We start from the raw sequence: 57,671 nt of genomic DNA on the forward strand, positions 1-57,671 counted from the left end.
GAGTATATGTGGGTAGAAATAATACCTGGCTCTTGGCTAGCGCCTACGACAACGGCTCCAGCACCATCACCAAATAGGATAATGGTTGAACGGTCTGTCGGATCACACGTTTTAGACAAAGCATCTGAACCAATAACAAGTACGTTTTTACACATACCCGATTTAATATGTTGGTCTGCAACAGACAATGCGTACACAAAACCAGAACAAGCAGCGGCTAAGTCAAAAGCTGGACAACCTTTAATGCCAAGCTTTGCCTGCACCTGACACGCAGATGAAGGGAAAGTATGGCTACTGCTCGTTGTGGCTACGATAATCAGGTCGATATCGTTTTTATCAATACCCGCCATATCGATAGCGTTTTCAGCTGCGTAGAATGCCATGTCCGCTACAGTCTCATTTTCTGCAGCAATTCGACGCTCTTTAATACCCGTGCGAGCAACGATCCACTCATCACTTGTATCTACCATTTTCTCTAGATCTGCGTTTGTACGCACCTGAGATGGCAGGTAGCTGCCAGTACCTAAAATTTTGCTATACATGAAGACTAATAATGCCTCTCGAGTAAAACCGCTTCCAAACGATCGCTAATACGGCTTGGTACTTGTCGTTTGACCTCGTGTACTGCCTCGCCAAGTGCATTGACAATCGCAGATACATCCGCACTTCCATGGCTTTTTATGACAATGCCGCGCAATCCTAGCAAACTTGCGCCGTTATACTGGTCGGGGTTCAGTGTTTTTAGTTCATTAAATAGCCGAGAAAACAACTTTCTAGCAATCCAACCCTTTATCGTTGACGCCATCATACTGGTTTTAATTTTTTCGATAAAAAGTTGAGCTGTTCCCTCACTGGCTTTTAAGCATACGTTGCCGACAAACCCATCACATACAATGACGTCTGCAACATCATGCAAAATTTGATTACCTTCAATATAACCAACAAAGTTAATCGAGTCGGTCTGAGAAAGCATTTCTGCGCAACGTTTGACTAAATCGTTACCTTTAATCTCTTCTGCGCCAATATTGAGTACAGCAACGCGAGGAGGACAACCTAAGTGTTCTTCTGCTAGTGCACTGCCCATTACAGCAAATTGGAACAAACTATCAGCATCGCACGATACATTCGCACCTAGGTCTAGCATCCAAGTACGCTTTCCAGTAATTGTCGGTAAAGCTGAAACTAAAGCAGGACGTTCAATACCAGGAAGTAACTTAAGAATGAAACGCGATAGTGCCATTAATGCACCGGTGTTGCCACCACTAACACAAGCATCCGCCTTCTGCTCAGAAACCAAATCGATAGCCATACGCATGGAACTATTTTGGCTATTACGTAGTGCCAATGAAGGTTTTTCTGAGTTCGAGATAACTTTCTCACTATGAAGAATAGTCAAGCGGGAACTGGTCGAGGTACCGAGTTGAGATAATTGAGACGTGATCAGAGATTGATCACCTATAAGAATCACTTTTAGCTCTGGGAAATGAGACAGTGCCTGCACGGCGGCAGGCACTGTTACGCGTGGACCGAAATCCCCGCCCATTGCATCAAGTGCAACGGTAATACTTTGCAAAGGTTCAACCTTACTTGTTGATAACCTTTTGACCACGGTAGTAACCTTCAGCAGTTACGTTGTGGCGTAGGTGAGTTTCACCAGAAGTCGCGTCTACAGATAGAGCAGCTGTAGTTAGCGCATCGTGTGAACGACGCATACCGCGCTTAGAACGAGTTTTACGGTTTTTCTGTACGGCCATTGACCCTACTCCTATACTATTGGGTTAAAGACCTGAAGAAGAATCGGTTACCACACCTATTACTTTTTCAGACTTTTCAAAACGTCGAATGGATTCGGTTTTTCTTCCTCAATTTCTTCAGGAATCTCACCAAAAACCATGTTATTTGAATCAACGCTACAATCCGCTTCATCGTGCATCGCAATTTGAGGTAATGCTAAGATGAACTCGTCTTCAACCAGTTGTATAAGGTCTAATTCACCATATTCATTTAGATCTACCAAATCATAAATTTCTGGTGCTTCCTGTTCTGTTTTCTCACCGTAGTAAGGAGTAGAAAGGAATTCAACTTCGCACTCATGTGCGAATACCTCATTACAACGCTGACACTCTAAATCGACTTCGATGTTAGCTTTACCAGAGATAACAACGAGTCGCTGTTCATCCATCCCAAATGACAATGAGACTTCTGCGTCGCGTTTTACGCCTTCAGTTGTTTCCACTAAGCGCTTGAAAAGACTAGCTTGGATGATGCCATCGTAATCCAATCGTTTCTGTGCAGCTTTTGCTGGGTCAACCGTTCGCGGTATTTTTACCTTTTGCATAGGGCGCGAATATTATCTTCCAAATCAAAATTAGTCAAAGAAAAAGGCAAAAAAGTTGTACTTTTTTACGCTTAACATACAGAGCATTAGCCAGAATCATTTTTGATCGATTATCCTATCGGAAATGCTCCCACGAATTGTAATTCAAAATGAAAAATTACCAACTGGTTTTAGCTTCAACCTCCCCTTTTCGTAAACAACTGCTTGAAAAGCTTTCACTACCGTTCATTTGTTTATCACCTGATTGCGATGAAACACCGTTTGACCAGGAAACGCCTCTTGAACTGGTGCAAAGATTGGCCCAAGAGAAAGCAACATCTTGCCAGACAGATAAAGCAAGTTTAGTTATCGGCAGTGACCAGGTTTGTGTCATTAATGGTGAAATCGTTGGCAAACCTTTAAATAGAGACAACGCAATAAATCAACTTTCGGCTCAAAGTGGAAAAGTCATCACTTTCTATACTGGTCTTGCGGTACATAACACCGTCACAAACCATACAGAAGTCGGCTTTGATTCTTTCGAAGTACACTTTAGAGATTTGACGCTTGAACAAATCGAACGCTACGTCGACAGGGAAGAACCTTTTTACTGCGCAGGCAGCTTTAAAAGCGAAGGCATGGGAATTTGTTTGTTCACGAAATTAGTGGGGAAAGACCCGAACACACTCGTCGGGCTACCACTGATTGATTTGATTGATATGTTGCATGTTCAGGGACTCGATGTCCTTTAATCCAAAGACTATAAAAGGGAGCCACAGGCTCCCTTTTTATGTCCGCGAGGAAAACATGGTTACGCGTTTCTTAAACCCGCCAACACTTTTTCTAGCTTCGGTTCCATCGGTGCGTTTATTTCCATCCACTCATCATTTGATGGGTGTTGGAATTTGATGTTTGCCGCGTGTAGGAACAAACGATCTAAACCAACTTGACCTGTGTAAGCATCAAAGCGGCGGTCACCGTAGCGATCATCCCAAGCGATTGGGTGGCCCGTGTATTGTGTATGAACTCGGATTTGGTGAGTTCGACCAGTAATCGGACTCGCTTGAATCAATGTTGCTTGTTCAAACTTTTCCAAAATCTTAAAACGCGTTTCAGACGGCTTACCGTTAGGGTTAACACGAACAATACTGTTCACTTCGTTTTTAAGCAGTGGCGCGTTCACAACCTTACAACTGCTTTTCCATTGTCCCATGACAAGAGCTAAGTAAAACTTCTTCACTGTCTTTTCACGAAACTGGGCTTGCAAGTGACGAAGTGCAGAACGCTTCTTAGCAACAAGTAAGATACCTGAAGTATCACGGTCAATACGATGCACAAGTTCAAGAAAGCGAGCTTGAGGACGAAGAGCTCTAAGCGCTTCAATCGCGCCAAACTTTAAGCCACTGCCACCATGCACAGCGGTGCCAGATGGTTTGTTTAGAATTAACATATGATCATCTTCGAAGATGATCATATCTTCCAACTCTGCGACTTTGTTTAGTTTCGTACTTGGCGCGACATCGTCATCTTTTTTCTCGACTGTCACCGGTGGAATACGAACGAGATCGCCTGCTTTTAACTTGTACTCTGCTTTTATACGCTTTTTATTTACACGTACTTCGCCCTTACGCACAATTCGGTAAATCATGCTTTTAGGGATGTCTTTTAATTGGTTGCGCAAAAAATTATCAATGCGCTGACCCGCCATATCTTCGTCAATGTCGACGAACTGGACTTTTGTTCTTATTTCGCTCATGGGCGGTATTGTAAACTCAATTTCGCGCGACTTCACATTATTCTTGTCGTAAAAGAAACACTTGATAGTACAAACTGGTCTAAATTTCGCCAAGCTTTTGTTTAAATTATTAAAACTCTCAATCGAGTTCTCAATTTGTTTTCTGTCTTGATCAGTTTACACATCTCAATTGCTTATGAAACAGCCAGTTATAAATTAGAAATTTTGAGTTTAGCGGCAAATTTTCTATCGTTTGCGTGAAAGCAGATTGCTGATAGCCACGCGCACTGCTATAGTTCACAGCTGCTAAGGAAGGTTTGGTTACATTTTATTCATTACCAATCATTTATCCTCAAGCAATGTGAGTAGATCGTTGAAGGTCGAGTGCAGCATTGGCGTGAGACACATCGAATTCAACACTCTTGCCACCCTACTCCTCGCATATTCACGTTGAGTACCTACCGCCCAAATAGCGGGTCACAAGTCTACGTTTCCAACAGAAACCGCAAGAGGCTTGTGATGACTGAAGTGCCCGAGAGCATCCCCTTCCAGCCGGGAGGCTGCAAAATACAAGCCATGGGATCAGGCACCGTGAAAGAGCGAAAAAACAGTGGCAAGTCGACAAGAAAGATATAAAAGAAAAGACAACGAGAATTTTCAATGAAAAGAATGTTAATTAACGCAACTCAAAAAGAAGAGTTGCGTGTCGCTCTGGTTGATGGCCAGCGACTTTTCGATCTTGATATCGAGAGTCCAGGTCATGAATCTAAAAAAGCGAATATCTACAAAGGACGTATCACACGTATCGAACCAAGCTTAGAAGCCGCATTTGTTGATTACGGCGCCGAGCGTCACGGTTTCCTCCCTCTCAAAGAAATTGCCCGCGAATATTTCCCTGAAGGTTACACCTACCAAGGTCGTCCAAGCATCAAAGAAGTGCTAACGGAAGGCCAAGAAGTTATCGTTCAAGTGGAAAAAGAAGAACGTGGAAGCAAGGGCGCAGCTCTTACTACTTTCATTTCTCTTGCTGGTAGTTACCTTGTTCTGATGCCTAACAACCCTCGCGCAGGCGGTATTTCTCGCCGAATCGAAGGTGACGAGCGTACTCAACTAAAAGCCGCATTAAGTACTTTGGAACTTCCTCAGGGCATGGGCCTAATCGTACGTACTGCTGGCGTTGGCAAGAGTGCTGAAGAACTTGAGTGGGATTTGAATGTACTACTTAACCACTGGGGTGCAATCAAAGGTGCAGCGGACTCTAACCCTGCTCCATTCTTAATCCACCAAGAAAGTAACGTTATCGTTCGTGCAATCCGTGACTATTTGCGTCGTGATATTGGCGAAATCTTAATTGACAGCAACACCATCTACGAACGTGCAAAAGAGCATATTCAATTGGTGCGCCCTGATTTCCTTAACCGCGTTAAGAAATATGAAGGCGAAGTGCCACTATTCAGCCACTACCAAATCGAAAGCCAAATTGAATCAGCTTTCCAACGTGAAGTGCGTCTGCCATCTGGTGGTTCTATTGTTATTGACCCAACCGAAGCACTAACATCTATCGATATCAACTCTGCTCGTGCAACCAAGGGCGGCGATATTGAAGAAACAGCTCTAAACACGAACCTAGAAGCAGCCGACGAAATTGCTCGCCAGTTACGTCTACGTGACTTGGGTGGCTTAGTGGTTATCGACTTTATCGATATGACACCTGTTCGCCACCAACGAGAAGTAGAAAACCGTCTACGTGAAGCCGTTCGTCTTGATCGCGCTCGTGTACAAATCGGTCGTATTTCTCGCTTTGGTTTGTTGGAGATGTCACGTCAACGTTTAAGCCCTTCTCTAGCAGAAGCAAGCCACCACATCTGTCCTCGCTGTAGCGGTACTGGAGTCGTTCGCGACAACGAATCTCTAGCACTTTCTGTGCTTCGTTTAATCGAAGAGGAAGCACTGAAAGACAATACAGCGCAAGTTCTCGCAGTTGTACCTGTGCCAATCGCTTCTTACTTGTTGAACGAAAAACGTCGTTCAGTTAACCATATCGAACGCATTCAAGAAGTGAAGATTACGGTTGTTCCAAACTCTGACATGGAAACACCGCACTTCGAAGTTATCCGTGTTCGTGAAGGTGAAGAGTTCGATCTGATTTCTTATCTACTTCCTAAAAAACTGGAAGCAATGAAAGAAGCGGAAGGTAAAGAGCCAGCGGAAGTTGACGTAAAACCTAAACGAATCGAAGAACCTGTTCTTAAAGGCTTTGCGGCTCCTTCTCAAACGGCACCTGCACCAGCAGCTAAACCTGCCCCTGAGGCGAAGAAGAAAGAACAGAAAGTTGAACAAGAAGAAAAACCTGGACTGTTCAGCCGTTTGTTTAAAGCACTTGGTAGTTTCCTATTCGGCGGTTCTGAAGAAGTAAAAGAAGAACCGAAACCTCAGGAAGAGAAAAAGCCAAATCGCGATAATCGACGTAACAAACGTGATCGCAATGATCGTCGTCGCAATAACAACCAACGCGATAATCGTGAGAACCGCGACAATCGTGATAACCGTGATAACCGACGTCGTCGTAAGCCTCGTGATGAGCAAGCGAATGAGCAAAACGAAGCTCAACAACAAACCAATAAACAGCAAAACCGCAACCAAAAGCGTAAGCCTAAAGCTCAACAAGCAGACAAAGCCCAAGAGCAAAAAGCAAATGCAAAAGTAGCGGAAAAAGGCCTGCAGCTAGCGGCGGAAGCTCGAACTGAAACAAAACCAGAAGAGAGCAAACCAAAGCAACAAAACGCGAAAGCAGAAAAAGTGAAGGAGCGTCGCCAACGTCGCAAACTGAACAAGTCTGTACGTGTTAAAGACCAAGAAGCGGTTGAGAAGAAAGCAGAAGAAACGGCGGTTAAGACTCAAGAAACGGTTGAAACCAAAGTTGAGAAGCCAACAGAAGCAGCGGTAGAAGCACAACAAGACAACAAGCAAGCAGAGTCTAAGCAACGTCGTAACCGTCGTTCGCCACGTCACCTGCGTGCAAGCGGCCAGCGCCGTCGCCGTGGTCGCGATCGCCGTCCTAACCCGTTCCGCCTGCGTAAAGGTGGTGTAGCTTCTCCTGAGATGGCTATGGGTAAAGTAATGCCACGCTACATTCCGAAACCAGCACCTAAGAAAGAAGAGCAAGTTAAGGAAGAAGCAGTAGCAGCAGTACCTACAATGCAAGGTGGTTTTGCTTGCCCAGAAATGGCTATGGGTAAAGTGATTATTCGACGCGAGCAACCTGTTGTAACAGAAGCACCAGTTGTTGAATCAAAGGTTCAAGAAACAATTGAAGCGAAAGTTGAATCTCCAGCAGTAGAAGCACCTGTTGTGGAAGCAGTAATCGCAGAAAAAACTGAATCGGCAGTAGTAGAAACAGCCTCTGTAGAGCCTATCGTTGAAACTCCTGCAACTGAACATGCTGAACCGGTTGATGCCATTGTAGAAACGGCACCAGCTGAAGAGCCTGTGGTTGAAGCAGCAAAAGAGATTGCAGCCGAAGCGCCAGTAGCTAAACCAGAGCCTAAAGTCGAAGCCATTAAAGTTGCGGCTAAGCTAAACGCTAGCGCACCGATGACGAAAGCACCTGGCCCTCAAGAGCTACGCGAAATCACGGTTGCAGCAGCACCGTTCAAAACCGAACGTTACCAAGCTAAAGGTGCGGGTAGCCAAGTGGCTAAAAACCGCGCATCAGCAGAGATGACAAAGCCTAACTTTAACTAGGCTAAATCATTACGTTCAACTGCTTAACGGCATAAATAAATTAAAGGCTACCATCTGGTAGCCTTTTTTATCTTCATATTTGCCCAATAAATTGTTCATATAAATACCAATTCGTGATCACATTTGTACGCCATTATTCGTATCATTCTTGAACTTAATCACACTTTTCGGTAGCATGCGCCGACTCAAGTTTTCGACACCATTCTGATGCTGCTCTTTTAATACTACGGTTTACACTGCAATGTTTGATTAGAAATCAACCACTCAGTGGCTTGTGCAAATACGAATATGTGTCGGGTTTAACTCATTGCAAAGAGAACTTAAAAACAAACATGTTCGAATTTCCCCAATTTTCTAAGCACTCCGTAAAAAATGATGTGCTATCAGGCTTAACCGTTGCGCTAGCATTGGTTCCTGAAGCTGTCGCATTTGCGTTCGTCGCAGGCGTAGATCCGATGGTCGGTCTTTACGCTGCATTCATCGTTGGTCTTATTACTTCCATTTTCGGTGGTCGTCCCGGCATGATCTCTGGTGCAACAGGTGCCATGGCAGTCGTAATGGTTTCGCTTGTCGCGACTCACGGTGTCCAGTACCTATTCGCAGCCATCATGCTCGCTGGTATACTTCAAATTGCCGCTGGTATGTTTAAATTGGGTAAGTTCATCCGTATCGTGCCTCACCCTGTGATGATTGGTTTTGTGAACGGTCTGGCTATTGTTATCTTCCTAGCTCAGTTGGGTCAGTTTAAAGCGCCAGATATCAACGGCATGCTTACTTGGCTACCACAAGACCAAATGCTACTAATGCTTGGTTTGGTTGCGCTAACTATGGCAATCATTCACTTTCTACCAAAAATCACAACGGCTGTACCCTCTTCACTTGTTGCAATCGTAACGGTGACTGCTTTAGTGGTTGGTTTGGATCTGGAAACTCGCACTGTTGTTGACTTCTTGCGCACAATGTCTGGTGATGAAGCGGCAACACTCGCAGGTTCACTGCCGACCTTCTCTATTCCGGCGGTGCCATTTACGCTAGAAACTCTACAAATCATTCTTCCATACGCGATCATTCTAGCGGCCATTGGTCTAATTGAATCTCTGCTAACGCTGACAGTTTTAGATGAGATGACGAACACTCGTGGTCAATCTAACCGCGAATGTATCGGTCAAGGTATGGCAAACATGACTTGTTCTGTGTTTGGTGCTATGGGTGGTTGTGCAATGATTGGTCAGTCGATGATCAACGTAAACTCAGGTGGTCGCGGTCGTCTATCTGGTATCGTTGCTGCTATCGCTCTATTGATGTTTATCTTATTCGCTTCTTCGTTAATTGAAATGATCCCACTCGCTGCTCTGGTTGGTGTGATGTTCATGGTTGTAATTGGTACATTCGAATGGGCAACATTTAAACTAGCGCGTCGCGTACCGAAGCAAGACTTCTTCGTTATTGTTCTTGTGACCGTTGTTACTGTTCTTACTGACCTAGCCGTTGCCGTAGCGGTTGGTGTTATTGTTTCTGCATTAATGTTTGCATGGCAACACGCTAAGCATATCTATGCCGACACGTGCTTAAACGAGGAAGGTTCAAAAGAGTACAAGATTCACGGTCCTATTTTCTTTGGTTCTGCCGCTAACTTCTTGGAGTTGTTTAACGCGCCTGAAGATCCAAAAGATGTGATTGTCGATTTTGCAGACTCTCGCGTGACGGATCACTCCGCAATTGAAGCGATTGAAACGCTAGCAGAGCGTTACAACTCTCAAGGTAAAACACTACACCTTCGCCACCTAAGTCCAGATTGCCGCAAGCTTTTAGATAAAGCGGGCAGCTTGGTTGAAATAAATGTGAAGGAAGACCCAAGCTACAAAGTGGCAACCGACATTTTAGCGGGTTAATACAAATAAAAAGGGATGGGCTCAGCTCATCCCTTTTCCTATTGTCTTCAAGCCCGGCGATTATAGCTTCTTCAAAATCGCGTCTGATGCCTCTTCGATTAAATCAAGCACCAGTTCAAAGCCATCTTCTCCACCATAATATGGATCAGGGACTTCGTCGTAACCTGACCCAGAATGACTTAAAAATAACGATACTTTGTGTCGATACTTCAACGGACAAATATCCAATAAATCGGCCAAATTTGCTTTATCCGCGGCTAATATAAGGTCAAACTTTTCAAAGTCATCAATGGTGACTTGGCGCGCTTGCATTCCTTTAAAAGAATAACCTCTCAGCTTTCCTGCTGCCATCGCCCTTGAATCCGGTGGGTTTCCTTCGTGGTAGCCTATCGTACCTGCCGAATCAACCTCCACGGCAATACCCAACTCTTGAGCTTTCGCTCTTAACACTGCTTCTCCGGTTGGTGACCGACAAATGTTTCCCATACAAACAACAAGTATTTTCTTCATTTTATTCCCTGAGTTATCGGTGGTTTTTCTTCACGATATGTTGGTCTATCATAGCGAGATAAATCAATGAACCCAAATCAGCTTGGGCAAAGCACAAAAAGGAATTGAGGAAGTATTATGTCTATCGAAGAAAATAAAGAAGCACGCCATAAGGCTCGCCAACAAAAAGTCAAAGAACAGGTAGACGCAAAAATTGCTGCTGCTCAAGAGGAAAAAGGTCTGCTACTGATCATTACCGGAAATGGTAAAGGTAAATCGACATCAGGGTTCGGTACGATAGCACGCGCAGTGGGTCATGGTTTGAATTGTGCTGTTGCGCAGTTTATTAAAGGTACTTGGGATAATGGTGAGCGCAACCTACTTGAGAAACTCGGCGTTGAATTCCAAGTAATGGCGACCGGCTTTACATGGGAAACTCAAAACAAAGCCGCTGATACCGAAGCAGCGCAAGGCATATGGCAAGAATGTAAGCGCATGCTCAAAGATGAATCTATCGATGTGGTTCTTTTTGACGAGCTGACGTACATGGTGAGCTACGGCTACATTGATTTAGACGAGGTCGTTGAAGCGCTGAACAACCGCCCTAAAATGCAGTCGGTTGTCATTACTGGTCGTGGCGCTCATCGCTCTCTGATTGAAATGGCTGATACCGTTTCTGAAGTGAAGAATGTAAAGCATGCATTTGAGTCAGGCGTCAAAGCGCTGAAAGGTGTCGACTGGTAAAGCTCACCAGCAGAATTAAAAAAGGGTTGGCATTAGCCAACCCTTTTTTGCTTTGGCTCGAATCTAATTGAATAGATTCTTTATCAAACCATCGACTGCTTCTTTGGTTTTTTCGTCTTTGATCTTGTCCGTTAGCTTCTCTACGCCACGATCGATTTCTTTCTGAGCTTTCTGCTTCAGAACATCATCGAATACGAGCTTGAATTTAGGATCCGCCCACTTACCAGACACATTGATTGGAATCGTGATATCTTTCAGCTCATCTATATCTTTGCCGCCTTGGCCTTCTAGGCTGCCTACAACTGACGTGCTGATAGTAAAGTCGACTGTTTCATTGATGTAGTTTGCGGTACCTTTACCACGAACACGTAACAATGGAGACTGAGCTTGCATATTATCCGTTGATACTACACCTTTGTTGAGTTTCAATGTCGCCGTCATCGCACTAAAGTCTGTTTTCTTAACTTCATTGGTGCCTTCGACTTTTTGCCCTTTAAATTTTGCGTAGTTTTCACGAATCAACTGAGCAACGTTGATGCCATTTACCGCACCGTCAGCAAAATTGATAACAACCGTACCAGAAAGATTCTTCTTGATACCGGTAGGCGTTAGACTCTTACCTGTAACATTCACATCAATGTTACCCGTCCCTTCAAGCTTGTCGTTCTCAGCGACATCAATAAGTAACGGTTGAACTTTCACGCCTTTGATTGACTTTTTCACACTGTAAGTCGCTGGTGATTGGCGTGCATCTAACTTCGCTGTCGCTGAGATTGTGCCTTGGTACAGCTTCGAACTAAATGAAGTAAGCTCAAATACGCCACGATTTACAGTGAAGCTCGTTTTTACCGCTTCCATCTTCGCATTTGCCGCTTTGAATTTGTCGATGGTAATGTCACCCTTTACATCTAACGTTTTCAACGCAGACAAATCAGGCTCAACCTCAGACCCAGCTGGAGCACTCTCGCCACCAGAAGCAGGCTTATTACCTTCGGCATCTTGCTGATCTAATCCTAAGAATTCATCAAGATCGATATTTGGGCTGTGGAGAGCAAATCGTACTTTAGGAATATCACCAAGTGTCACATCTGCTTTACCATCTAAGGCAATAGCATTCGCTGTTAACTTCTCTAGGACAAAACTCAGGTGGTTTTTCGTTAGGTCGAAAGACAGATCAGACACCATGTCGACTTTCATCGGTGACTGAGGTAATGCATCACCCTCAAAAGTCGATTTAAGAGTTAACTTATCCAACTGCACGTTGCTGATAGCCTTGTCTACACTAAGTTGACCAGCACCCTGCATATCTAACTTCATACCACCAGCGTCGCCCTTCATGGCATAAGTCAGGTTATTTACTTTATCGAATTCAAACGTATCTAAACCGATCGTTGCCGATTCAATCTTATTGGCAGGGTCAGAGTATGTCGCATCAAAGTTGATGTTCTTTAGCGCGTAATTTGCCAAACCTTTTTCTAGCTTAAAGTCGGCCTGACCTTTCGCGGTGAACTTTTGGTCATTCATTTCGCCCTTCACGCCAAAATCAGCCGTTGTCCAGTTGTCAAAAGCGAATTCGGAAAGGTTTAATGAGATATCATAAAGTTTGGTGTAACTACCGGCTTGCTTATCCTGCATTTCTAATGAGCCATTAGAAACCGTAACACCAGCAAGATTAATGCTCCAATCAGAGCCAGAAGGCTGCGTTTCACCATTTTGCGTAGGCGCAGTATCGCTCGCTTGCTCTGCTTGTTGTGTTTGGGCTTTCGTCAATGCATCAATATTCTTGCTGCCATCTTTCTTGGTTTCGATATAGAACTCAGCCCCATCAAGCGTGACGTTTCCAATTTCAAGCTGTTGACTAAAAAGTGGCATGACAGAGATATCTACACCAACGGTATCAACTTTGAATAAATTGGGTTTACTAAAGCCTTGTGGGTTTCGCAATTCTGTATGTCCCAACTCAAAGCCGATCGATGGGAAAAATTGCCAACTGATATCTCCTTCAATCACTAGCTCTAAACCGGTTTGCTTTTGCGCTTGCTCAACAATAAGGGGCTTAAACTGGTTAGGATTGACGAAGATGGTTAACGCTAAAATTGCGACCAAAATGACCACAATCGGTATTGCTAGAATTAAGAGCAGTTTCTTCATTTGTTTTTCCTTGCTCGAGTGTTTTTACAATTATAAGCGCAGACTCCATTTACCGCTGACAGTTCCACAAAAGCGTGAAAAATGTCTGGTTTTAACCTGCAACTGACTAATTTAAAAACAAAAAAAGAAGTGGCACTTAAGGTGCCACTTCTTCTCTTAAAAATAAAGCGATATAGCCGTCTAAAGGCTTAAGCTTTCAAAAGTCTTGCAATGTGAGCTTTTAATACATCGATTGCGATACGGTTTTTACCACCGCGAGGAACAATAATGTCCGCATATTGCTTAGAAGGTTCGATAAACTGCATGAACATCGGACGTACTGTTTGTTGATACTGCTTGAGAACAGATTCCATAGTTCGGCCTCGTTCTTCCACGTCACGCTTAACACGACGAAGCAAGCAAATATCTAACGGTGTATCCATAAATACTGTAGCGTGCATCAAATCACGAAGACGAGGGTCAGTAAGAAGAAGGATGCCTTCTAGAATGATCACCTTTTTAGGCGTCATTGTAGTCGTGTTACTTGTTCTTGTGTGTTCAGTGTAGCTGTACTCAGGTACTTCTACTGCTTCACCACGTACCAATTTTTCAAGGTGCTCACACAGTAGGTCGTGGTCCAACGCACTCGGGTGATCGTAGTTCGTCTTTACTCGCTCTTCCATGCTTAGGTGGCTTTGGTCGTTGTAGTAGCAATCTTCCGTGATGACACCGATTTGATGATCGCCTACTTTCGCGCGAAGCTCATTATAAATAGTGCTCGCGATCAGACTTTTTCCAGAAGCAGAAGCGCCAGCAATACCTACGATGACGCATTGATTATTATCAGACATTAGTTTGCACCCGATGATGATTTCTAGTCACATAAAAAGATAAACTGCCTGATTATAGGGAGTTCACCCCATAGTTACTAGCTGGAATTAGGGTTTAGTCATAAGTTTCTGCCTGCTCAGAGGATTAACCTCCGAGCAAACGTTAAAATGTGCAATTATCGACCAATAGGCATAGTAAACTTAGTTCACCATTGTAAAGCTAATCGCATCTGGTTTTGTCTTGCCTTGCCAAAACATCGTGCTACATACGCGATCGGCAAGCTGCTTGTAATACCCTGCATGCTCACTTTCTGGACGCCTTGCTACCGTTGGCACGCCAGCGTCAATATCTTCTCGCATAGAAATATGAAGCGGAATTTGTCCTAGCAGTGCTAAGCCATACTCTTGCGACATTTTTTCTGCACCACCCATGCCAAAAATATGCTCTTTCGCGCCACATTGGCTACAAATGTGATAACTCATGTTTTCCACAACACCAATAACCGGGACATGGACTTTGTTAAACATTGCCGCTCCCTTTCTTGCATCGGCAAGCGCCAAGTCTTGCGGTGTCGTGACTAACACACTACCTGTCACCGGAATCTGTTGTGACAACGTCAACTGTATATCACCCGTGCCTGGCGGCATATCAATCACCAAATAATCTAAATCTGGCCAGTCTGTCTCCGTTAATAACTGCGACAACGCTTTTGAAGCCATTGGCCCGCGCCATATTGCCGCTTCTGATTTGTCCACTAGATAGCCGATAGAATGAGTATAGATGCCGTGAGCAAAAATGGGCTCCATCCACTTGCCATCACGAACTTCTGGTTTTGCATCTTCTTGCCCCAACATCATAGGTACAGACGGGCCATAAATATCCGCATCCAACAATCCCACTTTCGCCCCAGATTGAGCAATCGCCAACGCTAAGTTAACCGCAGTCGTTGATTTACCGACCCCACCTTTCGCAGAACTAACGGCAATGATGTTCTTAACACCTTTAACCGGATTGGCCACTTGAGTTTCTAATGCTTTAACTCCAAGGCGAATATTGAATGGGAATTCAGCCACTTTATCTGCGGTTTGTTGCTGTTTAATCCAGTCATGCAATATGGTTTGAAGCTCATTACTTGCGAATGGCAACGTTATCTCAACAGAACCTTGTGCCGTAATCGAAATTGCGCCATGAATATCTGCCCAATTTTCCACCAACTGTGGATGCTGGAATTGGTTAAACCAGTGACAAAAATCTTGTTTTGAAGTGAACTGATGCATAAGTCCTCCTTTTAGATGTCATGCTAACACCGTCCTGCCTCAACCAGAACCCCAAAAAAACTAAGGCATTCCGCAGTTTGACACCTTGGAGTTAGTGAGTTCATGGGGTAGTATTATCCATCAAAATTTATTTATACCTATCAAGAAAAGCGAATATTAAGTATGGCAAACGATCCAAGAAACTTTCCGTCAAGGAAAATGCTGGTAACTTGTGCCCTTCCGTACGCTAACGGTTCGATCCACCTTGGTCATATGCTTGAGCATATCCAAGCGGACATTTGGGTTCGTTACCAACGCCTACGCGGCAACACTGTAAACTTCATCTGTGCTGACGATGCTCATGGCACGCCAATCATGCTTAAAGCGCAACAGATGGGTATTACTCCTGAAGAAATGATTGCCGCAGTTAGCGAAGAGCACCAGAAAGACTTTGCTGGCTTTGATATCAGCTTTGATAACTACCACAGCACACACTCAGATGAGAACCGTGAGCTAGCATCACACATTTATCTTGAGCTGAAGAAAAACGGTTTCATTTCTAGCCGCACAATTTCTCAGTTGTTCGACCCAGAAAAAGAGATGTTCCTACCGGACCGTTTCGTAAAAGGTACGTGTCCAAAATGTAAGTCAGAAGACCAGTACGGTGACAACTGTGACAACTGTGGTGAGACTTACAGCCCAACAGAACTGATCAATCCTAAATCTGCGGTTTCTGGTGCGACGCCAGTAATGAAAGATTCTGAGCACTTCTTCTTCGACCTGCCTCAGTTTGAAAGCATGCTAAAAGAGTGGACTCGCTCTGGCTCGCTACAAGCTGAAACCGCGAACAAGATGCAAGAGTGGTTTGAATCAGGTCTACAACAATGGGATATCTCACGTGACGCGCCATACTTCGGCTTCGAGATCCCAGGTGAGAAGAACAAATTCTTCTACGTATGGCTAGACGCACCTATCGGCTACATGGGCTCTTTCAAAAACCTATGTGACAAGCGCGACGACCTAGATTTCGACGAGTACTGGAAGAAAGACAGCTCAGCAGAACTGTACCACTTCATCGGTAAAGACATCGTTTACTTCCACAGCCTATTTTGGCCAGCAATGCTAGAAGGTTCTGGCTTCCGCAAGCCTAACAACGTATTCGTACACGGTTACGTAACCGTAAACGGCGCGAAAATGTCGAAGTCTAAAGGTACTTTCGTAAAAGCAAGCACTTACCTAGAGCACCTAGACCCTGAGTGTCTACGTTACTACTACGCGGCGAAGCTAAACAGCCGTATCGACGATCTAGATCTTAACCTTGAAGACTTCACTCAGCGCGTAAACGCTGATGTTGTTAACAAGATCGTTAACCTCGCATCGCGTAATGCAGGCTTCATCGCGAAACGTTTTGAAGGCAAACTGTCTGACAACTTTGCAGAGCCTGAGCTTTACAACGAATTTGTTGCTGCGGCTGACCGTATCGCTGAGCTTTACGAAACACGTGAATTTGGTCGTACAATCCGTGAAATCACTGCACTGGCAGACAAAGCTAACCAATACGTTGATGAAAAAGCACCGTGGGTTGTAGCAAAAGAAGAAGGCAAAGATCAGGAGCTACAAAACATCTGTTCTGTCGGTATCAACCTGTTCCGTGTACTGATGACTTACCTGAAACCAGTAATGCCTGCGCTAGCTGCACGTACTGAAGCATTCCTAAACCAAGAGCTGACTTGGGAAAACATCGCTGCGCCACTAACAGGCCACGAGATCACTAAGTTCAAAGCACTCTTCAACCGTATCGATCCGAAGAATGTTGAAGCGATGATCGAAGCATCTAAAGAAGATGCGGCGGCAGAAATGGCGGCGAAAGAGAAAGCAGAAGCGGAAAAGAACAAGGCTAGCCAAACTGAGCTAGACAAAGAGCCAATCGCTGAAGAGATTGAGTTCGACGCTTTTGCAGCAGTAGATATGCGTATCGCTCGTATCATCTCTTGTGAAGAAGTGCCAAAAGCAAACAAACTGCTTAAGTTCCAACTGGACATCGGTGGTGAAACTCGTCAAGTGTTCTCTGGCATCAAGTCAGCGTACAAACCTGAAGAGCTAGAAGGCAAACTAACGGTAATGGTAGCAAACCTAAAACCTCGTAAGATGAAGTTTGGTATGTCAGAAGGCATGATCCTAGCCGCTGGCCCTGGTGGTAGCGACCTATGGATTCTTGAACCGCACGAAGGCGCTCAGCCTGGCATGCGTGTAATGTAATGCTCTTCGCATAATAGAAAGGCTTAACTATTTCAGTTAAGCCTTTTTTACAACAAGATAAAATTACTTAATGCAACCTATACTCTTCCTGTCCCCAAGTAATGGTCGCGCCACACACAAGGAAAAGTACAAAACTGATGCTTACAACATACGCAAGTATTCTATCAAACGTTGTTGCGTATTTTAGTATTAGTTGGTCATCCAGTAGTGATAATTTGACTGGCTTTCCTCGTATCAATACTGATGCGTACATGGGAAATCTAAAACCCCACCCATTTCTGTCCCAACCAATAGGGTCATAACCATCCCGCAACATTTTTTTCTCAATCCGCTTTACCGATACACGAATGAAAAGCAAAGTACTAACTAACCAAGTACATCCGATAATCATATTTGCAATATCAAAATAAGACACGTTGCTCCCTTTATCAGGATTTGGCTTTTCAACTAGACTTGTATTCACCGTTCTACAGAGCCCTGCGCTTAACTGGTTTTCACTCTGTACTCTTCAGGCCCCAACCCCATTACTGCTCCCAAAGCAAGTGCCATCACGAAGCTTATTGTGACAATATACGCAAGCACTCGGTCAAAGACTGTCGCGTACTTTAGAATAAGTTTGTCTTCTACCAGCGATACTTTCGCAGGTTTACCTCGCATCAACACTGAGGCGTACATGGGAAATCTAAAACCCCACCCATTTCTGTCCCAGCCAATTGGAGCATGACCATCCTGCAATATTTTTGTCTCAATCCGCTTTGCTGATACACGAATAAAAACCAATGTGCTCAGTAACCATGTCCAACCAACAATCATCACTATAAGATCGAAACAAAACACAATTACTCCTTTAAAACCAATTTACTTTAGAGCTAGTTTCATAGGTTTTTTCTGCTAAACCTTGCCCAAACCAATCACCCATTTTTGCAGCCGCATAACCAGCCCCTAAACCAACACCTATTAATACGACTACTCCAAATGGGCCAGCAGCTAAAGCGATTCCCATTCCAGATGCAATCACTTTGGATGTGGTCCAAACGCCTGCAGCGTTGCTCGCACCAAACCCAGCAACTTCCATTGCCGCTCTTTTTTTCCAATTTTCTCCGTTATTCTTGGCATTTCGAACATTGTTAAAGCGAACACCAGCATCAATCATGATGATCTTTTTACCTACAATACTAGAGCTTTGTTCAAGAACTCGAATTGAGCGGATGTTAGCTATAGATGTTAAATGTAACTAAGTTATATCCCTACCGCTTCGCGCGATATTGACAGCCCTATTCGGGTTGCTCCAAATGTTACCGCGGCTACTTTTAATTCACCCTGCATAATGGGCAAGCTCTTTTGTAAATTTTGCATTCAAATAACTATGAGCTTCTTTAACTCTATATCCAAGCTTCACAAGCTCCTTTTTCTGCGCACCACTTCGTGACGCTGTCCGTACATCTAGTAAGGCGTTTTGATATTTGAGCAAAGCTTTCCCGAAATTACTCAATCTGACTTACTTTTCATTAACCGCCGTAGCGGCAGCACCTACTGCAGTATACTCATCGATTTTCCCCCCCATAGTATGATTAGTAGCATCTAAAAAGGCTTAATCTCTTTTTCATAGAGGAGGGCTACCGCTTGTAAGTTTTCATCGCCAAACTCACTTGTTAGATTGGCTACATTTCTTTTGGTTTCTTGTGACCAACTTTTTACAGTATCAAGAGCACAAGCTATATCAGGTCTCTCGCTACGCAACTTAGCTATGTTGATCACAGAGCCTTCGTTCAGTATGAAAGGAGTACCTGCGGGAATAAAACTACCAAATATATGTGGGTTGTCCTTACGAAACTGAAGGTACCTATCCTCATCATTTGTATCGATAGGGAGCGTTATCTTTGAGTGAGTACTGAAGCATAGGTCGAATTTATTAGACAAATTAATTACCTCGAACAATCAACAAAATAGACAACTTATATCATATGAAGTGTCCGAGTATTTTAATTTCTAAACATTGTGACTTGAATCAGACTACAAAAAGTAATCAATATGTAACTCACAAAGAATAACGCGTACACCAAGCATCGACACCGAATAATCAACCATATTCACAACTTTGGTGAATCCATGCACCAATAACGACCGTCCAAAAAGAACATTTAATATAACCAATTGTTTTAATTTAATTTTTGTTTGGCATCAAAACTGCAAACCTTCCTTGCTAGGTCCAAACACTAACAAGGAGTTGGTTATGTTTGTTTTGATTTCCACATTATTATCTATCGCTATTTTAGCCGGAATATATCACTTATCTTCTAAACGAGAGCAGCAACACGCGCGTAAATATCAGCTGTTAACATTATTGCGAGATGTTGTTCATCTGCTGAGACGCCATCGAGCTGCGACGCACTACTCACTTCAATTTCAACAAAATAACGAACAAGAATTAGAAGTCCTTCATAACGATCTCACCAACAAACTGCATCTTTTGGTCGAAACCTCACGCTTTGAAAATAAACCCATGTATCGCGTGCTGCAGATCAAAGTAGGAAAACTGCTTGAACAATGGAACGATCACAGTGTTGCAAGGAACCAGATGGAGCATGGTAAGTTAATTCGTCATTGCTTGTTCTTGATGGATGAAGTCACGATTGCTTGGTTAGCGGTAGAACAACGAGATGATCTACATAATGAGTACCACATGAACTGGCAAAACATCATGGATAGCTTAGAAACCCTGACTCAATTGAGAATTAGCATTCAAGACTTGGGAGAGCAAGGGGGGAATGAGCGTTTCAAAAATTACGCATCGGTTATGACACGTAAGCTAAATCAATTAGCAGTTATCGCTCCGCTTAGTATCGTTTCTCCTGCTTCCACACGCTCAATACAGATATTAAATAACTATGTGACAGGAAGTCATGTCGATTTAACAGAAGCTGAGCTTTATGGAGTCACATCAGACTTATCGTTGACCATCTTCAATACTTACGACCACGTCCTTTCAGACATCGTTGAAGCATTGTATCTACCGTTGCCCAAACTCTCTGTAGCAAGATAAGCTCTATACAGTACCGTGCCAATTGTCACAACAGGAACGTAACTGGTATTTATGGGTAAAAACAAAAAACCGCAGACCTTAGGTTCTGCGGTTTTTAATTCATCTAACTTCTCAGCGCTTAGCTGTCATCTTCTGTGAAGTTCGTTGGTAATTGCTTTTTCATCTCATTCCAGATTAGCGCGCTTTCCATACCATAGTGACGAATCACAACTGGCAGTTGTTCACGCTGACCACTTTCACAAGTTTCTAGCAACTGATGGTAAAACTTCAGCGCTAGCTCACGAGAAGCTGGGTTTGAGAAATAATAGCTACCAACGCGATCATAGAGCTTCTTCAAGCCATTAAAAATCAAACCGTAAATCTGATTCCCTGAATGGAATGCTAGGCGTTGGAACAACATGTAGTCGTAAAAGTTGAACGTTTTAGCAATCAAGATTTCTTGACGCTTCGCTTCATCTTTCTCGTTGTCTTCTTTCACGTTCTGTAAGACTTTCTCAGCATAAGGTGAAGAAGCGATGAAATCGTCCCAAGAAGCAGCATTCATTAAAGCTTCACAAGATTCAATTACATTCTTGATCGTGCGCTCAGAGTTCTCTTTATTTGCTTTAAATGCATAACGCATAAAGATAGGGCTGATGTTGGTACGTGCTGCAAGCAAATCTTCTACAATGTTTGTTGCGTTATCTACGTCCAACGTCATCAACGTATCCAAAATATGCAGACCAGAGGTCTCCATAAATTGGTTTACCTTCGTTGGTTTACCGTGTTGGATTGTTAACCAACCATCACGGGCTAGTCGTTGAAGAACCTCTCGTAAAGTCGTTCGAGTAACACCAATTAGCTCAGACAGCTCGCGTTCAGCAGGTAAAATAGAGCCAGGAGGAAAACGGCCGTTCCAAATGCTCTCGATAATATATTTTTCTGCGAATCCCGCAGGGCTTTTCGCCTTTATGACCATTCTACTTTTTATCCAATATTGATTTCTGAGGGTCGATACTACTCATCATACCACTACTTAACGGTTTGAGAAAATTTACGATCAATAATTGAAACGATTCTACAATATAGAGTTAATACTCTATATGTTATGTCAATCTAGGACGGTCTGACGTGCGAGTGAAAGCGGTAAAATCTGAATTTTCGTTTAATTAAACAGCTCACAAATTGCGGAGAAATAAAGACAACTGCGTCACAATTTTATATTCAAAATATGAAAAATTACTTTGTATATCACAGTTAATATTCTTTCTTAATTTGCCTTTTCTCGTCACTGACCGTCATTTAAAATCCAAGAGGATTTTTTTGAGCCTTTCATGATATAGTAACGCCGTTTTGATCGCGTTATTACATTTAAAAAGTCATTTTAGTCGGTAGCATCACGTTTTGTTATTGACTAATAAATGCCTGAGTGTAGAGTTTGCGGTCGAAAGTGAGCGGTGCTTGAGTTCAGGGGAAGTAACTTGGCAAGACTGCAATAAACAAAGGATTGTTGTTTTACTAAGTTATTGTTTTAAAAGACTAGTTAATAAGTCTAACAAACAGATACTTAAGCACTATTGTAGTGTCTATTCATAATTTTGTTATAAAGAGAATTATCATGCCGATATCGCTCGGAAACGCTTTTATCAAGAACTTTCTTGGTAAAGCGCCTGATTGGTACAAAGTTGCCATTATAGCCTTCTTAATAATTAACCCGATTGTATTCTTCCTAATAAACCCATTTGTTGCTGGGTGGTTGCTGGTTGCTGAATTTATTTTCACGCTTGCAATGGCATTAAAATGCTACCCATTACAACCTGGTGGTTTACTTGCTATTGAAGCCATCGCTATCGGCATGACTAGCCCTGCGCAAGTTAAGCACGAGTTGGTGGCAAATATTGAAGTATTACTGCTTCTGGTATTTATGGTTGCGGGCATCTACTTCATGAAGCATTTATTGCTGTTCATTTTTACCAAAATTTTACTTGGTATTCGCTCCAAAACCCTTCTATCACTTGCGTTTTGCTTTGCCGCTGCATTTTTATCTGCGTTTTTGGATGCTTTGACGGTTATCGCCGTTGTTATCAGTGTGGCGATCGGTTTCTACTCTATCTACCACAAAGTGGCGTCAGGTAATCCGATTGGTGACCATGACCACACACAAGATGACACGATCACTGAGCTAACGCGTGATGACTTAGAAAACTACCGCGCCTTTTTACGCTCATTGTTGATGCACGCTGGTGTAGGTACTGCGTTAGGTGGCGTAACCACTATGGTGGGTGAACCTCAGAACTTAATTATTGCAGACCAAGCGGGTTGGTTATTTGGTGAATTCCTAATCCGTATGTCTCCAGTGACGCTACCCGTATTTTTCTGCGGTCTCATCACTTGTGCTCTAGTCGAAAAGCTTAAAGTGTTTGGCTACGGTGCAAAACTTCCTAACAACGTTCGTCAAATCCTCGTTGACTTTGACAATGAAGAGCGCAAAACGCGTACCAATCAAGACGTTGCAAAACTATGGGTTCAAGGGCTTATTGCTGTTTGGTTGATCGTGGCATTAGCCTTGCACCTGGCGGCGGTAGGCTTAATTGGTCTTTCAGTGATCATCTTAGCGACAGCTTTCACTGGCGTCATTGAAGAGCATTCCATGGGTAAAGCGTTTGAAGAGGCTCTGCCTTTCACTGCACTACTTGCGGTATTTTTCTCGATCGTTGCGGTAATCATCGACCAAGAGTTGTTTAAACCAGTTATCGACGCGGTGCTTGCCGTTGAAGATAAAGGCACTCAGTTAGCTCTGTTCTATGTCGCGAATGGCTTACTATCAATGGTGTCGGATAACGTATTCGTCGGTACGGTTTACATCAATGAAGTAAAAACAGCACTCATTGAAGGTCTCATTACTCGCGAGCAGTTCGACTTACTGGCAGTTGCTATCAACACTGGTACTAACCTACCATCTGTTGCTACGCCAAACGGTCAAGCGGCATTCCTATTCCTACTCACCTCGGCTCTCGCTCCATTAATTCGTCTGTCTTACGGTCGAATGGTTATCATGGCGCTGCCTTACACCATCGTTCTTGCGATTGTCGGTCTAATGGGCATTATGTTCTTCCTAGAGCCTGCAACGGCTTCTTTCTACGATGCAGGCTGGATTTTACCTCATAGTGGTGATCTGACTCCCGTAGTCTCCGGCGGTCACTAAAATTTGAGTTGATTAGGAAACTTATCCACGTTAAAAAGCTCTGAGTATTCAGAGCTTTTTCTATTTCAGACAGGAACAAAAACGTGACTATTTTAAATTCACTTAACCAGTTTTCGAAGGGACGCTTATCGTGGCTGCTGCTTCTGCTATTCGTCGTTTTCTTTGAAGCATGTGCCCTCTATTTTCAGCACGTCATGATGCTTGCACCATGTGTCATGTGTATCTACGAACGAGTCGCGATGATGGGAGTGGGTGTCGCTTCAATCGTTGGTCTTATGGCACCAAATAACCCAGTTTTCCGTTGGCTAGGTTTGATTGGCTGGGGATTAAGCTCTTACAAAGGACTGTTGCTTGCTCAGCAGCACGTTGATTATCAGTTTAACCCATCACCATTCGCGACTTGTGATTTATTCGTAACATTCCCTAGTTGGGCTCCGCTTAATCAGTGGGTTCCTTGGATGTTCGAGGCATACGGCGATTGCTCGAAGATTGTTTGGCAATTCCTCGATTTATCAATGCCACAATGGTTAGTAGTTATTTTCGCGGGCAATTTAATCGCTTTAGCATTAATTGTGATCGCACAATTCTTCCCAGCAAGACGCACTAATCCGATTCGTTAATCCTTCAGAGAAATGATAACGAAAAAAGCCGACCAGATGGTCGGCTTTTTACTGAGTATACATCGCGGCTATTTAATTTAACCACGTTAACTCAACCACGTGATTGACCACAACACTGCTTGAACTTTTTTCCGCTCTCACAAGGACAAGGATCATTGCGTCCGATACCTTTGAATGGGTTTAGGCTTTGAGCCTTATTGCCTACCATCAACTCATCCGCACCTAACGCCACTTCACCGACCATCAAATCAAGCTGGTCGACCAAATCTGCAAGAGCTGGAGGCGTTTCAATACTGGCGTCGCGCATCTGTTGCTGCGTTGCCGACTCATCGATAGCCAGCATCAAAGTGGTCAGTAATGCTTGTAGCATACGCTGCAATCCATCATTGAGCTCAACGTCTTGCCATTGTTCTTCAATCATTGGCCAAACAGACATAAAGCCTTCGGCAAAATCAGCAAGTTGTTCAGGTTCTTTGCCTGTTAGCTCTAGCACGGAATATTCGTTTCGTTGAATTCGGTTGTGCTGCTTGTGAATTTGCTCTTCTACTGCCGGTTGAATCGCTTTGAATCCTTCACCTAATAGCGGCTCTAACCACTTTTCAGGAGCGAGTGGTTTTGTCGTCAGATTAGCAGCGAGCACTGCGCCTTCGATAAATAGGCAAGATTCATCGATGTGAATTTCGCCTTTCTCAATCAATGTGTATTGCATGACATCTGGTTTCCCATAAATTTGGCGGCATTATACCTCAGAGCATAAAAGCACGTAACCGGGAGTTGCGAGTTTGACTGTATTGAGTGCTTTGAGTCTTTTAATGACAAACTTAGCTTACATCGCTACAATCGCCCTCCTTTTTATCACCAAACTGTATTAGGCAAACTATGCGAGTTGTACTAGGCCCAATGGAAGGCGTTTTAGACCATTTGATGCGCCAAATCCTGACCGAGATAAACGACTATGACCTATGTGTTACGGAATTTGTTCGAGTCATCGACCAGTTATTGCCCGATCATGTATTTCACCGTTTATGCCCGGAGCTGTTGCAAGGTTCTCAAACCGCATCAGGTGTGCCAGTACATGTGCAATTATTAGGACAAGAACCAAACTGGATGGCTGAGAACGCAATTAAAGCGGCGAGCCTAGGCGCCAGAGGCATCGACATAAATTTTGGTTGCCCAGCCAAAATGGTCAATAAAAGTAAGGGCGGTGCTGCTCTACTTCAGCATCCTGAGCTAATTCACCGTGTGGTAAAAGCTTGTCGAGAAGCCGTTCCAGAGGCAATCCCCGTAACTGCAAAAATTCGTCTTGGCTGGGAAAACCCTGAAGATTGCTTTGAAATTGTTGATGCCATTCAATCTGCTGGTGCAAATGAACTCACCGTTCACGCTCGGACTAAGCAGGGTGGTTACAAAGCGTCTGAGATAAAATGGGATTACATCAACCAAATTCGCGAACGTTTTGATATTCTGCTTATTGCGAATGGCGAAATTTGGAATTATGAAGATGGTCAACGTTGCATTGAAACGACTGGCGTTGACTCTTTGATGGTGTGCCGCGGCGCTTTCAATATCCCTAACTTGGGCAACATGGTAAAACACAACCACCAGCCAATGTCATGGCCCGAGGTGGTTGAGCTACTGATCTACTACTCCAAGTTTGAGATGAAAGGCGACAAAGGTTTGTACTATCCAAACCGCGTAAAACAATGGTTCTCTTACTTACGTCAGGCCTATCCTGAAGCAAAAGATCTATTCAGAGAAATCCGAACGTTTAACAAAGCCGCGCCGATTGTTGAGCATATTCAACGTTATCGTGATGAGTTAAATTCTCAGGTTGCATAAAATCTGAGCATTGCAAAGGGCGAACTGCTCGCCCTTTAAGCGCTTAGATCTTCGTAGCAAATCTTATTTTTGCCTGTACTCTTGGCTTGATATAACTTTTCATCCGCCGCTTTAAATAACTCATCAAAGCTTTCCACTCGGTTCTCTTTACTGAACACCACACCGCCAGAGATCGTAAAACCTTCTTTAGTCACGCGTGTCGAGCGTTCGTCTATGGCTTTTTTTACCCGCTCTAAAATTAGCTTAATGCCTTCCGAGTCTTCGTCGTAAATCGCCAACACGAACTCTTCGCCACCAAATCTTGAGGCGACATCTGTGTGGCGAATATTTTCACGTATACATTTTGCAACTAGCTGAATCGCAGAATCGCCGACATCATGACCATAGGTATCATTGATCTTCTTGAAGTTATCAATATCGAACACTGCTAATGCAACCTGTTTTTTCGTCATCTTATTGCGCCACACGGTTTGCATTCCTCGACGGTTCAACAAGCTCGTCATCGGATCTCTGGCGGCGAGATCTTTAAAATAACGTCGCTCACTATGCATATTCACATAGAACAATACGACTGTGCTCAAAACGTAAATAGAGATCGCAACAATAAGGCTGTATTTTTCGAACACCGCTAGGTTCTTAGCTTCATCCCAAAGGTTGTACTCGTAATACATGCTGTGATTCGCACTCAATCGCTCTAACTCGACTGGTTTGATTCGTGTACTGTTTGAAGAAATGGATTGTAAATTGGAAACCAAATGAAACTTACCAACAAGACCTAGCGACGAAGCCATCAACGCATTGACATCAAAATCAATGGACAGCACACCTTGATGCCTCCCTTTTTCGTAAACAGGCACCGTCATACTAATGATTTGGCCTTCCATCGAATCCAACATCGGCCCAGGTCCGGCCAAGGTGATGTTCACTTTATCTTGTGCGGTTTTTTGCCAAAATGGGCGCGCTTTTAGCGTTGACCAAAGTTCTCTAGTGAAGTTTTTCGCGTACGTGTCAGGAGACGAAATGACGTAACCACGCTTATCGATGTAATGAATACCAACGATATGGGATTCAATATCGTGCAGAAAAGACAATGACGGCGCAAAACCCGCCTTTTGTTCAGCTAATTGGTTAATCGTTGAACCTTGCTGACATAAGCTTTCATCGCCCACAATCATGTAATCAAGATCAACCGCAGGTAACCCCTCACTGTAGACACTCTCTAGCAACAAGACGTCTATCGGCCAAATATAACAAAGCCCCTTTTTGACTAAAGAGTTGTGCTCTTCAGACAATGGGTTAGCGTAATTCGTATAGTTAGTAAAACTATAATCTAAGGCGGTGAGGACTTTAATACCACGGGACATGGCACGATCAATACGTGCATACTCAGAATCAATATAGCGATTGACCGCATCGTAGTAGTTTTTTGTCGTAACAAGCAAAACCACTACAAATAATGCGAGGGGAAAAAAGATGACAAATGAGAGACTAAATCGCCTTTGGTTAACCATTGAGTACCATGTATGTGAAAGGTAGATCGTCTCTTATCAAACAATGGGATTACGCTGTCTTATCAACTGGCAATGCGTAGTGCGCATCGCCAGATAATCAGATAACCAACAAATGTGTACGCATTGTAGGAGACTGTTTATATATTAAAGAAGTTTAATCAATATAGAATGTAGTGTCACTTCAGTTGCCACAATTTGAAGCTCTGTGCAGGTATATTGACAGAAAGATGACCCTTATAATCAATAAGTTCGCGTCCATCCAGAAGTGACGAAAGATGGGTAGCCTCCAAACCAAGTTGCCACAGAGGCAAGTCAATTGAACCCTCATCGCCACTTAGATTCATCACAACAACGATCGCTTCACTTCCAAGTACGCGCGCATAAGCCAGCACGTTGGTATCGCAATGCAGCCATTGAATACTACCAGACTGTAAAGACTTGTACTGTTTGCGTATCGAAATCCATTGCTTGTAAATCGACAGCCATGCTGAGTTTTCGATTTCATTCCAAGGGAAACAGCGACGATTATCCGGGTCCAGCCCTCCCTCTAGTCCGACTTCACTCCCATAGTAAATACAAGGTGTACCGACGTATGTCATGAGCAGAGCAAGTGCGATGTTCATTTTACGCTTATCACCATCAACCAGTGTGATAAAACGAGCAGTATCATGACTATCGAGTTGATTTAGCTGCGATAGCTGATTCGAAAATGGAATTTTTGCTCTGGCTTCGTCCAACCATGCTTTAAACTCCAAACCATCAATGTTGATTGGTTCATACATAATATCTTGCTGCGCGATAAAAGCTCGAACTGGATGAGCAAAACCGTAGTAGTTCATCGCCCCATCCTCTTGATCACCTTGCAACCACTGCGTTGCTTCAAAAAAGTGCTCACCTAGCACATAGGCATTCGGATTGACTGACTTCGTCGCATGGCGAAACGCTTCAACATAATGAGCATTGTTTTTCGCTCCCTCTCCTTCGCCAAGCATATGGATAACATCAAATCGCCAACCATCGACTGAGTATGGAGGCTTAAGCCAGTGCTTAATGACAGATGCTTCACTTTGATAGATATAGTCACGCACTTGTTCATTTTCGAAATTCAGAACCGGTAAGTTACCAATGCCCTTCCAACCAATATAGTGATTGGTTTCGCCGTCAAAAAAGTAGTAATCGCGGAACTTTGACTGCGGATTGCCATACGCCCCTTCTCCTTTTTGTTGGATATCAAACCAAGGATGATGCACTGACGTGTGGTTAAACACCGCGTCTAAGACAATCTTCATATTCTTACCGCGAATCTTCTCACACAGTTCCGCAAACTGAGCATTGGTGCCAAACATAGGATCAACAGTGAAGTAATCAGTGGTGTCGTATTTGTGGTTACTTGGTGAAGAAAAAATCGGATTGAAGTAAAGCGCTGTTACGCCGAGCTGCTCAAGGTAATCCAACCTCTGCTCTACACCTTTGAGATCTCCGCCAAAAAACTCTCTTGCTCCTGTATTTTTGTGAGAGCCTACCGCGTCTCCCCAAGCCTTGACGACCGATGCAGAATCATACTGAGCATAAGCGTGGCGAATATCAGACTCACTTTTACTAGCAGAAAAACGGTCAGGAAAGATTTGATAGAACACTTGCTCTTGGACCCAGCTTGGTGGTTGATGATTTACATTCAACTTAAAGTGGAACTCTTTGGGTGGAATACGTTTTTGCACACCTCGCGCATCGAGCCAGTATTGTTGTCCGTCTTTGAGGAGCTTAAACACATAATGTGTGACATCTCGATCTCGGTTTGGTCGGAACGAGGCTTCCCATAGTAACAATTCCCCAGCTGTTCCAATTTGAGCCATGTCGACCAGATATTCTTCATTGTCCGGCTCAATACGCACATAAACGGAATCAAAATCCAATGTCTCGGTTTTCAGTCTGACTGTGACTTGCTCTTGATTAAAAGCTAAACCATCAATAGTTTGACTATGAAAAATAAATGGCAGGTTCATTATGGGCACTCCTCGTCATCGGATATGCCACTATGTTATTGAAGAATTAGAGACAAGAAATCCTCCTTGCGAGTTGACATATCAGCCAACTTTCCCAAGGAGGATCACACTTAGTAGGCGTAGTGACTGGTAGGATACTGCTTAGTTCAACAAGAGACTGTCATCTGCAAGCTCTTCACCACGCACTTTGGAGAACATATCCAACAAGTCTGGTACTTGCATGTTAGCGCGCTGCTCTCCAGCCACATCTAGCACAATTTCACCTTGGTGAAGCATTACGGTCCTATCGCCACATGCTAATGCGTCTTTCATCGAATGCGTCACCATCATCACGGTTAAATCGAACTCATCGACAATACGTTTAGTTAAGTCGATAACAAACGCCGCCATACGAGGATCAAGCGCAGCCGTGTGTTCATCAAGCAATAACAACTTACTCTCCGATAACGTCGCCATCACAAGGCTAACGGCTTGTCGTTGTCCACCGGACAGTAAGCCAATGCTATCGCCCAGACGATCTTCTAAACCAAGCCCTAGGATGCTAATTCGCTCTTGGAACAGCTTGCGACGTTTAGCTGAAAGCGCCAAACCCCAACTGCGTTTTTTACCACGCATGTACGCTAAAGCCATGTTCTCTTCTATCGTTAGCTCTCCACAGGTTCCGGCCAATGGATCTTGAAACACTCGTGCGCATTGCGTCGCACGCTGGGCAACCGTCTGCTTGGTGACGTCTTTGCCATCAATGATCACCTGGCCACCTATCATCGGCGTCTCACCTGTTACCGCGCCAAGCAACGTCGATTTTCCTGCGCCATTAGAACCAATCACAGTAAGAAATTGATGCTCTGGAACCTCTAAAGAGACACCTTTCAGTGCACGATTTTCTAAAATCGTCCCTGGGTTGAACGTGACCTGAATGTTATTAAGTTCAATCATAACGCCTCCCCCGAACCATTTTTTGATGCCGCTTGTTTAGCATCGGTAACGCGTTGTTTCGCTCTCATGCTCTGTTTTAATTTTGGAGCAATAAGCGCGACAGCCACCAATACTGCGGTGACAAGGTTGAGGTCTGATGCTTGCAAACCAAACATGCCAGAGCTCAAAGCGAAAGCGACTGCAAGACGATAAAGCACCGAACCGATGATGACAGCAAATACCGCAACCCAAATTTTTCGCCCCGGAATGAGGGTCTGGCCCAAAATCACAGCAGCCAAACCAACCACAATGGTGCCCACGCCAGAGGTCACATCTGCAAAGCTGTTCGTTTGTGCAAACAACGCGCCTGCGAATCCGACAAAACCGTTAGATAAAGCCAACCCAAAGTAGGTATAAAAACCAGTGCTCGCCCCTTGCGCAGAAACCATACGCGCATTAACGCCCGTGGCCCGTAAACCAAGACCAAAGTCGCTGTTGAGCAAGCGAATCACAAAGAAAGCGGACAAAAGAACTAAGACCCCAACAACCAGAGGACGAATGAACATCGGATCGCCCAAGGCTTCAAACGGAGTGAGAATCGTATCCTCTCCAAGCAACGCCATATTAGGTTTGCCCATAATACGAATATTGATTGAAAATGCCGCGATCATGGTAAGAATGGAAGCCAACAGGTGCAAAATACCACATCGAACAGCCAAAAAAGCGGTTACCCACCCCGTCATACTACCGGCTATCATGGCCATTATTGTCGCAAGCCAAGGATTAATACCTGCGACAATCGCCGTTGCAGCCACCGCCGCTCCCATTGGAAAGCTGCCATCCACACTCAAATCGGGGAAATCGAGAACACGAAACGTAAGATACACACCCAAGGCAACTAGGCCATAAATTAAGCCAATTTCGAGTGCGCCAAAAAAAGCAAATGCAGACATAACTGCTCCTTTCTGCATGTTCAGGCTGACGAATACCAACCTGAACTTAAGACTTCTAACGTATACTCCCATTCTTCTCTAGCAGAATGCTCTACACGAGAAGTCCGGCGAGTATCAATTTTGGGGCAAGCCTCTATCAACAGACGTGACGGCCCTAACCCCAAAAAAGAGCGTTACTTATTGCATGCTTGTCGCACGTTCAACCACAGAACTTGGCAGCTTGATACCGAGCTTAGATGCCGCGCTTTCATTAATTACGAGGTCAGAGCCCGTCGCGACTTTTACATCCAATTTGCCTGGTTCTTGACCATCAAGAATCGCCGCCACGTAATCAGCGGTTTGCACACCAACCTGGTAGTAGTCAAAACCTAAGCCTGCAATTGCTCCTTTTTCGACATATGACGTCGCACCACCAAAGACAGGTTTTTTCGCTTGATTCGCTGCCACAATCATCCCTTCAATCGCACTTGCAACTGTATTGTCTGTTGGGGCGTAAAGAATGTCTGATTTCGCTGCAATCGCTTGAGTCGCAGACTGAACATCAGCACTTTTTAGTGCGGTCGCTTCAACCACTTGTATGCCTTTTGCTTCTGCGCTTTCTTTTAGCAGTTCAACCAAAGTCACGGCATTAGCTTCACCGGGATTAAATACAACCCCGATGCTTTTCACCTGAGGGAGAATTTCTTGGATGAGATCGACATGCTGAGCAACGGGTGAAAGATCAGACAGGCCAGTTACGTTTTTGCCTGGTTGTTCCATCGACTTAACCAATTTCGCACCGACCGGGTCTGTTACCGCAGTAAAGACAACAGGAATAGAGCGCGTTGCCGACACCAAAGCTTGTGCCGAAGGCGTCGCGATACCCACTAACACATCAGGATTTTCGCCGACGTACTGACGGGCAATTTGCACAGCAATCGCAGGGTTACCCTGTGCGGTCTTATAATCAAATTCTAGATTTTTGCCTTCTTCGTAGCCTTTCGCTTTTAAACCATCAAGCAATCCTTGACGCGTCGCGTCTAACGCGGGGTGTTCGACAATTTGTGAAACTGCAACGGTTGCAGTGGCGGCCAGTACATTGGCAGAAGAGAAAATAGCAGTAGCAGATAGAACGGCAGTGGCTAATAAACGTTTCGTTTTCATCATAACTCCTTGATGTGACTTCGTCCTTGTTTCGCGAGCATTCAACATGAATATCGACTCGTGAATTCAAATGTTTGAAGGGGGTAATGTTGTGTTCGTATAACTGTGCACTTCTTGCGCATCTTGTTTTTATTATTACTACTAAGTCTTAGTAAAGAAAAGAAAGATTTAACACTAAAGCAACATTTGTGATCGGGGGACTTCTTCATCCGGAAAGAATCTTTGGTAAACAAAGCTTCACTCGCTTCATCAACGACCGTCAAAGTAGGTAATAGAGGCAGGATCAAAAATGGAGCGGCTAGTGCACACTCCATTTCAAACAATTTAAATTAGAACCAACGCTCTAGTGACGATTTATCGAGCTGGCGAAACGCTCGGTTCAGTATTATCGCAAGCTCTTTATAACGAGGGCGAGCTTTAACAGGCTCTAGTGCAAAACCTGTTTCCACAATTTTTTGATGCAGCTCCCGATACCAAGACGCCAGAGAAGGCGGCAATTTCGTGTTGGATCGAGCACCAAGCCACCAAATGCCTTGAAGTGGCAAGCTAATCGCAAACAAGGCAACAACAATGGATTGAGGTAACGCGTGGTAATTGTTGAATGCCATTTGAGTGAGTACGCTGATCGCAGCAACGGCTGGCATGACTTTAATGCCAAAGCGAGTCGCCTTAATGATACGCTGTTCCGGAAATATGGCGCTTAGCTCTTTACGAACCGGCCAGATCTCCATGTAATTCTGGCCATCTTTCAGGCTATGGATCAATCCGACTTTATTACTCATACCGCTCTCTCACTAAAAAATAGTTGAACATTTCAACTGAAGGTACAAAAAATTGATGAAAGTTAATATTCTTTCAAATTTTTTTTGTTATCATTGCTTATTATCGCTATCCTTTGCAGACCCTCAATCTCATTGTTGCTGTTATTTACAATTTAAGCAACTCCGAGATATCTATCTGCACGGATCGCATCATAGTGATGGATGGGTTCATCACTATTTCTTTATATGGAATTAGAACAATTTTTGACCAGGATTAGTACGCAGCCTTCTGGGTATCGGCTATTCTTGTGATTAATTTTTCATTCTTTAACTGATTTTTTATCAGACGAATAACAGGTAGTCATACATGTCTAAGCTAGTTTTAGTTTTAAACTGCGGTAGTTCTTCTCTTAAATTTGCCGTTGTTGATGCCGAGAACGGCGACGAGCACTTATCAGGTCTTGCTGAGTGTCTTCACCTTCCTGAAGCTCGCATCAAGTGGAAACTTGATGGCAAGCACGAAGCTCAACTAGGCAATGGTGCAGCTCACGAAGAAGCACTAGCGTTTATGGTAGAAACTATTCTTGCTTCTAAGCCAGAGCTTAAAGCTAACCTAGGCGCAATCGGTCACCGTATCGTTCACGGCGGCGAGCAGTTCACTCAATCTGCACTAATCACTGATGAAGTTCTAAAAGGTATTCAAGACGCTGCAACATTTGCACCTCTTCATAACCCTGCTCACATCATCGGTATCGAAGCGGCTAAGAAAAACTTCCCAGAGCTTAAAAACGTTGCTGTATTTGACACTGCGTTCCACCAAACTATGCCTGAAGAGTCTTACCTATACGCTCTTCCATACAACCTATACAAAGAACACGGTATCCGTCGTTACGGTATGCACGGTACTTCTCACTTGTTCATCACTCGTGAAGTTGCAGGCCTACTAAACAAACCAGTTGAAGAAGTAAACATCATCAACTGTCACCTAGGTAACGGCGCGTCTGTATGTGCAATCAAGAACGGTCAATCTGTAGACACTTCTATGGGTCTTACTCCACTTGAAGGTCTAGTAATGGGTACTCGCTGTGGCGACATCGACCCTGCGATCATCTTCCACCTACACGACGCTCTAGGTTACTCTGTTGATCAAATCAACACGATGCTAACTAAAGAGTCTGGCCTTCAAGGTCTAACTGAAGTGACTTCTGACTGTCGTTTCGTTGAAGACAACTACGGTGAGAAAGAAGAAGCAACACGCGCAATGGACGTGTTCTGCCACCGTCTAGCTAAGTACGTAGCTGGCTACACTGCTTCAATGGACGGTCGTCTAGACGCAATCACGTTCACTGGCGGTATCGGCGAGAACTCTGGCCCTATCCGTGAAATGGTTCTAAACCGTCTTGGCATCTTCGGTATCGAAGTAGATAGCGAAGCTAACCTTAAAGCTCGCTTCGGCGGCGAAGGCGTTATCACGACTGAAAACAGCCGTATCCCTGCAATGGTTATCTCTACTAACGAAGAGCTAGTCATCGCTGAAGACACTGCACGCCTGACAGGTCTTTAATTGAATTACTGGCTAGCCACTTGGCTAGCCAGATTTTCATTCAAACGAATTTCTTAGGGGCTCAACTCCTATTCTTCGAGCTTCATGGAATAAGAGTTGAGCTTTTATCCCCCAAATAGCTAAAGGTACTCTACGAATGTCTCGTACTATTATGCTTATCCCTACTAGCGCAGGCGTTGGCCTAACAAGCGTTAGCATGGGTGTTCTTCGCGCTATGGAGCGTAAAGGCGTTAAAGTTTCTTTCTACAAGCCAATCTGTCAGCCACGTTCAGGTGGTGATCAGCCAGATCTGACTTCAACTATCGTTGGCCACAACAGCGATATGAAGATCGGTGAACCAATGGCGATGTCTGTTGCTGAAAGCCTAATCGGTAACGACAACATGGACGAGCTGCTAGAAACCGTTGTTGAACGTTACAACCAAATCAACAAAGACGCAGACGTTACGCTAATCGAAGGTCTTGTACCTACTCGTAAGCACCCATTTGCAAACCAAGTAAACGCGGAAATCGCGGCAACACTTGGTGCAGAAATCGTGCTAGTTGCGACTCCAGGTACTGATAACCCAGCGCAACTGAAAGAGCGTATCGAAGTAGCATGTTCTAACTTCGGCGGCACTAAGAACAAAAACATCTCTGGCGTTATCATCAACAAGCTAAACGCTCCTGTTGACGAAGCTGGCCGTACTCGCCCTGACCTATCTGAAATCTTTGACGATGCAGATAGCGCGAAACAAAACGAATTGAAAGTGATGGAAATCTTCAACACTTCTCCAATTCGTGTACTAGGTTGCGTGCCATGGAGCATTGATCTGATTGCGACTCGTGCAATCGACATGGCTAAGCACCTGAAAGCAGATATCATCAACGAAGGTGACATCAACACTCGTCGCATCAAGAGCATCACTTTCTGTGCACGTTCTCTGCCAAACATGATTGAGCATTTCAAACCTGGCTCTCTACTTGTTACTTCTGCAGACCGTCCTGATGTTATCGTTGCTGCTTCTCTTGCTGCAATGAACGGTGTGGATATTGGTGCTGTACTGCTAACTGGCGGTTACGACATCCCTCGCGAAATCGAAGGTCTATGTAAACCAGCGTTCGACACTGGTCTACCTATCTTCAAAGCACAAGGTAACACTTGGCAGACATCTCTAAACCTACAGAGCTTCAGCATCGAAGTACCTGCAGACGATAAAGAGCGTATCGAGTTCATCAACGAGCACGTTGCTGGTCACATCGACGGTAACTGGATCGAGTCAATGACTGAAGGTACTCAGAAGTCTCGTCGTCTAAGCCCACCAGCGTTCCGTTACCAGCTAACTGAACTTGCTCGTAAAGCAGGCAAGCGTATCGTTCTTCCAGAAGGTGACGAACCACGTACTGTTAAAGCAGCAGCAATCTGTGCTGAACGCGGCATTGCAGACTGTGTGCTTCTAGGTAACCCAGATGAAATCCGTCGCGTAGCAGCTCAACAAGGCGTTGAGCTAGGTACTGGCGTAACCATCATCGATGCCGATGCTGTTCGTGAAAACTACGTTGCTCGTCTAGTTGAGCTGCGCGGTGCGAAAGGCATGACTGAAGTTGTGGCTCGTGAGAAGCTACAAGATTCAGTATTCCTAGGCACAATGATGCTTGAGAACGACGAAGTTGACGGACTAGTTTCTGGTGCTGTTCATACTACGGCGAACACTATCGTTCCTCCGTTCCAAATCATCAAGACTGCACCAAATGCGTCTATCGTATCTTCAGTATTCTTCATGCTTCTGCCTGATCAAGTACTGGTTTACGGTGACTGTGCGATCAACCCAGATCCAACCGCTGAACAGCTTGCTGAAATCGCTATCCAATCTGCTGACTCTGCAGCAGCATTCGGTATCGACCCTCGCGTTGCTATGATCTCTTACTCTACTGGTGAATCTGGTAAGGGTGCAGACGTTGATAAAGTACGTGAAGCAACTCGCATCGCGAAAGAGAAGCGTCCTGATCTAGTGATCGACGGTCCTCTACAGTACGACGCAGCTATCATGGAAAACGTGGCAGCGTCTAAAGCGCCTAACTCTCCAGTAGCAGGTAAAGCGACAGTATTCGTATTCCCAGACCTAAACACGGGTAACACAACTTACAAAGCGGTACAACGTTCAGCTGACCTAGTTTCTATCGGTCCAATGCTGCAAGGTATGCGCAAGCCTGTAAACGACTTGTCTCGTGGCGCGCTAGTAGACGATATCGTGTACACAATCGCTCTAACAGCAATCCAAGCAGACCAAGAAGCTAAATAATCGCTTCTGACATCTAGTTGGACAACTATCCAAAGCCCTCGATTCGTCGAGGGCTTTTTCTATTGTTGGCCACACAGCAAAGAGGCTATGAGCAATAGTACTAATACGCTCTTACGAATACAGCGCCATAAATACCCCAGCCCCAACCACAACACAACCTGTCATCACTGGTGCGATTCGGTGCCAAAGCTTCTTATCCCCTATCGCGATGACCATCCCCATTTTCACAATGGTATTAACCGAAGCGGCGATCAAAATGCCTAACGCAGCAGTGGTCACGCTTAATGTTTGCGTACTTTGACGTCCGAGGGTTAACGAGATCGCATCAACGTCAGTAATCCCTGATAAAGCAGAAAGGATCAACACACCCGCGTTGCCGAACCAGTCAGACAAAGCATGAGCAAGCAGCATAATCACCGCCAACACGAGGCCAAAGAACAGTGCCGACTGCAAAGCAAGAGGGTTCGTTTGCTTATTTGATTGCTCAATCTGCTCAACTTCACTTCTGCGCCAAATCCACCATGCCGGAATGTACAACGCAACCATCATCGCCATCACGATTGGCCAAAGCAGTTTCACTAATTGTGGATTGATAACAGACAGTACGATAAGTAAACGAGGGAACATGGTTCCGCAGCTCAAAAGAATACCACTAGCGAGTAACGGGCTGATGCTCGCTTGCTCACGAGAAAGATGGGAAAACTGCAACGTTAATGCTGTCGAAGAGCTAAGCCCCGCAAATACAGACGTAAACAAAATACCTCGCTTCGCCCCGCCGATCTTTATCGCAAAATAACCGACAAACGAGATACTAGCGATCAACACAACCATCCACCAAATCTCATACGGGTTAAGTGCATTCCAAGGGCCGTAAGATTGATTTGGTAACAGGGGTAACATGACTATCGAGATAAGTAATAAACGCAGTGCTGCGTCTAACTCATACTCTTGCAGTTTTTGTAGCGCTTGATGTAGCTCTCTTTTGTTATCGAGCACCACAGCGGTTATTACGGCCGCTGCTGCTGCCAAAACAGCCTCACCCGACACGGCAAGGTTACCCAGAACAAACACCACCATGATACTAACCACGCCAGTGATGCTCACATCTCCGCTCTTTTTCTGCTGTATAACAAAAGCGATGCAAGTGAGGATGACTAAAGCGATAAGCGCAAAACCAATGAGTAAAGGTGTATAAATGTTGGCGAGAATGCCAACTAAACCACCGAGTAAACCGACTAAAGAAAAAGTACGAATGCCCGCGACACGACTGCCTTCTACGCTATTGCGCATCACCCAGCCACGTTGGGTGCCAACAATTGCCCCCAGTAATAGAGCAATAAGCAGATTCCAAATTAGATGCTCGCCACTGACAAACTCATTGATATCCATGCATCACCCCCGTTAAAAAGCGGTTGTTATATCATTAGTTTATTTGAATATGGGTAAGAAGCTGTGACGATGAGAGGATAATCAGAAAATGGCCCCGGCTCCCGGCTTACCATTGCGTCTTATAATTTCATTGTTCTTTTACCTACCACCAAAACGTAATACAACGAAGCGATCCTCCCTGTTCAATTTATCAGCATTATTTACATTTCAACTGAACTTTCTTACTAGAACCACGTAACGAAGATGGACTGCTATTAAGCAAACTCACACATAAGTAAGGAATACATATGAACAACTCCATCAACAACTCACTGCTAAAGCTTGGTTTAGCTGCAATTCTGTTCAGTTTTTCTTCATTCAGCTTTTCTGCCCCAAGCATTAAAGGCGTTGATCAAGATATGACCGGAGGAACAGTAACCGCAAAAATGGTTCATGCTGACGACAACGGATGGATGGTCGTCCACCGAACAGACGAATCAATGAAGCCTGGCCCTGTTATCGGCTATGCCCCATTAAAGATGGGACAGAATGAGAACGTGAATGCAATTTTGATGGAACCGGTTGAGTCTGGCGACATGCTGATGCTAATGGTCCACGGAGAAAAAGGGGGAATGAAGACTGGCGTATTTGAATATACACTCGGAGCCAAAGAAGATGGACCTGTAAAAGTCGACGGAAAATTAGTGATGGACGTCGTGCGCGCTAAGTAAGACGAGCGCACACTTAAAAGTCACTCTCCTACTCCTAGTATTTAGTTGGCGTAAAAGTACTTAACGATATTGCTAACCGTTAAGTACTTTTTCATTTCTGATGGAGGTAGCAAACTAGCTAATTATTTCTCTTCCATGAGGAGAGTTTAAGTCTAAATCAGGCCCTTTGGGTACGACTTGCGTCGGGTTAATCCCAGTGTGGCTGAAATAGTAGTGACGTTTAATATGGTAGAAATCCGTGGTTTCTTCGACGCCTTCGACTTGATACAACTCTTTTAAGTATCCTTGAATATTCTCGTAGTCTGCGATGCGCTGCTTATTACATTTGAAGTGGCCCACATACACGGCATCGAAACGGATCAGAGTCGTAAACAAACGCCAATCAGCCTCAGTAATAGTATTCCCCGCTAAATAACGATGCGTCGCTAGGTGCGAATCGATTTTATCTAGCGCAGCGAATAAAGAATCGAATGCTTCTTCATATGCCTCTTGCGTGGTCGCAAAACCACAGCGATACACTCCATTGTTGACGTTTGGATAAACAAAATCGTTCCACTCGTCAATAACATGCTTTAGCTGTTCTGGATAATAGTCATCGTGGTTTCCTGTTAACGCATTGAACTCCGAGTTAAACATACGAATAATTTCTGACGACTCATTCGACACGATCGTATTGGTCTTTTTATCCCAAAGCACAGGCACAGTTACACGGCCTGTGTAATCTGGTTTGGCCTGCGTGTAGATTTGGTGCATACGAGTGTGACCAAATAGTGGCTCAGGAAGCCCCATTTGCCAGCCTTGGCTTAACATATCAGGGCAAACAACCGTGACATCAATATGGGGTTCTAAGCCTTTCAGCTTGCGGAAGATGAGCGTTCGGTGTGCCCAAGGACAAGCAAGAGAGACATACAAATGGTATCGACCAGACTCTGGTTTAAACTCCGCATTAGGTTCGTTTTTAACCCAGTTACGGAATCCGGCATCTTCACGCACAAATTTGCCACCATTTGATTTTGTGTCATACCAGACGTCATGCCAAACACCTTCGACCAACTTACCCATGATTGCGCTCCTCTCATTCTGTTTATGTCTATATTAGCGTTTCCTATCAAACAGAAAATCACTGAACTTAGGACATCATGTTCAAGAAATTCGAATGTATAAATCAGATGCATAAAAAAAGCGCGACCCGATGAAGGTGTCGCGCTTAAGCCCGTCACAGGCTGAATTTATACACTAACGTGCAAACAAGATACCGCGTGAACGTCGTTACCTTGAATCGTTGGCTTCGTCTTCGCACACTCTTCGGTTGCTTGTGGGCAACGAGTGCGGAACACACAACCCGATGGTGGGCTGATCGGCGAAGGAAGGTCGCCTTCCAGCATTTGGATTTTCTTACTGCGTTCAATGTTCGGGTCCGGAATCGGAACCGCTGACATCAATGCGCGTGTATATGGGTGCTTAGGATCAGCAAACAGCGCCTCCGCCTCACCGAGCTCGACAGCATTACCCAAGTACATGACCAAAACACGATCTGAGATATGTTTAACCACTGACAAGTCATGCGCAATGAATACCAGAGAAAGGCCTAGTTCTTTTTGAATCTCTTTAAGCAGGTTAACAACCTGAGCTTGAATAGATACATCAAGCGCCGATACGGGTTCATCACAGATGATCATCTTAGGCTTAAGGATAAGCGCACGCGCAATACCGATACGCTGGCACTGACCACCCGAGAACTCGTGCGGATAACGGTTGATCACATTTGGTAGTAGACCCACTTTCGCCATCATCTCTTTAACGCGGTCTTTCACTTCCTGCTTAGACAGTTCTGGGTAGAACGTTTCAAGAGGCTCAGCAATAATGTCGCCAACCGTCATACGTGGGTTAAGAGAAGCCAAAGGATCTTGGAAAATCATTTGGATTTCTTTACGCGTTTCACGACGTTGGACGTCTTTCATCTTAGTTAGATCTTGACCCAACCAAACTACTTCGCCATCCGTCGCTTCAACAAGACCGATGATAGCGCGCGCAAACGTCGATTTACCACAACCTGACTCGCCTACTACACCAAGTGTTTCCCCTTCGTATAGTCGAACGTTCACCCCATCAACCGCTTTTAGGCTTGAAGGCTTTGACCACGGCCATGCCGATTTTGACGCAATGCTGAAGTGAACTTTCAGCTCTGAAATGTCCAGAATTAGCTTTTTATCTACTGCGTTCATTTGTTCCAAGCCTCCCATTCAGAAAAACATGCGCGCTGACGGCCATCACCAAATGGAGTCAGAATTGGCGCTTCACGCTTACAACGATCCATCACTCGGTGACAACGCTCTTGATAAGGGCAGCCCGGTGGTAGACGAAGCAAGTTTGGTGGATTACCAGGAATGGTTGGCAGAATTTCACCTTCCGTATCAAGGCGAGGAATCGCCTTCAGCAGACCCTCTGCATAAGGGTGGCTTGGATTATAGAAGATTTCGTTTACGTTGCCGTACTCCATCGTACGACCTGCATACATCACCAGCACTTTGTCACACGAACCTGCAACAACACCAAGGTCGTGCGTGATCATGATGATCGCAGTGTTGAACTCGTCTTTAAGCTCATTAAGCAGGTCCATTATCTGTGCTTGAACCGTCACATCAAGTGCTGTTGTTGGCTCATCGGCAATAAGCAGTTTAGGACGACATAACAACGCCATCGCGATCATTACACGCTGACGCATACCGCCTGAAAACTCATGCGGGTACATCGTGATACGCTTACGCGCTTCAGGGATTTTCACCGCTTCCAGCATGCGTACTGATTCTTCAAACGCTTCCGCTTTGCCCATGCCTTTGTGCAGCATAAGCACTTCCATCAACTGATCACTTACTTTCATGTAAGGGTTCAGTGATGTCATTGGGTCTTGGAAGATCATTGCGATCTGTTCCGCACGCACTTTGTTCAGTTCTTTTTCTGGTAAGTTTAGGATTTCTTTGCCTTCAAACTTTGCGCTACCAGAAATAATACCGTTCTTAGCCAACAGGCCCATGATTGCGAATACGGTTTGAGATTTACCTGATCCCGATTCTCCAACGATACCTAAGGTTTCGCCTTGGTTGAGAGAGAAGTTCAAATCGTTTACTGCGGTTACGATACCATCTTGCGTGGTGAATTCGACGCGCAGATCTTTGACATCTAATAAGCTCATCATTGCTTCCTTAATCTTATCTTTTAATTATCTGTCTTTTGGATCCAGCGCATCGCGCAGGCCGTCACCAACGTAGTTGAAGCAGAATAGCGTCACAACCATGAACACGGCTGGGAATGCCAGCTGCCAGATTGCCACTTCCATTGTCTGTGCACCTTCTTGTAGAAGGGCTCCCCAACTTGTCATCGGTTCCTGAACACCAAGACCAAGGAATGATAGGAATGACTCCGTCAGGATCATGCTCGGGATAAGTAGCGTAGAGTAAACCGCTACGATACCCAGTACATTCGGCACGATATGACGAGTGATAATTTTCCAGTTGCTAACACCACACACATGTGCCGCTTCGATGAACTCTTTGCTACGTAAGCTGAGTGTCTGACCACGTACGATACGCGCCATATCTAGCCATGCGATAGCACCAATCGCGACAAAGATCAGCATGATGTTACGACCGAAGAATGTCACAAGTACGATAACTAGGAACATAAACGGTACCGCGTACAAAATCTCTAGAATACGCATCATCACACGGTCAACTTTACCGCCGATAAAACCAGATGCTGCGCCATAGAGCGTACCAATCAGTACAGCTACAAATGCACCCATGACCCCCACCATCAACGAAATACGACCGCCGATTAGCGTGCGTACGTATAAGTCACGACCTAAGCTGTCGGTACCAAACCAATGGTCAGCATTCGGTGCAACGTGCATCGCGTACCAGTCAGTATCATCAAAGGTGTGCGGTGCGATCATTGGCAGAATAATCACCGCCAACGTCATTAGAACAAGAAGGAATAAGCTCACCATTGCCGCTTTGTTGCGCATAAAACGGATACGAGCATCTTGCCAAAGACTGCGACCTTCAATCTCCAAGTTTTCGGAGAACTTCTCAATCGCTTCTAGGTTTTCTTTTTTCGTTAACATAACCAAACGTCCCTGTTAGTAGCGAATTTTCGGGTCAATCATTGCAAGTAGAATATCTACAATCGCGTTGAATAAAATGAATAGGAAACCAATCAGGATGGTTACACCCATTACTAGCGAGTAGTCACGGTTAAACGCAGCATTAACGAATAGCTTACCAATACCTGGTAGACCAAAAATGGTTTCGATAACAACAGAACCGGTGATGATACCTACGAAAGCAGGACCCATGTAAGAAACAACAGGGAGAAGTGCCGGCTTAAGAGCGTGCTTGATGATAATGTAACGGTAGCTTAGACCTTTAGCACGAGCCGTACGAATAAAGTTACTGTTTAGGGTTTCGATCATCGAACCACGTGTAATACGAGCGAAGGTTGCAACATACAGTAGTGACATACCAATGACAGGAAGCACTAAATACTGCCAGCTACCATCTTGCCAACCGCCCGCAGGGAAGATATTCCAGTGAAGCGAGAATAGATAGATAAGCGCAGGTGCCAATACAAAAGAAGGCATTACCACGCCGAGCATCGCTGTCGACATGATGGTGTAATCAATCCAAGTATTCTGCTTGAGCGCAGCAATGGTACCGACGGTAACCCCCATAATCAGGGTAAAGATAAAGGCGATGAAGCCCACTTTAGCCGAAACCGGTAAGGCAACCGCGATCAGCTCGTTAACCGAGTAATCAAGGTATTTAAATGACGGTCCGAAATCCCCTTGGATAACATTGGTCAAATACGTGGTGTATTGTTCAAATACAGGTTTATCTAAGCCATATTTAGCTTCGATATTTGCCATTACTTCGGGTGGCAATGGACGCTCTGTCGAGAAAGGGTTTCCCGGTGCAAAGCGCATAAGAAAGAAAGATACGGTGATCAAAACCAACATTGTTGGGATCGCCTCAAATATCCTTTTTGCGATGAATTTAAGCATAAACTCACTCTTTCAGTCTGTGACAGTTAAATTAAAGAAGTCGTCCAATTCTTTTGGACTAAAGATAGGCGCTACATGCAATTTCTCACATGTAGAGCCTCATTTTTATAGTTCTATCGAGTTACGAATTACTCTGTGATGTAGAGATCTTTAGAGTAAATCTTGTCTTCCGCGTTATTGACTGGGAAGCCACCAACTTTCGGTGATAGTAGACGTGATTTCACGTACTGGTAGATAGGTGCGATTGGCATATCTTTTGCCATCAACTTCTCTGCTTCTAGGTAAAGCGCTTGACGCTCTTCGTCAGAAGTTGAAGCAAATGCTTTGTTCATGATTGCATCGTACTCTTTGCTGTCGTAGTGAATACCACCAGTAGTGTTATTACTCATCATCAGCGTTAGGAAAGATGAAGCTTCGTTGTAGTCGCCACACCAACCTGCACGAGCAACCTCAAAGTTGCCAGAATCTTTGGTAGATAGGTAAGTTTTCCACTCTTGGTTTTCTAGCGTAACGTCTAGACCAAGCGTCTTCTTCCACATTGAACCCAGTGCAACCGCAAGTTTCTTGTGGTTCTCTGACGTGTTGTATAGAAGGTTAAATTCAAGAGGGTTGTCTGCGCCGTAACCCGCTTCTTCCAATAGACGCGCCGCTTCAGCGTTACGCTCTTCTTGCGTCATTTTGCCGTATGCAGGGATTTCTGGGTTGAAACCCGCCGTGATTTCAGGCGTTAGGAAATAAGCTGGCTTTTGACCTTGTGCTAGGATCGCATCAGTCACGATATTACGGTCAATCGCATAAGAAATCGCTTTACGTACGCGAACATCATCAAACGGCTTTTTCTTCGTGTTGAAGATGTAGTAGTAAGTACACAAGTTACCCGATACAGACACGTCTTCTGGATGCTCTTGCTTCAAACGCTTGAAGTGCTCTGTAGGCAGTTCATTCGTGAAGTCGATTTCACCTGCTAGGAAGCGGTTCATTTCCGCTACTTGGTTTTCGATTGGTAGGAAAGTAACTTGATCAAGCGTCGTGTTTTCGTTGTCCCAGTATTGTTCGTTACGTTTTAGAACTAAACGCTCGTTTACAACCCAGTTGTCAACAACATAAGCACCGTTACCTACAAAGTTCTCAGGCTTCGTCCATTGATCGCCGAACTTTTCAACGGTTGCTTGGTGAACAGGCTTCACTGTTGTGTGGCCCATCATCATCACAAAGTATGGTACAGCAGTGTCTAGCTCAACCACTAACGTGTGGTCGTCAACCGCTTTAACACCCAACTCACTCTTGTCTTTTTTACCCGCAACAATGTCTTTTGCGTTCTTCATCTTGGTGTATTCCATGTACCAAGCGTATGGAGAAGCGGTTGCTGGGTCGACTGCGCGTTGGAAGCTGTATACAAAATCACCTGCAGTAACAGGATCACCGTTAGACCATTTTGCGTCTTCACGCAGGTGGAAAGTGTATGTTTTGTTGTCTTCAGTTTCCCAAGACTCTGCAACACCAGGGATAGTGTTACCGTCCGCATCTTGGTTTACTAGGCCTTCAAGAAGATCGCGAATCACGTGGGATTCTGGAACACCTTGAGATTTATGAGGGTCTATTGTCGCAACTTCTGTACCGTTACCACGCACCAATTCTTGAACAGCAGCAAGTTTTGGCTCTTTAGAATCAGATTTAGCTTCAGGGGGTGGAGCCGGAGCAGGCTCAGCAGCTTGTTTCTCTACAGGCTTTTCGCCACAACCAGCTAAAGCGAGAGAAAGACCAGCACCAATAAATAAAGCGCGCGTGATTTTATTCTTATACATGCGTAAAACTCCAAATTTTTTCGTTAGCATCCATGACTTCTTTGTAAGGGCCTGGAACGGTCAGAGTTTTAGATTTTTTTAGTGCATTTTCTGAGCACAAAAGCCTAAAACCTTACAAAGACTGCGGCACACATTAGCAATCATTGAAGTAATTTGCCATAAAAATGTAGCAAAAAAACCAATAATCCTGACTAAACCACACATATCTAGCAGTAAACTCTAATCAAAAAGTATTCACCAGCCAAATGGAGACCAGAAGCGACATTCCACAGACAAAACTTTCGATTAATCTACATTTAAACCATTTGATAGCATCTTATGCTAGATATTTACATATTATTTAACATTTATGACAAATGAAGTCTAACAAATAATTGTTTATATATTGGGCTAAAAACTTTTATTGTGAAGAATATCACCAGAGCGAGCACGGGTTGTGTTGAAGTCAAATGAGCAGAATTATGAAGATAAGTACAAAAAGAGCTAAGTGCCATTGACACTTAGCTTTTTTCACTAGAATGAGGAGTGGGTTCTATTTTTCCCAACGCTGTGCAGCTTGGTGATCAGTATCGCGCGACTCAATCCAACGATCTTCACTCGTCGTGCGTTCTTTCTTCCAAAATGGTGCTTTGGTTTTCAAGTAGTCCATAATGAACTCGCAAGCATCAAATGCTGCTCCGCGGTGTGCACTTGAAACACCAACAAAGACGATTTGATCACCGCTATCCATATCACCAACGCGATGAATCACGCGTACGCCCAATAATGGCCAACGTGATTCAGCTTGATCGCAAATGTCGCTCAAGCTCTTCTCAGTCATGCCTGGGTAGTGTTCCAAGTGCAAACCAACAACATTATCGCCAAGGTTCATATCTCGAACTTTACCAATGAATGTTACGACAGCACCAGCAGCCGTACCTTCGGATAAACGTTGATATTCGTGATCAACGGAAAAGTCTTCAACTTGTACAGAGACGCGTGGGTCCATCTTAACCTCCGGTTACCGGTGGGAAAAATGCAACTTCATCCCCCGCTTTTACTTCGGTATCAAGTGGGACAATAGATTGATTAACAGCAGCAAGTAGCTTTCCTGGCTCTAAAGCCAAATCCCACTTACCATTTTTATCAGCGCCCTCTTCCACGAGATGTGCGCGAATCGCTTCAACCGTTTCAAATTGATCATCTAATTCGACACTGTCGATACCAATCAGCTCACGAGTCTGAGCAAAAAAAAGTACTTTAATCATGATTCCGCCTTGAAGTGTCCAGATTTTCCACCCGTCTTTTCTAGGAGACGAACTTGACCGATAACCATGTCTTTTTGCACCGCTTTACACATATCGTAAATCGTCAGTGCAGCAACAGAAGCCGCCGTGAGCGCTTCCATTTCTACGCCCGTTTTACCTGCAAGCTTACAAACAGATTCAATACGAACTTTGTTTTCTGACTCAATAGCCTCCAACTGAACTTCGACTTTAGAAAGCAACAGAGGATGACAAAGTGGAATCAAATCCCACGTTTTCTTTGCAGCTTGGATACCAGCAATACGAGCCGTCGCGAACACATCACCTTTATGATGCTGACCGGAAACAATCAGTTGCAAGGTTTCTGGGGCCATGTGAACAAATGCTTCTGCACGTGCTTCACGAACCGTTTCAGCTTTTGCAGACACGTCGACCATGTTAGCTTCGCCAGACGCGTTGATATGGGTAAATTGAGTCATTGTTTTTCCTTCGCTTTTAGGAAAGGTTATACAGATAGGTGCGGCATGAAGTTACAAGGGCGATGGCTTGCATCTAACTGCTGCTTGATGATCTTCGTCCAGCCAGTGCGGCACGCACCTGTTGAACCAGGCATTGCGAAGATAACTGTATGGTTAGCAAAACCTGCAATTGCACGCGATTGGATCGTTGACGTACCAATTTCTTCGTAAGACACCATGCGGAATAACTCACCAAAACCTTCTACTTCTTTATCAAACAGAGGCTTCAGCGCTTCTGGCGTGCTGTCACGTGACGTGAACCCTGTACCACCAGTAATCATGATCGCTTGAACATTGTCGTCCGCAATCCACTGAGAAACAATTGCGCGAATTTTGTACATGTCATCAATAACAATTTGCTTATCGACAACATTGTGACCCGCTTCTTTAGCGTGTTCAACAAGGTAGCGACCAGAGGTATCGTTTTCTTCGGTACGAGTGTCAGATACCGTTAGAACGGCAATATTTGCAGGTTGAAATTTGCTTTCAGCGTGACCCATGTGTTCACCTATTCTCTTTTAACTTTGATACGTTTGGTATCGATTCTAGAAAAGCGAGGGAAAGCTAGCCTATAAATAAGCTTTCCCTACAAAATTTGAGTTGATTTAGCCGCCGATAGACGCCAGATGTGGCGTCATACCCGTATTACCATCGTGCAAGAAGTGGCTCACCGACTTAGTTTGTAACTGCGCTTGGATGCGTTCAATAAGCTCGCTTTCTTGCTCATCACGTTCCAATAGATCACGTAGTTCTACACCGTGGTCTCCAAACAAACACAGATGCAGCTTACCCATCGCAGAGACGCGTAGTCGGTTGCAGCTCTCACAAAAGTCTTTTTCATAAGGCATGATCAGGCCAATTTCACCCTTGTAATCTGGATGAACAAACACTTGCGCGGGGCCGTCATTATGAGAGCGCACTTTAAGCAGCCAACCGTTCGCAATCAACTGATTACGAATTGCTACGCCAGACACATGATGCTTATTGAATAAATCATCCATCTCACCCGTTTGCATCAATTCGATGAAGCGCAGTTGGATTGGACGATCTTTTATCCAGTTGAGAAACGCTGGCAGCTCTTGATGGTTAAGATCTTTCATCAAAACCACATTAACTTTGACTTGCTCATAACCAACTTCAAACGCGCGCTCGATACCATTCATCACCTCAGTGAACTTATTTTCACCCGTGATTTGATGGAACATGCGCGGATCAAGGCTGTCCACGCTGACGTTGATGTGAGTTAAGCCCGCTTCACGCCAGTCTGCGACTTGCTTCGCCATGCGGTAACCATTGGTCGTCGTTGCTACTTTTTGGATACCAGGCGTCGTCGCCACTGAGTGGATAATGTCGGTAAAATCTTTGCGTAAACTTGGTTCACCGCCAGTAATGCGCACTTTTGACGTGCCACAATCAGCAAACGCTTTTACGACCCGTTTGATTTCAGGAAGAGATAAAAAAGACGAGTTTTTATTGCCCGAAGGCTTATAGCCATCAGGAAGGCAATAGGTACATTTGAAATTACATACGTCGGTCACAGACAGACGCAAGTAATAGAACTTACGATGAAATTTGTCTTCGAATTGTTGCGCCACGGAACACCTTTCCAAACACGGGAGGCATGGCCATTTCCAATCATGCCCTTGTGACAGTACGCCACTGGCTCAAAACGCTTATCCTCGGACTTAGCAATAGTGAGCTCGGAGTTATGGCAACCAGAGATATGAAACCTCTGATAGCTTTGCGGTGTAAAATACTTAATATTTGTACTGGAATCCAGACTTGAGTGATAAAAAACTCTCTAGAGACACAATTTACCGCTAAGTGAGTACCTTTCAAGCACTCCTTGAGATAAATTGTAGCCGTTTTTTACAAGATTATTAGAAGAACGTAATGAATATCTACACGGATAAAAAAGTGGTCGCTGTTGGCGGTGGTCATGGCTTAGGTCGAATGTTGGCCGCACTACGGGATTTTGGCGGCAATGCAACTGGCATTGTCGCCACAACAGACAATGGTGGCTCAACAGGAAGAATTCGTCACTGCCAAGGTGGAATCGCCTGGGGCGACACACGGAACTGCATTAATCAGCTGATCACAGAGCCGTCGATCAGTTCAATGATGTTTGAATATCGCTTCAAAGGTACTGGCGAGCTTGATGGTCATAACCTCGGTAACTTGATGCTTACGGCGCTCGATAACTTATCGGTCAGACCGTTAGATGCCATCAATCTGATTCGAAACATGTTAAAAGTCGACGTTAACATTCTTCCTATGTCTGAACACCCTTCCGATCTTTCCGCGTTATCCGTGGATGGGAAGTGGGTCACGGGAGAAACGAATGTAGACGAGATGAACACCGATTTACGCCGTCTCGATCTATCACCAGAAGTCCCTGCAACTAAAGAAGCAGTAACTGCACTGGCAGAGGCAGACGCTATTATTCTTGGTCCTGGCAGCTTTTTAACCAGCATCATGCCTCCTTTGCTGTTGCCTGAGCTCGGCAAAGCCATTGCCGCCAATGAGAAAGCAAAAGTCATTTTCGTTGCCAACTTGAGCCCGGAGTACGGCCCAGCCGGACGAATGACCATGGCACAAAAATTAGAATGGTGTGAGCGTGCCTGCCAAGGTAGGAAGATAGACGTGGTTCTAGCAGAGGAAACCGAGCAAGAAGTATTGAGCCAGTGGAATGTAGTGACGGAATCGTTAGCTTCGTCGAACCGAGATTGGCGTCACGACCGAGATAAACTCAAGCTCGCTATTGAAAGCCAGCTAAGGCTTTCAATTTAAAAAAGCCCTCTAAAGCTAGGGGATAGCTTCAAGTTTACTCGCTGTCAGTAATGAAAAAACCCTTCACTCAAGTGAAGGGTTTTGTGTAAGAGCCTCATCAGAACAATGCATTACTGCTGCCAATCACGATAAGCGTCGCGTGTTTCGTGCAAAAGATCGAACATCGTTTTTAACTCGTCTGACTCTTCAGCTAACTCACCTGCTTTGGCTTTTTTATCTATCGACATCGCCAATTGACAAAGACGGTCTGCTCCAAAGCTCGCTGCACTGCTTTTTAACGCGTGACTGATTTCTTTTAGGTAACGCAATCGCTCTGTCCCTTGAAACTGAGATAAATTCTCGATGTAGGTATCCATCTCCCCTAAGAAAATATCGAGTAAAACAGGAACATTATCACTGCCAATCTCCATCGACAGTTCATCGATTTTTTGCTGATTTAATACATTCACACTCATACTTTTTGCCGCTCTTCCTTGCCATTCCAAGCCTGTAACTTGCGGTAAATCGTCGACGGACTGACATCAAGGTATCCCGCCGCTCGGGGGATATTGCCATCACACGCTTCAATCGCTTGCTCTATCGCCATTTTTTCTGTCATCCACAACGGCATAATCTCAGACGCAGTCATCACTTTCGGCTCAATGAATTTCGCCACAGAAGACGGACGGTCAAGCGGTTGATTCAGCGGTGGCGGTAACATATCCAACGTGATTTCTTTACCGTTGTTTAGAACAACGATATTGCGCAGCACGTTTTGTAACTGACGAACGTTGCCTGGCCACTCATAGCTATTAAATCGGTCGATTACATCAGGCGCAAAACGCACGAAGCTTTTTCCTTCTTCGTGCGACATATAGCCTAACAGTGAGTATGCAATTTCAATGACATCTTCACCTCGTTCACGTAAAGGTGGCAAATGCAAAGGAATGACATACAAACGATAGTACAAATCTTCACGGAATCGACCTTCTTGTACCTCTTTCCATGGGTCACGGTTAGTTGCACAAACAAAGCGAACATCCACGCTCTTCATTTTTGATGAGCCCACTTTTTGGAACGTGCCGGTTTGAATAAATCGTAGCAATTTGGTTTGCAAATCTAAATCCATCTCACACAATTCATCAAGGAAAAGTGTGCCACCATCCGCTAATTCCGCTGCACCCTGACGATCATTTGCTGCACCGGTAAAAGCACCTTTCACGTGACCAAACAGTTCACTCTCAATCAAATCTTTTGGAATTGCAGCACAGTTAATCGCAATAAAAGGCTTGTCACCACGCTTGCTTGCCGCATGGATTGCCTCGGCACATACCTCTTTACCCGTACCACTTTCACCAGTGATGAAGATACTCGCTTTACTGCTCGCTGCTGAATCAATCGTGCGGTAAACCTGTTGCATAGTTTGGCTGCTGCCAATAAAGCCTTGATAACTTTGATTGCCCGGGTTATCAGCCTCGTTTTTTAACTTAGTCGCTTTACGAATCGCATTGTTAACCGTGACACGTAAACGGTCTGCTTCACACGGTTTGATCAAAAAGTCTTGAGAGCCATGACGCATTGCTTCTACCGCGGTATCGATAGAACCGTGAGCGGTCATAAAAATAATAGGTACGTCTGGATGACTCTTTTTTACAGCGTGTAAAACGTCCATCCCCGTCATATCTGGCAGACGAAGATCGAGCAGAATAAGATCTGGAATTCTATGGTTGAGACTTTCAATGGCATCCCTACCTGTACCGACAATATTGATATCTATACCAAGCGGTGTCAGGTATGAGCGGTACAGTGCCGCAACAGATGCGGTATCCTCAACCATTAAAAGGTAACGAGATTTAGGACCTTCAGATTTTTGTTGCATAACCTAGCTAATATTTTGTTGTGTTTTAAACAATAATCGCATTACGCTTTGCATTTTGCAAATAACATTAGCTAAATTATGGGTAAGAGAAAGGATTCAAAAATAATATCAATTATTTAAAAAATGGCATAAACCATGCTGATAGTTTAGTGACCCCTCGGGTCACCTAGCCAACTGACGTTGTTAGTGAACGAGATGTTCACAAAACAAGCCAATAGACCCGACTGCCTATTGGCTTCTTTTTTTTTGCAAGCAATCTAAAACTCTTGGCTAAGCTAGATCATTAAGCTTATTTTTAACTATTTGCGATGAACTGCGCTCTTAGTTTTTCAATCTCGTCACGCTTTTGCGCCGCCAATTCAAACTCTAAATCTTGCGCGTGCTGATACATTGCCGCCTCAAGTCGACTGATTTCTTTTTCCAACTGTTGAGGAGACATGACCTCGTATATTTGCGAAGGCTCCGCCACTTTCGACAACGGTACCTGTTTAGTATTACGCTGACGTTTAGACTTGGTAATATCGCCCAATTCCATAATATCTTTGATATTTCGTTTGAGTGCTTGCGGCGAAATGCCCATTTCTTCGTTGTACGCTTTCTGCTTCTCGCGGCGGCGGTTGGTTTCATCCATCGCCTTTTTCATGGAGTTGGTGATTCGGTCAGCATACAAGATCGCCTTACCTTCAAGATTTCGCGCAGCACGACCAATGGTCTGAATCAGTGAACGCTCGGAGCGCAAAAAGCCCTCTTTATCTGCATCCAATATTGCAACCAGCGAAACTTCAGGCATGTCCAAGCCTTCTCGTAGCAAGTTAATTCCCACCAGCACGTCAAACTCGCCAAGACGAAGATCACGGATGATCTCCACACGTTCTACGGTATCAATATCTGAATGTAAGTAACGGACCCTAACATCATGTTCGTGCAAGTACTCGGTGAGATCTTCGGCCATCCGTTTGGTCAATGTTGTCACTAGAACTCGCTCATCTTTAGCAGAACGGAGGCGAATTTCAGACAACAAGTCGTCTACTTGGGTCGCTACTGGGCGAACTTCCAATTCTGGGTCAAGCAAGCCTGTTGGACGAACAACTTGATCCGCTACATCGCCTGAAGATTTTTCTAGTTCATAATTTCCTGGCGTCGCAGAGACAAAAATCGTCTGCGGTGCTAACGCTTCAAACTCTTCAAACTTGAGCGGACGATTATCTAACGCAGAAGGTAAGCGAAAACCAAACTCCACCAGCGTTTCTTTACGAGAGCGGTCACCTTTATACATAGCACCAATCTGCGGCACCGTCACGTGGGATTCATCGATGATCAACAAACCGTCATGAGGCAAGTAATCAAACAATGTCGGTGGCGGCTCGCCTTCCGAGCGTCCGCTGAGATAGCGAGAATAGTTTTCGATACCTGAGCAAAAACCTAACTCATTCATCATCTCGATATCGAATTGAGTCCGCTGGCTAATACGCTGTTCTTCCAGTAGCTTGTTGTTGTCTAGAAGCTGTTTTTTGCGTACTTCTAATTCAACCTTAATATTTTCGATCGCTTCAAGAATGCGATCTCTTGGTGTCACGTAGTGCGTCTTAGGATAAATGGTGTAGCGTGGTAAATCTCGCTGTTTCACCACACCAGTCAATGGATCAAAAACACTGATGCAGTCAATTTCATCATCAAACATTTCGACACGAACTGCGTCTTGGTCAGATTCCGCTGGAAAGATATCAATCACTTCGCCACGAACCCGAAACTGTCCTCGCTCAAATGCCACGTCATTTCTTGAATATTGTAGCTCTGCCAAACGCCGTAGCATGTCCCGTTGATCAATCACGTCACCACGACGTAAATGCAACATCATTTGCAAGTAAGATTCTGGGTCACCCAAACCATAGATAGCAGAAACAGACGCAACGATAATCGCGTCTTTACGTTCCAATAGTGCTTTCGTTGCGGAAAGGCGCATTTGCTCTATGTGAGCGTTAACAGATGCGTCTTTTTCAATGAAAGTATCCGTCGTCGGGACATAAGCTTCAGGCTGGTAGTAATCGTAGTAGGAAACAAAGTACTCCACCGCATTATTGGGAAAGAATGATTTCATCTCGCCATATAATTGCGCTGCGAGCGTTTTGTTTGGAGCAAGTAATATTGCAGGTCGCTGGGCTTGAGCGATAACATTCGCTAGTGTGAACGTTTTACCCGATCCCGTTACCCCCAATAGTGTTTGATGTGCCAGTCCAGCATCGAGCCCCTCAAGCAGCTGCTTGATCGCTCCCGGCTGGTCACCCGATGGCTGATAATCGGAGACCAATTCATAGACTTTACTCATACCCTTCCTCAACTTTACTGCACTTTGGCTGTATATATATACACCTTAGCCAATGAAATCTACGTCTATCGAAAATTTACCCACCATTGTTAATAAATTTTCTTGTTTGTCTAGAATGCTGTAGCCATACAAAACCTACTCTGATATAGTATTTCGCCCTAACTGAAGAGCCACACCCATTCTTCACATTGCAGTTTCCACAACTTTTCCCCAAAAATTGGCCTAAACACTCTTTATCCCCAAAAGCTAGATTTTTATCCACCTTGAATACATTTTGCTTAACATCAATAAATCTATGTTTTAATTGCATATTCTCTGTATAGCTCTGATTAAAAATTCACTAAATAAAAACCAGGTTGCATATAAAAGATCTTTACTCAGATCTCATCAACATAGTTATCCACAAAATTAGTGGATAAGTAACCTCACCCCTTTGCTGACAAGCAGTACAGAAAAGTAAAGCCCTTCCCTCAATATTTTTTGCTAAAAATGTATTTTTTTACTGTTGACAGTAGTTTGGCTGCTCGGTAAGATTCGTCCCGCTTTCAAGCAAAGCAATTCCTCCTTAGCTCAGTTGGTAGAGCGACGGACTGTTAATCCGCAGGTCGCTGGTTCGAGCCCAGCAGGAGGAGCCAAATTCCAGAAAAGCCGTGTCGCAAGACACGGCTTTTTTCGTTTTGAAATAAAAAACTTCTTTCACCATCAATATCTCAAGTGACGACTTAAAGTTACTCGCTAAATGTAATTCCCGCCTTCTGAGCAAAAGATTCTTTGAGGAAAGACAGCACCAGCGTCTTTGTAAAATCCATTCAGCAAGCTGTTCAATTTCTTATTGATTCATCAAAATACCTCACATAGACGACTATTTTTCCATCGTGTATGTAAAACCACATCGTTCACTGGTTGTTATTGGTGTCACAAAACACGATAATATCAAGATCGGATTTTAAGAACGTAATAACTATGACCGAATATGTTTTGTTGTTGGTCGGCACTGTGCTGGTGAACAACTTTGTACTGGTGAAGTTTTTGGGCCTATGTCCTTTTATGGGTGTGTCCAAAAAACTGGAAACAGCAATAGGTATGGGCTTAGCAACAACTTTTGTGCTAACGCTCGCGTCAGTGTGTGCGTATTTAGTGGAAAGCTACATTCTTCGTCCACTGGGTATTGAGTACCTTCGAACCATGAGTTTTATTTTGGTGATAGCCGTTGTGGTGCAGTTCACCGAAATGGTTGTGCACAAAACAAGTCCAACACTTTATCGCTTGCTTGGTATTTTCTTACCGCTGATCACTACAAACTGCGCGGTATTAGGCGTCGCGCTTCTTAATATTAATGAGAACCATAACTTTATCGAATCGATTATCTACGGCTTCGGCGCCGCTGTTGGTTTCTCATTGGTGTTGATACTTTTTGCATCCATGCGTGAGCGCATAGCTGCCGCCGACGTACCAGTGCCTTTTAAAGGTGCATCGATTGCAATGATTACAGCGGGTTTAATGTCACTAGCCTTTATGGGCTTTACAGGTTTGGTGAAGTAAACAATGAGTACGATTTTAATTGCGATCATCGCGTTAGCGGTTCTTGCTGCGATTTTCGGCGCGATACTTGGTTTTGCTTCTATTCGCTTCAAAGTCGAGGCAGACCCAATTGTGGATCAAATCGACGCAATCTTACCTCAAACTCAATGCGGTCAATGTGGCTATCCTGGTTGCCGCCCTTATGCTGAAGCGATTGCAAATGGCGACCACATCAACAAATGTCCACCTGGCGGTCAGGCAACAATCGAAAAGCTCGCCGACTTAATGGGTGTTGAGCCAGAAGAATCTGCGCACGATCTCGACAGCAAAATTCCAACAGTTGCGTTTATCCATGAAGATATGTGCATTGGCTGTACTAAGTGTATTCAAGCGTGTCCAGTGGATGCAATTGTAGGCGGAACCAAAGCGGTTCATACCGTAATTAAAGACGAATGTACGGGGTGTGACTTATGTGTTGCACCATGTCCAACTGATTGTATTGAAATGATTCCTGTGGCAACCACCACGGAAAGCTGGAAGTGGCAACTTAACTCCATTCCAGTACTCAACATTACGGATGCTGCCGACGATGCAGCGAACGTGAAAGATTCAATTAAGTAAGGTTTCGCATGTTGTCTTTGATTGAACAAATTCGTACAGGCTCGCTTTGGGATTTCCCTGGTGGTGTGCATCCGGCAGAAAACAAAAAGCAGTCCAACAAAACTGAGCTCGTTCACGCGGCTATCCCATCAGAAATTGTATTACCGCTAAAACAGCACATTGGTAAGGCTGGTAACTTATTGGTTGCCGAAGGTGACCACGTATTAAAAGGCCAGCCATTAACGCAATCCGAAACTGGTTTTACCGTTCCAGTGCATGCTCCTACATCGGGTACGATCACCGCCATTGAGCCTAGAACCGTTGCTCACCCTTCAGGTCTGAGTGAGCTCTGTGCGGTCATTACACCTGATGGTAACGATACATGGTGTGACAGAAAACCCGTCGCGGATTACAAACAAGAAACACCTGACGCACTGATCGATATTATTCGTCTCGCAGGCATTTCTGGTATGGGTGGCGCAGGTTTCCCTACCGCAAAAAAAATCCAATCAGGTTTTGCTCGCACAGAGATTCTTATCGTCAACGCAGCTGAGTGTGAGCCATACATCACATCAGATGACAAGCTCATGCAAGAGCATGCCGAAGAGCTCATCCAAGGTATCGAGATTGTCGAACA

At 44.5% G+C, this 57,671-nt stretch carries 52 protein-coding genes, 1 tRNA gene and 1 riboswitch (2 of these 54 cut by a window edge); of the genes, 17 read left to right on the forward strand and 36 right to left on the reverse strand.

The window, feature by feature from the left end:
- The 4 genes in view from ACWYVB_RS09445 to yceD are tightly spaced (at most 59 nt apart) and all read right to left on the reverse strand, a layout consistent with a single transcriptional unit that may run on beyond the window.
- On the reverse strand, positions 1–542 hold the 5' portion of the coding sequence (locus tag ACWYVB_RS09445) for a beta-ketoacyl-ACP synthase III (protein ID WP_005396980.1). Its footprint begins 409 nt before the window's first position; the window shows 542 of its 951 coding nt (coding positions 1–542); the start codon lies at positions 540–542; its stop codon lies beyond the left edge, outside the window.
- 5 nt (positions 543–547) lie between these two features.
- Complete coding sequence (gene plsX / locus ACWYVB_RS09450; RefSeq protein WP_258663773.1) at positions 548–1,573, reverse strand: phosphate acyltransferase PlsX; 1,026 nt, start codon at positions 1,571–1,573, stop codon at positions 548–550.
- A 10-nt stretch (positions 1,574–1,583) separates the two neighbouring features.
- Complete coding sequence (rpmF, locus tag ACWYVB_RS09455; protein ID WP_005396978.1) at positions 1,584–1,754, reverse strand: 50S ribosomal protein L32; 171 nt, start codon at positions 1,752–1,754, stop codon at positions 1,584–1,586.
- 59 nt (positions 1,755–1,813) lie between these two features.
- Positions 1,814–2,338 (reverse strand): 23S rRNA accumulation protein YceD, encoded by a 525-nt coding sequence (gene yceD, locus ACWYVB_RS09460; protein ID WP_005387307.1) that lies wholly within the window; start codon positions 2,336–2,338, stop codon positions 1,814–1,816.
- A 149-nt stretch (positions 2,339–2,487) separates the two neighbouring features.
- Between yceD and ACWYVB_RS09465 the strand changes: the two genes are divergently transcribed.
- Positions 2,488–3,069 carry a Maf family protein gene (locus ACWYVB_RS09465; RefSeq protein ID WP_065646091.1) on the forward strand — a complete coding sequence of 194 codons (582 nt, stop codon included), beginning with the start codon at positions 2,488–2,490 and terminating at the stop codon, positions 3,067–3,069.
- 59 nt (positions 3,070–3,128) lie between these two features.
- Here the strand turns inward: ACWYVB_RS09465 and rluC are convergent, their stop codons facing one another.
- The gene (gene rluC, locus ACWYVB_RS09470; protein ID WP_005396975.1) at positions 3,129–4,073 is read right to left on the reverse strand and encodes a 23S rRNA pseudouridine(955/2504/2580) synthase RluC; all 945 of its coding nucleotides are present in this window, start codon (positions 4,071–4,073) and stop codon (positions 3,129–3,131) included.
- 639 nt (positions 4,074–4,712) lie between these two features.
- Here rluC and rne point away from each other — a divergent pair.
- Complete coding sequence (rne, locus tag ACWYVB_RS09475) at positions 4,713–7,796, forward strand: ribonuclease E (protein ID WP_395222138.1); 3,084 nt, start codon at positions 4,713–4,715, stop codon at positions 7,794–7,796.
- Positions 7,797–8,128: 332 nt separating this feature from the next.
- Entirely contained in the window at positions 8,129–9,688 is a 1,560-nt protein-coding gene (locus tag ACWYVB_RS09480) for a SulP family inorganic anion transporter (protein WP_005396973.1), read from the forward strand.
- Between the two features lie 60 nt (positions 9,689–9,748).
- Here the strand turns inward: ACWYVB_RS09480 and ACWYVB_RS09485 are convergent, their stop codons facing one another.
- Entirely contained in the window at positions 9,749–10,198 is a 450-nt protein-coding gene (locus ACWYVB_RS09485) for a low molecular weight protein-tyrosine-phosphatase (RefSeq protein WP_256899543.1), read from the reverse strand.
- Positions 10,199–10,315: 117 nt separating this feature from the next.
- On the opposite strand from ACWYVB_RS09485, the gene cobO reads away from it, so the two are divergent.
- Positions 10,316–10,921 (forward strand): cob(I)yrinic acid a,c-diamide adenosyltransferase, encoded by a 606-nt coding sequence (gene cobO / locus ACWYVB_RS09490; RefSeq protein WP_256899544.1) that lies wholly within the window; start codon positions 10,316–10,318, stop codon positions 10,919–10,921.
- A 63-nt stretch (positions 10,922–10,984) separates the two neighbouring features.
- Here the strand turns inward: cobO and ACWYVB_RS09495 are convergent, their stop codons facing one another.
- From ACWYVB_RS09495 to apbC, 3 genes are all read right to left on the reverse strand, one after another.
- Positions 10,985–13,072, reverse strand: coding sequence for an AsmA family protein (locus ACWYVB_RS09495; protein ID WP_258459637.1), 2,088 nt, complete (start codon positions 13,070–13,072; stop codon positions 10,985–10,987).
- A 188-nt stretch (positions 13,073–13,260) separates the two neighbouring features.
- Positions 13,261–13,902, reverse strand: a complete 642-nt coding sequence (gene udk / locus ACWYVB_RS09500; protein ID WP_005396962.1) for a uridine kinase — start codon at positions 13,900–13,902, stop codon at positions 13,261–13,263.
- Positions 13,903–14,082: 180 nt separating this feature from the next.
- Positions 14,083–15,159 (reverse strand): iron-sulfur cluster carrier protein ApbC, encoded by a 1,077-nt coding sequence (gene apbC, locus ACWYVB_RS09505; protein ID WP_395222139.1) that lies wholly within the window; start codon positions 15,157–15,159, stop codon positions 14,083–14,085.
- Positions 15,160–15,321: 162 nt separating this feature from the next.
- On the opposite strand from apbC, the gene metG reads away from it, so the two are divergent.
- Positions 15,322–17,397: a methionine--tRNA ligase gene (gene metG / locus ACWYVB_RS09510; protein WP_457528813.1), complete on the forward strand. Its 2,076-nt coding sequence runs from the start codon at positions 15,322–15,324 to the stop codon at positions 17,395–17,397.
- Positions 17,398–17,464: 67 nt separating this feature from the next.
- Here metG and ACWYVB_RS09515 read toward each other — a convergent pair whose 3' ends face one another.
- From ACWYVB_RS09515 to ACWYVB_RS09530, 4 genes are all read right to left on the reverse strand, one after another.
- Positions 17,465–17,812 carry a hypothetical protein gene (locus ACWYVB_RS09515; RefSeq protein ID WP_457528815.1) on the reverse strand — a complete coding sequence of 116 codons (348 nt, stop codon included), beginning with the start codon at positions 17,810–17,812 and terminating at the stop codon, positions 17,465–17,467.
- 68 nt (positions 17,813–17,880) lie between these two features.
- Entirely contained in the window at positions 17,881–18,234 is a 354-nt protein-coding gene (locus tag ACWYVB_RS09520) for a hypothetical protein (RefSeq protein ID WP_395222141.1), read from the reverse strand.
- Positions 18,235–18,244: 10 nt separating this feature from the next.
- On the reverse strand, positions 18,245–18,550 hold the full coding sequence (locus tag ACWYVB_RS09525; RefSeq protein WP_226977475.1) for a hypothetical protein: 306 nt from the start codon (positions 18,548–18,550) through the stop codon (positions 18,245–18,247).
- Positions 18,551–18,978: 428 nt separating this feature from the next.
- Positions 18,979–19,317: a hypothetical protein gene (locus ACWYVB_RS09530; protein ID WP_238852703.1), complete on the reverse strand. Its 339-nt coding sequence runs from the start codon at positions 19,315–19,317 to the stop codon at positions 18,979–18,981.
- Between the two features lie 313 nt (positions 19,318–19,630).
- Here ACWYVB_RS09530 and ACWYVB_RS09535 point away from each other — a divergent pair, with 313 nt between their 5' ends.
- On the forward strand, positions 19,631–20,440 hold the full coding sequence (locus ACWYVB_RS09535; protein WP_005396956.1) for a hypothetical protein: 810 nt from the start codon (positions 19,631–19,633) through the stop codon (positions 20,438–20,440).
- Between the two features lie 118 nt (positions 20,441–20,558).
- On the opposite strand, the gene fadR is transcribed toward ACWYVB_RS09535, so the two are convergent.
- Positions 20,559–21,398, reverse strand: coding sequence for a fatty acid metabolism transcriptional regulator FadR (fadR, locus tag ACWYVB_RS09540; RefSeq protein ID WP_005396954.1), 840 nt, complete (start codon positions 21,396–21,398; stop codon positions 20,559–20,561).
- 639 nt (positions 21,399–22,037) lie between these two features.
- Between fadR and nhaB the strand changes: the two genes are divergently transcribed.
- Together nhaB and dsbB are read left to right on the forward strand one after the other, a co-directional pair.
- Positions 22,038–23,624: a Na(+)/H(+) antiporter NhaB gene (nhaB, locus tag ACWYVB_RS09545; RefSeq protein WP_005396952.1), complete on the forward strand. Its 1,587-nt coding sequence runs from the start codon at positions 22,038–22,040 to the stop codon at positions 23,622–23,624.
- Between the two features lie 83 nt (positions 23,625–23,707).
- The gene (dsbB, locus tag ACWYVB_RS09550; protein ID WP_395211474.1) at positions 23,708–24,244 is read left to right on the forward strand and encodes a disulfide bond formation protein DsbB; all 537 of its coding nucleotides are present in this window, start codon (positions 23,708–23,710) and stop codon (positions 24,242–24,244) included.
- A 91-nt stretch (positions 24,245–24,335) separates the two neighbouring features.
- On the opposite strand, the gene ACWYVB_RS09555 is transcribed toward dsbB, so the two are convergent.
- Entirely contained in the window at positions 24,336–24,953 is a 618-nt protein-coding gene (locus tag ACWYVB_RS09555; protein WP_395211473.1) for an SEC-C metal-binding domain-containing protein, read from the reverse strand.
- 170 nt (positions 24,954–25,123) lie between these two features.
- Between ACWYVB_RS09555 and dusC the strand changes: the two genes are divergently transcribed.
- Positions 25,124–26,083: a tRNA dihydrouridine(16) synthase DusC gene (gene dusC / locus ACWYVB_RS09560; protein ID WP_395211472.1), complete on the forward strand. Its 960-nt coding sequence runs from the start codon at positions 25,124–25,126 to the stop codon at positions 26,081–26,083.
- A gap of 35 nt (positions 26,084–26,118) precedes the next feature.
- Here dusC and ACWYVB_RS09565 read toward each other — a convergent pair whose 3' ends face one another.
- The 6 genes from ACWYVB_RS09565 to yfbV form a co-directional block, all read right to left on the reverse strand.
- Positions 26,119–27,594 carry a sensor domain-containing diguanylate cyclase gene (locus tag ACWYVB_RS09565; RefSeq protein WP_395222143.1) on the reverse strand — a complete coding sequence of 492 codons (1,476 nt, stop codon included), beginning with the start codon at positions 27,592–27,594 and terminating at the stop codon, positions 26,119–26,121.
- Between the two features lie 176 nt (positions 27,595–27,770).
- Positions 27,771–29,597, reverse strand: coding sequence for a maltodextrin glucosidase (malZ, locus tag ACWYVB_RS09570; protein WP_395222144.1), 1,827 nt, complete (start codon positions 29,595–29,597; stop codon positions 27,771–27,773).
- A 141-nt stretch (positions 29,598–29,738) separates the two neighbouring features.
- Positions 29,739–30,533, reverse strand: a complete 795-nt coding sequence (locus ACWYVB_RS09575; RefSeq protein WP_005396631.1) for an ABC transporter ATP-binding protein — start codon at positions 30,531–30,533, stop codon at positions 29,739–29,741.
- The gene (locus ACWYVB_RS09580) at positions 30,530–31,465 is read right to left on the reverse strand and encodes an ABC transporter permease (protein ID WP_054574798.1); all 936 of its coding nucleotides are present in this window, start codon (positions 31,463–31,465) and stop codon (positions 30,530–30,532) included. The genes ACWYVB_RS09575 and ACWYVB_RS09580 overlap by 4 nt, the downstream gene beginning before the upstream one ends.
- Positions 31,466–31,642: 177 nt before the next feature.
- Positions 31,643–32,608 carry an ABC transporter substrate-binding protein gene (locus ACWYVB_RS09585; protein WP_047010059.1) on the reverse strand — a complete coding sequence of 322 codons (966 nt, stop codon included), beginning with the start codon at positions 32,606–32,608 and terminating at the stop codon, positions 31,643–31,645.
- Between the two features lie 329 nt (positions 32,609–32,937).
- Positions 32,938–33,390: a terminus macrodomain insulation protein YfbV gene (yfbV, locus tag ACWYVB_RS09590; RefSeq protein WP_005380809.1), complete on the reverse strand. Its 453-nt coding sequence runs from the start codon at positions 33,388–33,390 to the stop codon at positions 32,938–32,940.
- 346 nt (positions 33,391–33,736) lie between these two features.
- On the opposite strand from yfbV, the gene ACWYVB_RS09595 reads away from it, so the two are divergent.
- Positions 33,737–34,933: an acetate kinase gene (locus ACWYVB_RS09595; RefSeq protein WP_005396635.1), complete on the forward strand. Its 1,197-nt coding sequence runs from the start codon at positions 33,737–33,739 to the stop codon at positions 34,931–34,933.
- 136 nt (positions 34,934–35,069) lie between these two features.
- On the forward strand, positions 35,070–37,214 hold the full coding sequence (gene pta / locus ACWYVB_RS09600) for a phosphate acetyltransferase (RefSeq protein ID WP_005396636.1): 2,145 nt from the start codon (positions 35,070–35,072) through the stop codon (positions 37,212–37,214).
- Positions 37,215–37,325: 111 nt separating this feature from the next.
- Here pta and ACWYVB_RS09605 read toward each other — a convergent pair whose 3' ends face one another.
- Positions 37,326–38,603: an MgtC/SapB family protein gene (locus ACWYVB_RS09605; protein ID WP_047010060.1), complete on the reverse strand. Its 1,278-nt coding sequence runs from the start codon at positions 38,601–38,603 to the stop codon at positions 37,326–37,328.
- Positions 38,604–38,890: 287 nt separating this feature from the next.
- Here ACWYVB_RS09605 and ACWYVB_RS09610 point away from each other — a divergent pair, with 287 nt between their 5' ends.
- The gene (locus ACWYVB_RS09610) at positions 38,891–39,313 is read left to right on the forward strand and encodes a DUF7282 domain-containing protein (protein WP_104974976.1); all 423 of its coding nucleotides are present in this window, start codon (positions 38,891–38,893) and stop codon (positions 39,311–39,313) included.
- Between the two features lie 114 nt (positions 39,314–39,427).
- Here the strand turns inward: ACWYVB_RS09610 and ACWYVB_RS09615 are convergent, their stop codons facing one another.
- The 11 genes from ACWYVB_RS09615 to moaA all read right to left on the reverse strand — a co-directional run bounded on the left by ACWYVB_RS09615 (position 39,428) and on the right by moaA (position 49,534).
- Entirely contained in the window at positions 39,428–40,375 is a 948-nt protein-coding gene (locus tag ACWYVB_RS09615) for a glutathione S-transferase family protein (RefSeq protein ID WP_457528821.1), read from the reverse strand.
- A 167-nt stretch (positions 40,376–40,542) separates the two neighbouring features.
- A complete protein-coding gene (oppF, locus tag ACWYVB_RS09620; RefSeq protein WP_006742812.1) occupies positions 40,543–41,556 on the reverse strand; it encodes a murein tripeptide/oligopeptide ABC transporter ATP binding protein OppF in 1,014 nt (337 codons plus the stop codon).
- Positions 41,535–42,506 (reverse strand): ABC transporter ATP-binding protein, encoded by a 972-nt coding sequence (gene oppD, locus ACWYVB_RS09625; protein WP_005396641.1) that lies wholly within the window; start codon positions 42,504–42,506, stop codon positions 41,535–41,537. The genes oppF and oppD overlap by 22 nt, the downstream gene beginning before the upstream one ends.
- Positions 42,507–42,533: 27 nt before the next feature.
- On the reverse strand, positions 42,534–43,436 hold the full coding sequence (gene oppC, locus ACWYVB_RS09630; protein ID WP_005396642.1) for an oligopeptide ABC transporter permease OppC: 903 nt from the start codon (positions 43,434–43,436) through the stop codon (positions 42,534–42,536).
- A gap of 15 nt (positions 43,437–43,451) precedes the next feature.
- Positions 43,452–44,372, reverse strand: a complete 921-nt coding sequence (gene oppB, locus ACWYVB_RS09635) for an oligopeptide ABC transporter permease OppB (RefSeq protein ID WP_006742810.1) — start codon at positions 44,370–44,372, stop codon at positions 43,452–43,454.
- 128 nt (positions 44,373–44,500) lie between these two features.
- A complete protein-coding gene (locus ACWYVB_RS09640) occupies positions 44,501–46,177 on the reverse strand; it encodes an ABC transporter substrate-binding protein (RefSeq protein ID WP_457528823.1) in 1,677 nt (558 codons plus the stop codon).
- Positions 46,178–46,709: 532 nt separating this feature from the next.
- The gene (moaE, locus tag ACWYVB_RS09645; RefSeq protein ID WP_048625774.1) at positions 46,710–47,165 is read right to left on the reverse strand and encodes a molybdopterin synthase catalytic subunit MoaE; all 456 of its coding nucleotides are present in this window, start codon (positions 47,163–47,165) and stop codon (positions 46,710–46,712) included.
- A gap of 1 nt (position 47,166) precedes the next feature.
- A complete protein-coding gene (gene moaD, locus ACWYVB_RS09650; protein ID WP_005396646.1) occupies positions 47,167–47,424 on the reverse strand; it encodes a molybdopterin synthase sulfur carrier subunit in 258 nt (85 codons plus the stop codon).
- Positions 47,421–47,900: a cyclic pyranopterin monophosphate synthase MoaC gene (gene moaC, locus ACWYVB_RS09655; protein WP_005396647.1), complete on the reverse strand. Its 480-nt coding sequence runs from the start codon at positions 47,898–47,900 to the stop codon at positions 47,421–47,423. Before moaC ends, moaD begins: the two co-directional genes overlap by 4 nt.
- 26 nt (positions 47,901–47,926) lie before the next feature.
- Entirely contained in the window at positions 47,927–48,439 is a 513-nt protein-coding gene (gene moaB / locus ACWYVB_RS09660) for a molybdenum cofactor biosynthesis protein B (protein ID WP_457528825.1), read from the reverse strand.
- A gap of 105 nt (positions 48,440–48,544) precedes the next feature.
- On the reverse strand, positions 48,545–49,534 hold the full coding sequence (gene moaA, locus ACWYVB_RS09665; RefSeq protein ID WP_005396649.1) for a GTP 3',8-cyclase MoaA: 990 nt from the start codon (positions 49,532–49,534) through the stop codon (positions 48,545–48,547).
- A riboswitch (molybdenum cofactor riboswitch) is annotated at positions 49,523–49,657 on the reverse strand. It overlaps the preceding gene by 12 nt.
- A gap of 175 nt (positions 49,658–49,832) precedes the next feature.
- Between moaA and ACWYVB_RS09670 the strand changes: the two genes are divergently transcribed.
- A complete protein-coding gene (locus tag ACWYVB_RS09670; protein WP_074191595.1) occupies positions 49,833–50,729 on the forward strand; it encodes a YvcK family protein in 897 nt (298 codons plus the stop codon).
- Between the two features lie 110 nt (positions 50,730–50,839).
- Here ACWYVB_RS09670 and luxU read toward each other — a convergent pair whose 3' ends face one another.
- From luxU to uvrB, 3 genes are all read right to left on the reverse strand, one after another.
- The gene (gene luxU, locus ACWYVB_RS09675) at positions 50,840–51,184 is read right to left on the reverse strand and encodes a quorum-sensing phosphorelay protein LuxU (RefSeq protein ID WP_012841577.1); all 345 of its coding nucleotides are present in this window, start codon (positions 51,182–51,184) and stop codon (positions 50,840–50,842) included.
- Complete coding sequence (luxO, locus tag ACWYVB_RS09680) at positions 51,181–52,587, reverse strand: quorum-sensing sigma-54 dependent transcriptional regulator LuxO (RefSeq protein ID WP_005396653.1); 1,407 nt, start codon at positions 52,585–52,587, stop codon at positions 51,181–51,183. Before luxO ends, luxU begins: the two co-directional genes overlap by 4 nt.
- A gap of 295 nt (positions 52,588–52,882) precedes the next feature.
- The gene (gene uvrB / locus ACWYVB_RS09685; protein WP_046874402.1) at positions 52,883–54,913 is read right to left on the reverse strand and encodes an excinuclease ABC subunit UvrB; all 2,031 of its coding nucleotides are present in this window, start codon (positions 54,911–54,913) and stop codon (positions 52,883–52,885) included.
- Positions 54,914–55,472: 559 nt separating this feature from the next.
- On the opposite strand from uvrB, the gene ACWYVB_RS09690 reads away from it, so the two are divergent.
- The 4 genes from ACWYVB_RS09690 to rsxC form a co-directional block, all read left to right on the forward strand.
- A tRNA-Asn gene (locus ACWYVB_RS09690) sits at positions 55,473–55,548 on the forward strand.
- 328 nt (positions 55,549–55,876) lie between these two features.
- Entirely contained in the window at positions 55,877–56,455 is a 579-nt protein-coding gene (gene rsxA / locus ACWYVB_RS09695) for an electron transport complex subunit RsxA (RefSeq protein WP_005380762.1), read from the forward strand.
- Positions 56,456–56,458: 3 nt separating this feature from the next.
- Complete coding sequence (rsxB, locus tag ACWYVB_RS09700) at positions 56,459–57,055, forward strand: electron transport complex subunit RsxB (RefSeq protein WP_005396655.1); 597 nt, start codon at positions 56,459–56,461, stop codon at positions 57,053–57,055.
- A gap of 8 nt (positions 57,056–57,063) precedes the next feature.
- Positions 57,064–57,671, forward strand: part of the annotated coding region (rsxC, locus tag ACWYVB_RS09705; RefSeq protein WP_457528830.1) for an electron transport complex subunit RsxC (this coding region is incomplete at its 3' end). Its footprint extends 1,572 nt past the window's final position; 608 of its 2,180 annotated nt are in view.

It is taken from the genome of Vibrio sp. JZG10 (assembly GCF_054064075.1).

Excerpts from the sequence above, each read along its gene's own strand:
- rpmF (WP_005396978.1), bottom strand. The coding sequence starts at position 1,754 with ATGGCCGTACAGAAAAACCGTAAAACTCGTTCTAAGCGCGGTATGCGT.
- yceD (WP_005387307.1), bottom strand. The coding sequence starts at position 2,338 with ATGCAAAAGGTAAAAATACCGCGAACGGTTGACCCAGCAAAAGCTGCA.
- ACWYVB_RS09465 (WP_065646091.1), top strand. The coding sequence starts at position 2,488 with ATGAAAAATTACCAACTGGTTTTAGCTTCAACCTCCCCTTTTCGTAAA.
- rluC (WP_005396975.1), bottom strand. The coding sequence starts at position 4,073 with ATGAGCGAAATAAGAACAAAAGTCCAGTTCGTCGACATTGACGAAGAT.
- rne (WP_395222138.1), top strand. The coding sequence starts at position 4,713 with ATGAAAAGAATGTTAATTAACGCAACTCAAAAAGAAGAGTTGCGTGTC.
- ACWYVB_RS09480 (WP_005396973.1), top strand. The coding sequence starts at position 8,129 with ATGTTCGAATTTCCCCAATTTTCTAAGCACTCCGTAAAAAATGATGTG.
- ACWYVB_RS09485 (WP_256899543.1), bottom strand. The coding sequence starts at position 10,198 with ATGAAGAAAATACTTGTTGTTTGTATGGGAAACATTTGTCGGTCACCA.
- cobO (WP_256899544.1), top strand. The coding sequence starts at position 10,316 with ATGTCTATCGAAGAAAATAAAGAAGCACGCCATAAGGCTCGCCAACAA.
- ACWYVB_RS09495 (WP_258459637.1), bottom strand. The coding sequence starts at position 13,072 with ATGAAGAAACTGCTCTTAATTCTAGCAATACCGATTGTGGTCATTTTG.
- udk (WP_005396962.1), bottom strand. The coding sequence starts at position 13,902 with ATGTCTGATAATAATCAATGCGTCATCGTAGGTATTGCTGGCGCTTCT.
- apbC (WP_395222139.1), bottom strand. The coding sequence starts at position 15,159 with ATGCATCAGTTCACTTCAAAACAAGATTTTTGTCACTGGTTTAACCAA.
- metG (WP_457528813.1), top strand. The coding sequence starts at position 15,322 with ATGGCAAACGATCCAAGAAACTTTCCGTCAAGGAAAATGCTGGTAACT.
- ACWYVB_RS09525 (WP_226977475.1), bottom strand. The coding sequence starts at position 18,550 with ATGATTGATGCTGGTGTTCGCTTTAACAATGTTCGAAATGCCAAGAAT.
- ACWYVB_RS09535 (WP_005396956.1), top strand. The coding sequence starts at position 19,631 with ATGTTTGTTTTGATTTCCACATTATTATCTATCGCTATTTTAGCCGGA.
- fadR (WP_005396954.1), bottom strand. The coding sequence starts at position 21,398 with ATGGTCATAAAGGCGAAAAGCCCTGCGGGATTCGCAGAAAAATATATT.
- nhaB (WP_005396952.1), top strand. The coding sequence starts at position 22,038 with ATGCCGATATCGCTCGGAAACGCTTTTATCAAGAACTTTCTTGGTAAA.
- ACWYVB_RS09555 (WP_395211473.1), bottom strand. The coding sequence starts at position 24,953 with ATGCAATACACATTGATTGAGAAAGGCGAAATTCACATCGATGAATCT.
- dusC (WP_395211472.1), top strand. The coding sequence starts at position 25,124 with ATGCGAGTTGTACTAGGCCCAATGGAAGGCGTTTTAGACCATTTGATG.
- ACWYVB_RS09565 (WP_395222143.1), bottom strand. The coding sequence starts at position 27,594 with ATGGTTAACCAAAGGCGATTTAGTCTCTCATTTGTCATCTTTTTTCCC.
- malZ (WP_395222144.1), bottom strand. The coding sequence starts at position 29,597 with ATGAACCTGCCATTTATTTTTCATAGTCAAACTATTGATGGTTTAGCT.
- ACWYVB_RS09575 (WP_005396631.1), bottom strand. The coding sequence starts at position 30,533 with ATGATTGAACTTAATAACATTCAGGTCACGTTCAACCCAGGGACGATT.
- ACWYVB_RS09580 (WP_054574798.1), bottom strand. The coding sequence starts at position 31,465 with ATGTCTGCATTTGCTTTTTTTGGCGCACTCGAAATTGGCTTAATTTAT.
- ACWYVB_RS09585 (WP_047010059.1), bottom strand. The coding sequence starts at position 32,608 with ATGAAAACGAAACGTTTATTAGCCACTGCCGTTCTATCTGCTACTGCT.
- yfbV (WP_005380809.1), bottom strand. The coding sequence starts at position 33,390 with ATGAGTAATAAAGTCGGATTGATCCATAGCCTGAAAGATGGCCAGAAT.
- ACWYVB_RS09595 (WP_005396635.1), top strand. The coding sequence starts at position 33,737 with ATGTCTAAGCTAGTTTTAGTTTTAAACTGCGGTAGTTCTTCTCTTAAA.
- pta (WP_005396636.1), top strand. The coding sequence starts at position 35,070 with ATGTCTCGTACTATTATGCTTATCCCTACTAGCGCAGGCGTTGGCCTA.
- ACWYVB_RS09605 (WP_047010060.1), bottom strand. The coding sequence starts at position 38,603 with ATGGATATCAATGAGTTTGTCAGTGGCGAGCATCTAATTTGGAATCTG.
- ACWYVB_RS09610 (WP_104974976.1), top strand. The coding sequence starts at position 38,891 with ATGAACAACTCCATCAACAACTCACTGCTAAAGCTTGGTTTAGCTGCA.
- ACWYVB_RS09615 (WP_457528821.1), bottom strand. The coding sequence starts at position 40,375 with ATGGGTAAGTTGGTCGAAGGTGTTTGGCATGACGTCTGGTATGACACA.
- oppF (WP_006742812.1), bottom strand. The coding sequence starts at position 41,556 with ATGGGAGGCTTGGAACAAATGAACGCAGTAGATAAAAAGCTAATTCTG.
- oppD (WP_005396641.1), bottom strand. The coding sequence starts at position 42,506 with ATGAGCTTATTAGATGTCAAAGATCTGCGCGTCGAATTCACCACGCAA.
- oppC (WP_005396642.1), bottom strand. The coding sequence starts at position 43,436 with ATGTTAACGAAAAAAGAAAACCTAGAAGCGATTGAGAAGTTCTCCGAA.
- oppB (WP_006742810.1), bottom strand. The coding sequence starts at position 44,372 with ATGCTTAAATTCATCGCAAAAAGGATATTTGAGGCGATCCCAACAATG.
- ACWYVB_RS09640 (WP_457528823.1), bottom strand. The coding sequence starts at position 46,177 with ATGTATAAGAATAAAATCACGCGCGCTTTATTTATTGGTGCTGGTCTT.
- moaE (WP_048625774.1), bottom strand. The coding sequence starts at position 47,165 with ATGGACCCACGCGTCTCTGTACAAGTTGAAGACTTTTCCGTTGATCAC.
- moaD (WP_005396646.1), bottom strand. The coding sequence starts at position 47,424 with ATGATTAAAGTACTTTTTTTTGCTCAGACTCGTGAGCTGATTGGTATC.
- moaC (WP_005396647.1), bottom strand. The coding sequence starts at position 47,900 with ATGACTCAATTTACCCATATCAACGCGTCTGGCGAAGCTAACATGGTC.
- moaB (WP_457528825.1), bottom strand. The coding sequence starts at position 48,439 with ATGGGTCACGCTGAAAGCAAATTTCAACCTGCAAATATTGCCGTTCTA.
- ACWYVB_RS09670 (WP_074191595.1), top strand. The coding sequence starts at position 49,833 with ATGAATATCTACACGGATAAAAAAGTGGTCGCTGTTGGCGGTGGTCAT.
- luxU (WP_012841577.1), bottom strand. The coding sequence starts at position 51,184 with ATGAGTGTGAATGTATTAAATCAGCAAAAAATCGATGAACTGTCGATG.
- luxO (WP_005396653.1), bottom strand. The coding sequence starts at position 52,587 with ATGCAACAAAAATCTGAAGGTCCTAAATCTCGTTACCTTTTAATGGTT.
- uvrB (WP_046874402.1), bottom strand. The coding sequence starts at position 54,913 with ATGAGTAAAGTCTATGAATTGGTCTCCGATTATCAGCCATCGGGTGAC.
- rsxA (WP_005380762.1), top strand. The coding sequence starts at position 55,877 with ATGACCGAATATGTTTTGTTGTTGGTCGGCACTGTGCTGGTGAACAAC.
- rsxB (WP_005396655.1), top strand. The coding sequence starts at position 56,459 with ATGAGTACGATTTTAATTGCGATCATCGCGTTAGCGGTTCTTGCTGCG.